Raw genomic sequence first — 56,085 nt, forward strand, 5'->3', positions numbered from 1 at the left:
ACATCGCCCGCGAGCCGCTGAACCCGGTCGATCAGTGGCGGGCGATCGAGCGTCTCGTCGCGCTCGGCTGGACGGAGGAAGCGATCGGCATCGCGCTCGCACTGCCGGTGCGCCAGATCAAGAAACTCAGGTTGCTGGCGAATGTGCTGCCTGCGATGCTGGACCACATGGCGAAGGGCGATATGCCGGGCGAGCAGCAACTGCGCGCGATCGCGGCCGCCAATCTCGACGAACAGCGCGAGGTCTGGAAGGCGCAGAAGCCGAAGAAGGGCGACCCGCAGGTATCATGGTGGAGCGTGGCGAACGCTCTGTCGAAGAAGCGCATGTACGCGCGCGACGCGAGTTTTGGTGACGATCTGGCCCAGGCCTATGGGATTTCATGGGTCGAGGATCTCTTCGCGCCGGCCGACGAGGACAGCCGCTACACCACCAATGTCGAGGCGTTCCTCGGCGCCCAGCAGGAATGGATGACCATCCACCTGCCCAAGCGCGGCGTCGTCACCGACGTCAACAATTTTGGCCAGGTCGTGCTGCCGCCCAAGGCCGAACGTGTCTACGGAAAGCCGGGCAAAAGCGATCGGACGGCGATGTATCTCGACCGTGAGGGCAAGGTGCAGACGGCTCACTTCCGCCTGCCGGAGCCAAAGAAGGCCAAGGGCGCCGACGACGCTGAGGGCGGCGACGACACGATCGTGATGGCTAAGCCACGACCCGACGTGACGCGCAAGGGCGTCGAGATGATCGGCGACCTGCGCACCGATGCGCTGCACGAGGCACTGGCGCGGGCGCCGATCGAGGACGACACGCTGATGGCGCTGCTCGTGCTCGCGCTCGCTGGTCGCAACATATCGGTCCAGTCCGGCGCGTCCGACGATGTCTACGGGTTTGCCCGGATGGAGCGGCACGCCGTGCAACTCGTCGATGCCGACGGCAAGCTCGCCTTCGACTGCGACACCCTGCGCGTTGCGGCACGGTCGGCCCTGATCGACGTCCTCTCGGCGCGAGAGAACCGGACCAACAGCGGCATCGTCGCGCGCCTTGCCGGCGACGCAGTCGGCGCGGACGGTTTTCTGCCGACCATGGGCACGGAGGAGTTCCTGTCGTGTCTGTCGCGCCAGGCGCTGGAGCGCTCCTGCAAGGACACACCTGTGCTTCCTCGCGCCCGGGTTAAGGACACGCGCGCTGCGCTCGTGGAGCATTTGACGGAGCAGCGGTTCGTCCATCCGTCGGCGGCGTTCGCGCCGACGGCGGCTGAGGTCGCGACCTGGCGCTCGAAGAGCACGGTCGGCGCGGATGACGACGCCGACGTCACGGCGGACGATGCTGATATCGGGTCCGGCGATGCCGCTGCACTCGATGACTCTGATCCTGAGGCGATCGACGAGGCCTACCGCGTCGCGGCGGAATAACTCCGACCCCCTCACTGACGCCCGATTGACCTCCCGCCGCCGGCCTCGTGCCGGCGGCGGTTTCGTTTTCACGCCAGCGCCATCACGGAGGACAACATGTCCGCGCACGCAATATTCGATCATGCTCCCATCGGCTCGATCATCTCTTGGTCGGACGTAACGCCGCGGCCACTGGCGCGCTTCACCAAGAGACTCGCGGCCTGGCTGACCAGCAATGGCAGGGGCCGGCTAATCCGGAAGCAGCCCGGCAGGAGCATGGGCAATCTCAGCCTGTCCGCCAGCTTCCAGCCGGCGAGTACGCGGTCGGTCGGTTCGGCTTCGTCATCGATCCGTCCCGTCATGCTGTCTACGCCGGGCCTTCCAGCTTCATCGGCTGGCAGCGCGGGACGTCGTCGTGATGACCGCGCCCGAGACGTTGGCGCAGCTTACTCGCATGGAGGAAGCGCGCCGGCAGGTTCAACGCCAGCTCGAGCTGATCGACCGGCAGATTGCGCGTAGGGCGACCGCACTGGTCCCGCAGCGGCGCAGGCGGCAAGGCCAGCGGCAAAGCGAGAGCTCCGGCGCGTGCATGGCTCTGGAGCGCTATCGCGCGACCCTTGCTGCGCTGATGGCTGAGCGTCAGCCTGAGATCGACGCGCTGTCGCGCAAACTTGCGCGGCAGGACCGGGCCATCGCCGCCCATTGCGAGCGTCATCGAATGTTTGCTGCGCGCGCGGCGTGACAGGGCAACTCGATCTGGCGCTTTGCTGGTTCGTCAGGCCCACAACGGTCGGCGGCGCGTAGCGGCGAGGTTCTGTCGGCCGTCTTCGGGTGCCTCGCGGCCGCCAAACGGGCGTGCCCTCGTCCTCTCGGGTTTGCTGCGGTCTGAACCGTCGGCCAGGCGCTTCAAGGCCGCGTGCCGCGCCGCGTGGCGGCCCGCCTTCGCCGATCTCGCAGACGAGGCGCCGCGTCCTTCGCGAGGGCTTACGCCCTGCTTGCCCGCCAGCCCCGTCCGCTCGCCTGGCATAGGCCGGGCCCTGATGCGCCAGGGCATTCGACGGTTCGGATCGACCGCACCCGAGGGGACAACGGCCAAGCGCCGATCCGGCTCCGAGGGTGCAACCGAATAAAGGACTTTCCCATGCCCAAGACCGCACATTCACCCCGCCAGACCGCCCGCGTCATTCCGCTCCGCAAGGGCACGACCATCGACATGACCCGGCTCGCCTGCCCCGACCAGCAACAGGCGCTCCTCATTGCTGAGAGCTTCGGGCTCCCGGTCCTCGACGGCGAGGGCATCCGCGACTTGCACGAGCGGTTGATCGTGGAGACCGCGGCGAGCCTGCAGGACGGGCTCGGCGAGCGGGCGATGCAGATCCACCTGCAGCGCATCGTCGGCGCCTATGTCGGTTCGGCCCATGGCGCCGGGCAGTTCTACTCCCGCGCGGTCACCGAGGCGCGGGACGCCACCGCCAAATCGGCCTGCGATGCTCGCGACGAGGATGTCGATGGCCCGGTCGGCTTCGACGGTCCAGCCCAGCGCAAACGCGAGTTCGCGGCCGACATGGGCGTCCAGGCGCATGCACTGCTTATGGCCGCAGAAGGTGCAGTTACGGCTTACGAGCAGGTCATCGGCGAACGATGGAAGCCCTTCGAGCGAGCAGCGGAAACCGCCGGGCCATCCGTCGATCGCAAGGCGGCGGCAGTTCAGATGGCGGCGTTCGGCTGAGGCTTGGCGAGCGGGGCGTCAGCCCCGCTCGCCATCTCTACGGTCCGTGCGATCGGACCACCGTTCACCGCGCTCTTTTTCCGGCAGGCCGAAGCGGAAACCGTTCCGGATTATCATTCCACGGATCGAACACCACCGCGCCGGTCGCGCCGACATCCTTGGTGTTGCGTGTCACGAGATAGAGATCGTGCTCGATCGCGGTTGCGGCCAGCATTGTGTCGATCACAGGCGGTGGATGTCCGCTTGCCAGCCTACTCTCTCCCGACATCCGCCCCCAGGCCAGCACGACCGGGTTGCTGACGCCGAGCATCCGATCCTGGAATCGTTGCGCCAGAGCGTCTCGGGCGGCCTTGTATCTCGGCCGGTCGGGATGATCGGGCGCTAGGTTGAAAATCCCCTTGTCGTATTCGGCCAGCGTCAGGATGCTGATGAAGAAGCTGTCCTCGGGCTGGTCGCGCGCCCATGCCTTCACCGACGGCGCGCCGTTGGGATTGATCAGTGCGGCGACGACGTTGGTGTCGAGAAGCCAGCCTTTCAAAGTTCGACGTCCCGCCCGAAATCCGCTTCGCGGGCTAAGTTGAGCCCGTCCAGATGCAGGCTCTCCATGAACTCGACGAAGGGCGCCTGCGGCTCTTGCGGAACCAGACGCTCGAATTCCTCGACGCTCATGACCACGACCGCGTCATGGCCTCGCACGCTCACCCGCTGCGGCCCCACGGTCCGAGCGTGACGCACGACTTCGCTGAAGCGAGCTTTTGCGTCTTCGAGCTTCCATCGTCCTTGAGGTATTGCCTTGGCCATTCACGCAGCTCTTTTCGTCATGATATTCGAGCTAGTCAGCTAGTCAGAAGATAGCGGCTCTCGGCCGTCGGCGCCAGCCCCGTCGAAGTGCGATTATTGTGAGCGGTTGGCAGGCGCTTCGATCGCGACCCGTCCCGATCCACGGTCTTAGCCGGGACGGCATCGGCTGCAACGGCTTTGCCGTCTTCCACTTCGTTCCAGCCCTTCGGGTGCAGCCATCGCCTGACCCCCGGCTTTTCGACCGCCGTGACGGGGTCGCGATCGGCGCGATCTCCACAAGGAGGTTGGATCATGAGCAGGTCAGAAGACAAACCGCGCGCGGACATTTATGCTCGGATCACCGACAGGATCGTCGCGGAACTGGAAAGGGGCGTGCGTCCCTGGATGCAGCCATGGCGTTCAGGCAGTGGCAACGGAAGCGTGACACGGCCGCTGCGGCATAACGGGTTGCCATATAGCGGGATGAACGTGCTCTTGCTCTGGTCTGAGGCTGCGGCGCGCGGCTTCGCCTCCCCGGTCTGGATGACATTCAAGCAGGCGCTCGAACTCGGCGGCGCTGTCCGCAAGGGCGAGACCGGTTCGATGGTTGTCTTCGCGAGCCGTTTCAAGAAAACCGAGACCGATGCCGCCGGCGACGCGGTCGATCGCGATATTCCGTTCCTCAAATCCTACACGGTCTTCAACGCCGAGCAGATCGATGGCCTACCCGACCACCATCGCGGGCAGGCTGAACCGTCGCGCGATCCGATCGAGCGGATCGACCATGCCGATCGCTTCTTCGCCCAAACCGGCGCCGTCATCCGACATGGTGGCAACCGCGCCTACTACTGCCCGGCGACCGACCACATCCAGATGCCGCCTTTCGCGACGTTTCGCGATGGAGCGTCTTATGTCGCGACGCTGAGCCACGAGGCGGCCCATTGGACAGCAGCCCCGCATCGCGTGAACCGCGATCTCAGCCGCTACGGCAAGGATCGCAGCGAGAGGGCGCGCGAGGAGCTGATCGCGGAACTTGGAAGCTGCTTCCTCTGCGCCGATCTCGGCCTTGTGCCGGAGCTGGAGCCGCGTCCAGATCACGCCAGCTATCTCGCTTCCTGGTTGCGGGTTCTGTCGAACGACAAGCGCTTCATCTTTTCGGCCGCGGCGCATGCGCAGCGGGCCGTCGCCTATCTGCATAGCCTCCAGCCGGAGGCAAGCTCAATCGCGGAGGCTGCATGAATGCTCGAGCTCGATGATGCCGGAGCCAGGTCGGGAATTGCGGCGAGTACTATCGCCTTCCGTATCCCGGGCGTCTGCTGGGCCTGGCGTCCACTGCGTCCTCGATGGGCATGTCTGACCGGAGGCCGTCGTCGCTGGCGCGCCGTCTCGCTCTCACACCTGCAACGGCCGTCCACGACTTTCTTCCCCTGGGCCCTGCGGTCCCATTCCTCGCGGGACAAGAAAGCCGCTCCCGTCCGTCCTTCACTGCGTTGCGGTCCCTTCAGGATGCAGGTCGATCGCCTCCGGTCCTTCGACTGCCATCGAGGCCGCGATGGGCGCAAGGCCTCGACCAACCAGAAGGAATTACGACAATGGCGATCATCGGCAGCTTCACCTCGAACGGCGACGGCTTTAACGGGATGATCAAGACCCTCAACCTCAACGTCAAAGCCAAGATGGTGCGTCCTGAGCGTCCATCCGAGAAGGGCCCAGCCTTCCGCATCCTCGCAGGCGCTGTCGAGTTCGGCGCTGCCTGGCAGAAGACCTCGACCGAGGGGCGCGACTATCTCTCGGTCAAGCTCGACGATCCCAGCTTCCCGGCCGCGATCTACGCCACGCTAATCGAGGTCGAGGGCACGGATGGCCTCCAGCTCATCTGGTCCCGGCCGACCCGCGACTGAGGCTAGCCCAAGATGGCCCCGCCGCGAGGCGGGGCCAATCCTTTTGGACTTTGGCTGCGTCGGCGCGCCGGTCCCGCCATTTCCCAGCGCGCAAGTGCGGATGTGGTTTGAACCACACCTCACTCGATGAAGCGGTCGGCGGGCGCATTGTGGTTCAAACCACACTTTCGGCAATTGGTGGTTCAAACCACATCTCGATCCTCGCACGCTCCAAGCCGTGTCAGCCACCCTGGTGCTTCCTGTGCGAGCTGGAGGGGCTCTCTGGTCGGCCCATGATACGGCCGGCGGAGCCCGCCTCAAGGACGCGCGGTGCCCCCAAAATGCTTCGCATTTCGGCTCCCCCTCGCGCCGCCTCCGGCGGTCGGCTGCGCCGATCCTTGACCCGGTCTCCGCCGACGCGTGGTGCGCCTTCGTCCATTCGAGACGAAGGAGGTTCTCATGACCATGCCGATCGATCAGCAGATTGCCGAACTCAAGGCCGAACTGAACAATGCTTGCCTGACGCCGCGCGAGCGGCGCGAAGCGCAGCGCGAGCTGGAATTCCTGTCCGAGCAGGATCGCGGCGAAGAGGAAGCGGTGTACTTCGCGGAGGTCGAGGGCTGGGCTGCGGGCCACGCGGTGGATCTGGCAGCGCTGCCGTTCTGAGGATCACGAATCGAACTTTCCGGTCTGACGCGACACGCGTCGGGCCGGCTTTTCGCATGTTGCCCGCGCCTGCGCTTGCTTCGCTGCGCGCAGGCGAGCTGTCCATGGCGCCTCGCCGCGGTGTGGTTTGAACCACACCGTCACGTCATCGCCGCGATCGGCCGTCAGAAGGCGTCGCGCATCGGAATTGTCGGGACCAGCGTCATGTCGCGTTCGCCATGAAGACCATCGTGATCAACAACCAGAAAGGCGGCGTCGGCAAGACGACGCTCGCTGTCCACCTTGCCTGGCACCTTGCCGAGACCGGCGGTCGCGTGCTGCTGATCGACGCGGATGCCCAAGGCAACGCCACCGACACGATGAAGCGGCATCGCGGCGACGTCACCGCCGCCGAGCTGTTTCGACAGGGCAGGGCTCCAGTCACTGGTGGGGTAGATGGCATCACACTCGCGGCCTCGGACAGCTCCCTCACCGATGTCGACCGTGGCGACGCCGCCGGCATCCAGCAATTCCGCGACAACCTCCGGGCCGGCAGCGCGGCGTTCGACGTGTGCGTCATCGACACGCCGCCCTCGCTGGGTTTGCGCAGCGTGGCCGCGCTGGTCGCCGCGACGCATGTACTGTCGCCGATCTATCTCGAGGATTACTCGGTGAAGGGTGTGAAAGGCCTGCTCCAGACCGTGATCGGCGTGCAGCAGCGCTATGGCCGCTCCGACATGAAGTTTCTGGGGCTGCTGCCGTCGAACTTCAACACGAAGTCGCCGCGCCAGCGGGCGCATCTCGACCAGCTTCTGCGCGAAGCGGGCAAGTACGTCTTTCCTGGCCACATCGTCGCGCGCGACGGCTATGCCGAGGCGGTGGCGGAGGGCGTTCCCGTCTGGACATTGAAGAAGCGCTCGGCGCAGGAGGCCGGTAGGGAAATCCGCACCGTGCTGTCGCGCATCGTCGAGCAGATGGGGTGATGGCATGGCGCTGGATCTGAGCTTCAAGGACCTTGCCGACGTCGCTGTCGGCGATGCGTCTGACGGTCGGCCGCTCAAGGTCGCGCTGGACCTGATCGACGAGGATCCCGACCAGCCGCGGCGCGAGTTTCGCGAGGAAGAGCTTCAGAATCTTGCGGCGTCGATCCGGATTGAGGGCATCCTCCAGCCGATCGTGGTCAGGCGCTCGCCGCAGGCTGGCCGGTTCATCATCGTGATGGGCGCACGGCGCTACCGGGCGGCGAAGATCGCCGATCTCGTCGAAGCTCCGATTTTTGTTCGGGACGCGGATGAAGCGAACCCCTACGCCCAGATGATCGAGAACATCCAGCGTGACGATCTGAAAGCCAACGAGATCGCACGTTTCATAACGGAGCGGCTTGAGGCGGGTGAGAAGCAGACCGAAATCGCGCGACGTCTCGGCAAACCGCGCGACTGGGTTTCGCGCTATGGCGCGGTCCCGAAGATGCCGCCTTTCCTACAGGAGATGCTGGCGACGAGTTCGATCCGGGCGGTCTACGAACTCTATCAGGCCTGGCGGCAGGAGCCGAACGATGTCGAGCGCGCGGTCGAGGATCGTACGGCCTTCACCGATGCCCAAGCGCGCGAGTTAGCGGCGAGGGTTCGCTCATCCGGCACGCCATTAGGAGCGATCGATGCGAAAGCCGACGAGCCGGTTGGCTCGATGGAGAGCGCTGAGCCCAGTCATCGACCCGACCGGAGTGCGCGCGCTTCAGCAGCGACGGCGCCGCAAGCGTGTCCTGCTGCAAAGGGTGTGGCTGTCGTGCGGGTCCGTGTCGGCAAGCGATATGGTGCTTTGGTGCTCGATGACACGACGGCGAGCGGCCAAGGGTTCGCGCGCGTCTCGTTCGATGACGGGTCGGTCGAGGATGCCAGCGTGGCCGCGCTTCGGATCGAAGCGGTTCTCATCGGCTAACACTGCGATACGAGCGCCTCGCTCAGAGTGTGGTTTGAACCACACTGCTTCATTCCAAGGCGGTCTCATTTCCTAAGCCAGCGACAGCATCGCCGGTTTGCTGGGGGCAGCCGAGAGCGCTCATCAGCTGCCCCTTCACGAATCGTTAACCGAAGTGGATTGTTGTGAGTTTTTGGTTGCGTTTGTAGTGCAGGATAGGCTTGCCGCCAGCGAATTATTACGCCAGTTTGGAGTGAAGGCGTGCTTCCGCGCGTCGATAGTTCTCGCTGCGGAGATGGAGCGCCCTGATGCCGACGCTGACGTTGCGGGTCTCGGATGACTTGGCGCTTCAGTTCGCGGCGCTTGCTGCGACGGAGGGCGGCAAGTCGGCGCTGATCCGGCGACTGCTCGAGGGCGCTGTCGGGGGGCCGGATTCGAAACGCGCGCCCGTGGCAATCGGCGCACCGCAGAAGGTGACGGTTCGCTTCCGGGAAAGCGAGTTGCGTCAGCTGGGCGAGATGGCGGCGGCGCGCGGAATGACGCGGACGCAGTGGATCACATCGTTGGTGCGGTCGCGGCTCGGCGCTCCAGCGCAGCAATCCGATGGCGAGCGCGAGGCGCTGCGAACGATCGCTCGCGAGCTCAATCGGATCGGTGGCAACATCAATCAAATCGCCCGGGCTGCAAACGGGGGCGACAGCAGTTCGGCCGCAGGTTCCAAATCGGGGCTCGCGGATGCGCGCACGGCGCTCGAAGCGCTTCAGGGTGAACTCAAGGACGTGTTGGATCGAACCAGCACCTATTGGGAGGGCCGCTGATGAGCGGGAAGGGCGCTCAAGAGCTGCTCGATGATCTGCCGCCGATCTCTTATGTCTGGCGGACGCCGGTGCTCCGACCGCGCGTGTCTGAGGCCGACATCCCAGATCCCGTTAGCCCGCAGCGCGTCACGCCGGCGATGCGGGCGCGGCTCGAGCGCATCGTGGGTCGCGCGCCGGAGGTGATGGTGAAGATCACTGGGCGCACCAAAGACGCCGGGCATCTCAAATCCCATCTCGAATACATCATGCGCAATGGCGCGCTTACGGCGGAGACCGAACAGGGTTCGCTGATGCAGGGCAGGGAGGGTCTCAAGGACCTGCAGTCGCGCTGGACTGAGGATGCCGAGCTTGACGACAAACGCCGTCGCGATGGCAGTGTGTCGGTCAACATCATCCTGTCGATGCCGCCGGGCACCGATCCGAGCGCGGTGAAGGATGCCGCGCGGGCGTTCGCGATCGAGACTTTTGAGGTCAACCACGACTACGTCTTCGTCCAGCATCTCGATGACAAGCATCCACATGTGCATCTGACGGTTCGCTCGCAGGGCTACAATGGCAAGCGCCTCAACCCACGAAAGGCCGATCTGGCGACCTGGCGAGAGCGGTTCGCCGGCGAGTTGCGCTTGCGCGGCGTCGCGGCCGAGGCGACGCCGCGGCGGACGAGGGGGAAGGTACGCAAGCACGACAAGGGAACGGTGGTGGCGCTGCGCCGTCGCGGTGTGGTCCCGGACGCCGACAAGGGAGCTCGGGAGGATGTCGTTCGCGCCGTGAGGGCTTGGGCCTCAGCTGCGCGTCCCTGGGAGCAAAAGGCTCGCGAACGGCAGGCGAAAATCCGGGCGCAGTACCTGGATCACGCCAAGGAGCTGGAGCGCACCGGGAAGGGGAGCGATCGGGCGCTGGCGATGAAGGTGCGAGAATTCGTGGCGAAGATGCCCGATCCGGAAACGCGGCGGGAGCAGTTGCTGCGGGAATTGGCAGCCTCTGCGCAACGCAAACGGACCGACCCGGCACGAGGCGAAGCGAAGCGCGAACCGGGGGAACCTCGTGGCGAGCGGTAGGTGTGGTTTAAACCATCGTTCGAGGCTGCGCGCCCGATCTTCTTGGCAAGATGCGCGCCGATGAGATGTCGATAGTAACTGGGCTTGATGTAGTCCCCCCCGACGTCGTGCTGATGCTACTGGAAGGGAAAAATGGGCGCGGACTCTGAATGCAGCGGAGTTGGTTGAGCTGGGCCCGGTAAAGCTTGCTGGCCACGCTTACCCAGCAAATAATCGATAGGATTGCCATCGAAGAAAAGTCTGCCCAGGAGAGGACTCGAACCTACCGGCCAGTCCCGAATTCCTTGAAAAACAAAGGAAATTCCGCCGCCGATTCCAACTCTGTGTGGGAGTACAGAGTGGGATCGCCTAATGCTCAGGATAGCGGACTTGATCCATCTTGCAAGCGCCTACGCTCCTCTGCAGCCAATCCATCTTGGGCGGTTCATTGACCCGCAGCAAAGCAGGGATGGACCATACCGGGAGAGGGACTCATACCGTCCCCCCACACCCAAGCGCCCGTGTAATTTCGGTTCAGCAGCCGAAACTGGAGTTAAAAACAAGCCCCAACCATCGCGCAACAACCTCTCGGCGATGAGGGAGCGATTCCGGCTTGGACGACGTAATCGGTACGTGTTGGGCAAAGCTGATATCCGCCCTACCCAGAACGAGCTCTAGGGAAAGCTGACTTGGTTGACAACAAGGCCGGAACGGCCGGAACATGTCGGAAATCGCATGCATGCGATGGCGTCGCTGCCGTCGGCCTCAAAAGACATGCGAGGCGGGTGGAAACGGGTGTCAGGCATGGCTGAGAAGGGGCGGGCCCATCACGCCAATCGGATTTATTCGACCTTGAGCAACGCGGCAGCGGTTGGCCAATCCGCAGTGGCGGCGTCGTGGTCGCGCTCGGTCGTGAAATACGGCCTCGACCCTGATCACGCTCGTCCGCCCTGGCGTCTCGGTCAGGCTGAATTCGATGCTGCCTTCGAACGCCTGGATCCGTTGATCAGGCTGGCGCAGACCTCGCTGGATCGCCTCTTCCAGTCTGTCGGCGATGCCGGCTGCTGTGTGCTGCTGACCGATCGCGAGGGCATTCCGCTCGACCGGCGGGGCGTGGCCGGAGATGATCTCGACTTCCGCAACATGGGCCTCTGGACCGGCATGGTCTGGAGCGAGGCCAGCGAGGGCACAAACGGCGTCGGCACCTGCGTCGCCGAAGGGCGCCCGCTGACGATCCATCGCGACCAGCATTTCCTCACCCGCAATATCGGCCTGAGCTGCACCGTCGCCCCGATCTGGGATGCGCGGGGACGGTTGATCGCGACGCTGGATGTTTCGACTTGCCGCGCTGACCTGACGCCGGCCATGTTGAAGCTCGTCGCCAGCGCGACGGTCGAGGCGGCGCACCGGATCGAGGACCATCATTTCCGGATGGCCTTTCCGAAAGCGCGGATCGTGGTTGCACAGGACGGAGCCGGCGGCGGCGGCGGGCTTCTGGCTGTCGACAAGGGAGACCTCGTCATCGGCGCGAGCCGCGCCGCGCGACTGGCCTATGGCCTGACCGACGAACGGCTCGCGCAGCCCTTTCCGGCGGAAGACCTGTTGATGGGTCACGAAGCCAAGCCAGACGAGGAACTGAGCGCCGCCGAGCGCGGCGTCGTGCAGAGAGCGCTGGCCCGGGCCAATGGCAACGTCTCCGCAGCCGCCCGCGCGCTCGGCGTCAGCCGCGCAACCATGCACCGCAAGCTTGCGCGGCTGGGGCTTGAACGCGCCCGATAAGGACAACTCAGCGATCCCTTCCGCGATCTGTCGCAAAGCTGAGACAGTCCTGCTGTCGAAAATGCGGATTCGATCCTGACAGCGGCGCTGGATTGGGCCGATCCTCCTTCTCAGGGCGCGGCCTCAATGCGCTGACAAGGAGGACACCATGAACAAGCCAGAATTCATCCGCTCGTCCGCGACGCCGTTCAAGGCGCGCTACGGCAATTTCATCAACGGCAAATGGGCCGAGCCGATCTCGGGGCGCTATTTCGAGAATACCTCGCCGGTGAACGGCCGGCTGCTCTGCGAGATCGCGCGTTCGGATGCCAAGGACATCGAGGCGGCGCTCGATGCCGCCCACGCCGCCAAGGACGCCTGGGGCCGCACCAGCGTCGCCGAACGGGCTTTCCTCCTCAACAAGATCGCGCAGGTGATGGAGGACAATCTCGATCTGCTCGCGCAAGCCGAGACTTGGGACAACGGCAAGCCGATCCGTGAAACGACCGCCGCCGACATGCCGCTGGCGATCGACCATTTCCGCTACTTCGCTGGCGCGATCCGTGCGCAGGAAGGCGGCCTTTCGGAGATCGACCACGACACCGTCGCCTATCACTTCCACGAGCCGCTCGGCGTCGTCGGACAGATCATTCCCTGGAACTTCCCGATCCTGATGGCGGTGTGGAAGCTCGCCCCGGCGCTCGCCGCCGGCAACTGCGTCGTGCTCAAGCCGGCCGAGCAGACGCCGGCCTCGATCCTCGTCTTCGCGGAGCTGATCGCCGACATCCTGCCGCCGGGCGTGCTCAACATCGTCAACGGCTTCGGCCTGGAAGCCGGCAAGCCGCTGGCTTCATCCAGCCGCATCGCCAAGATCGCCTTCACCGGCGAGACCACAACCGGCCGGCTGATCATGCAGTATGCCAGCCAAAACCTGATTCCGGTGACGCTCGAGCTCGGCGGCAAGTCCCCCAACATCTTCTTCAAGGACGTCGCGGTCGAGGACGACGACTTTCTCGACAAGGCGATCGAGGGCTTCGTCATGTTCGCGCTCAATCAAGGCGAGGTCTGCACCTGCCCGAGCCGAGCGATCATCCATGAGAGCATCTACGACCGCTTCATGGAAAAGGCGCTGAAGCGTGTCGAGGCGATCAAGCAGGGCGACCCGCTCGATTCCTCGACGATGATCGGTGCGCAGGCCTCGTCGGAACAGCTTGAGAAGATCCTGAGCTATTTCGACATCGGCCGGCAGGAGGGCGCGCAGGTGCTGATCGGTGGCGAGCGCAACGAACTGCCGGGCGATCTGGCGGGCGGCTACTACGTCAAGCCAACCGTCCTGAAGGGCCACAACAAGATGCGTGTCTTCCAAGAGGAGATCTTCGGGCCAGTGGTTTCGGTGACGACCTTCAAGGACGACGAGGAGGCGCTATCGATCGCCAACGACACGCTCTACGGTCTCGGCGCCGGCGTATGGACCCGCGACGGCAATCGCGCCTACCGCTTCGGACGTGCCATTCAGGCCGGCCGGGTCTGGACCAACTGCTACCATGCTTATCCGGCCCATGCGGCCTTCGGTGGTTACAAGCAGTCGGGCATCGGGCGCGAGAACCACAAGATGATGCTCGACCACTATCAGCAGACCAAGAACATGCTGGTCAGCTACTCGCCCAAGAAGCTAGGCTTCTTCTGAGATCTCCCCGAGGCCTGAAGCAGGGCCGACTTCCCGGCACGATCGAGGGCGCCCGTCGCCACCGCATCGTGCCGGGCTTTCGCGATCCGTCATGGGAAGATGATGCCGGCGGCGGCTCCAGATGCAGGAGGCTTCGACATGAGAGAGCATGCCATCGAGCAGGTTTCGGCCACGCCCGCCGCGCTCGACCTGATCGCGCTGCTGCAGGCGGAAAACGGCCCTGTGCTGTTCCATCAATCCGGCGGCTGCTGCGACGGCTCCTCGCCGATGTGCTACCCGCAGGACGACTTCATCATCGGAGACCATGACGTGAAGCTCGGAGAGGTGGGCGGTGCTCCGGTCTATATCAGCGGATCACAATTCGCAGTCTGGCGGCACACCCAACTGATCATCGATGTGGTGAAGGGGCGAGGCGGCATGTTCTCGCTCGAGAACGGCACCGAGCAGCGCTTCCTCACACGCTCGCGGGCCTTCTCCGGCGAGGAGATGTGCCGTCTGGATGCAAGGCGCCTTGAATCGGCTGACGAACGCGCGCCGACGGCTTAAGCATCGATCGCCGCCGCCTTGGCGACCGCAGAAGCGACCCTTCCAAGGATGCGTCACGCTGCACAACGGCATTTTTCGTTGTCGCATTATCCGCCCCGGCTCGTTCGTCGTCCCACATGAGCGCGGTATTGGCCAAAGGGATTATGCTGACATGCTATCCATTCCCTGACGACCATAAGTTCGGTTCGGAACTTGTGCCTGGTCAAAGAGAAGCCGGTCCTAGGCTCCTATTGTCCGAGCCAATTTGAATTGCCGCAGGGAACAACTCGTGGAAGCCCAGAGAACGCCTGACCTCGACGAACGTCTGCCCCGCTACACGAGTTATCCGACGGCACCGCATTTCAGCACCGATGTTGATGCCGCCTGCTACGGGCGCTGGCTGGCCGAACTCGCGCCGAAGACGAAGGCCTCGCTCTATCTCCACATTCCGTTCTGCCGCTCGATGTGCTGGTATTGCGGCTGCCATACGACGGTCGCCCTGCGCGATGGGCCAATCGTCGACTACCTCGCGGTGCTGCGCCGCGAAATCGACCTCGCGGCAGGTCATCTGCGAGCGCCGCTCGATGTGCGCCATATCCATTTCGGCGGGGGCACGCCGACGATTCTGGAGCCCGACGATTTCGTCGCATTGATCGGACTGCTCAGGCAGCGTTTCGCGCTCGATCCGGCGACCGAGATCGCGGTTGAGATCGACCCGCGCCGCCTGACGCGGGCGATGACGGCGGCTCTGGGCGAGGCGGGAGTCAACCGCGCGAGCCTCGGCGTGCAGAGCTTCGATCCTCTCGTGCAGAAGGCGATCAACCGCATCCAGAGCGTCGAGGAGACCGCTGCCGTCGTTGCAGACCTGCGCGCGGCCGGCATTGGCGGGGGGGATTTCGGCTTGATCTACGGCCTGCCGAAGCAGACGCTGGCCTCCTGCATCGACACGGTCGAGCGCTGCCTGGACATGCGGCCGGAACGCTTCTCGATCTTCGGCTACGCGCATGTGCCGGATTTCAAGAAGCATCAGCGGCGCATCGTGGCGGCCGACCTGCCCGATGGCGCGGCGCGGTGGGAGCAGGCAGAGGCGATGGCGGAGCGGCTCGTCGCGGCCGGCTATGTCCGGATCGGGCTCGACCATTTCGCGCGACCCGAGGACGAGATGGCGCAGGCGCTGGGCAGCGGCAGTCTCCGCCGCAATTTTCAGGGCTACACCACCGATGGCTGCGAGGTGCTGCTCGGCTTCGGCGCTTCGGCGATAGGCCGGCTGCCGCAGGGCTATGTCCAGAACGAGGTGGTGATCGGGCGCTATGTCGAGCGCATCGGGCAAGGCGAGCTGCCGACGGTCAAAGGCTATCGGCTGAGCGCCGACGATCGCCTGCGGGCCGAGCTGATCGAGCGGCTGATGTGCGATCTCACGGTCGATATCCACGCGGTCTGCGCCCGGCACGGCGCCGATCCGCACTCGCTCGCCCCATCGCTGAGCAAGCTCGACAGGCTCTCGCAGGAGGGCATGATCCGCTTCGACGGGACGCGTATCCTGCTGCCGGAGCATGCCCGCCTGCTGGTGCGCAAGATTGCCTCCGCCTTCGACGCCCATATCGACCAGCCTGCGCGGCGCTACAGCCGCGCCGTTTGAGAGACGGCCTCAGCGCCACAGCAGATGCCGCCGGAAGGCGGTGAGGAAGATTCCGAAGGCGGCGATCCATCCGGTTGCGGCCAGCGGGAGCCAAAGCGCTCCGCCGATGTCGGAGAGCAGCCGGAACGGCGCGCAGAGGGCGGCGCAGGCGAGCGCGGCGTTCGCGCCCCGCGGATTCAGGAAGGCCCGCCGCGTCTGCCGGCGGATCATGCTTTGCATGACCGCGAGGCACATCAGCCCGATGGTGCCTGCCGACCAGGCATGGACGACCATGGCCTCGCTGACATCGGGCAGGCCGGCGCCGCGCCATGCGGCAAGACACAGTCCAATCGGGAGCCAGCCATAGGCCAGGTGAAGGGCGATCAGTCCAGGATGGCGGGCGACGCGCCAGGGCCGCCAGGAGACCAGGCGGGCCAATTGCAAGGCTGCCGCCACGAGCAGGCAGACCGCGCCGCCCGGCCCCCGCTGAAGGCACCAGAGGCCGAGGGCGGCGGCAAGCGCGAGCGCCGCCGCGATCTCGACACTTCGCGGCAGTCCCGGTCTCGCCTCCTTGCCCTGCAGCGACAGGAAGGAATGCGTCAGGGCCGGGGTGATCCGGCCGCCGATGACCGCTACCAACCCAAGCAGGGCCGCGAGCGCGATGCGGTGCCCAGCATCGGCCGGCAGGAGGCTCGATCGCGTGTCCACTAGCACCGCTCCCGAAGCGAGCAGGACGAGCAGCGTCACGACCTTGACCTCGCGCATCCTGCGGGCGGAGGCGATGCGGACCGCGAGAGTCGCGGCGAGACAGAGGATGAAGCCGGCCGACAGCGGCTGCGACAGGGACGGCGCCCATAGATGGGCCATCCGGCCCGCCAGCCAGAGAACAAGGAGGCCGTTCTGCAGTGCGCCCGAGACCAGCGACGCGCCGGTCCAGCGCGGCAGTGCCGTCAGCAGGAAGCCCGCCATCACCGCTGGAACCATGCCGAAGATCAGCTCGTCACGATGCCATGCCGTGCTCGACATAACCTCCGGCAACAGGTCGGATCCTGAGCCCAGCCATGGCAGGATGCCGGCGACGGCATCAAGCGCTGCCAGTACGAAAAAGGGACGGAATGGTTGCCGTGGGCGGGACGTCGATTCGCCGATCGTCACGCCGCCCCGTCTCCGCCCGGCCATTCCCTGATCGGGAGGTCGTCGCATTCGAGGTCGACAAGGCCGATGGCACGCAGCGCGATCTGGTCGATGATCTCGGCGATGCTCTGCGGCTTCAGATAGAAGGCCGGGACCGGCGGTGCGACGATCGCGCCGAACTCGGTGACCTGCGCCATGGCGCGCAGATGGCCGAGATGCAGCGGGCTCTCGCGCGCCAGCAGCACGAGCCGGCGTCGTTCCTTCAACTGCACGTCGGCGGCACGCACGAGCAGGTCGTCGAGCTGGCCATAGGCGATCGCGGACAATGTCCGCATCGAGCAGGGCGCCACGATCATGCCGGCCGTGCGGAAGGAGCCGCTGGCGGTGGTGGCGCCAATGTCGCCGGGATCGTGGCAATGGGTCGCGAGGCGGCGCGCCCGGTCGATGGCGTCGGGGCCGAGCTCGCTGGCCAGTGTCCGCTGGGGGGCCGGCGAGACCACGAGATGGATTTCGGTCGCGGCGCTCTGGGCGAGCCGTTCGAGCACGCGCAGCCCGATCGCCGCTCCCGATGCGCCGCTGATCCCGACGATGACCCGCGCTGGCCGGCTCATGACGAGGTTCCGGGGGCGCGGGAAAGGCCGAGGACCGGCCAGAGCGCGTCGATGCGGGCGCTGACGGTCGGGTCCATGGCCAGCACGCTGCCCCATTCCCGCTCCGTCTCGGGCGGCAGCTTGTTCGTGGCGTCGATGCCGAGCTTACCGCCGAGGCCGGGCTTGGGCGAGGCGAAGTCGAGATAGTCGATCGGCGTGTCGGTCAGGGTCACGAGGTCGCGCGTGGCGTCGGCCCGGGTCGCCACCGCCCACATCACCTGCGCCCAGTCGCGCGGATCGATATCGGCGTCGACGACGATGACGAGCTTGGTATAGGTGAATTGCGGCAGCATCGACCACAGGCCGAGCATCAGGCGGCGTGCCTGGCCGGGATAGCGCTTGGCGATGGAAACGACCGCGATCCGGTAGGAGCAGGCCTCGGGCGGCAGCCAGACATCGACGACTTCGGGGAACTGGCGGCGCAGCATCGGCAGGAACAGAACGTTGAGGGCCTCGCCGATGCGCGAGGGCTCGTCCGGCGCGCGGCCGGTGAAGGTCGAGAGATACAGCGGCTGGCGGCGCATCGTCACCGCCGTCACCCGCATCACCGGGAAGGGCTCCACCGCATTGTAGTAGCCGGTATGGTCGCCGAAGGGACCTTCCGGCGCGGTCTCGCAGGCCGAGACCATGCCCTCGATCACGATCTCGGCCTCGGCGGGGACGGCGAGCGGGACGCTGACGCAGCGCGCCAGCAGCGGCCGCTCGCGACGCAGCAGGCCCGAGAAGCGCAGTTCCGACACCGTCTCTGGCAGGGGCAGGACGGCCGACAGGATCGTGGCGGGATCGGCGCCGATCACGATGGCGACGGGCATGTCGGAGCCGAGCCGGCGCCATTGCTCATGATGCCGCGCGCCGCCGCGATGGGCGAGCCAGCGGATGACCGCCCGGTCGCGGCCGAGCACCTGCATGCGGTAGACGCCGATATTGCCCTCGTCCTCGGGCGAGGGTTCCGGCGGTGACGTCATCACGAGAGGCCAGGTGATGAGCGGGGCCGGCTCGCCCGGCCAGCAGATCTGCACGGGCAATGCGGTCAGGTCGATCTCGTCGCCGCGGAAAACCAGCTCCTGCACCGGTGCGCGTCGGCTCTCGCGCGGGCGCATCGACAGGGCTGCGCGCGCCAGCGGCAGCGCCCGCCAGGCCTCGGCCAGGCCGCGCGGCGGGCGCGGATCGCGCAGGTCGGCCAGCGCCTGGCCAAGGGCCGGAAGATGCTCGGGCTCGATGCCGAGCCCCCAGGCGACACGTTCGACCGTGCCGAAGAGGTTGGTCAGGAGCGGGATCGGCGAGATCGTTCCGTCCGGCCGCACCGGGCGCTCGAACAGCAGGGCCGGCCCGTTCCCGGCGATGACGCGACGGTGGATCTCGGTGACCTCATGCACGACGCTGATGGGCTCGGCGATGCGGCGCAACTGGCCGGCCGTGTCGAGATGGTCGGTGAAGGCGCGCAGGTCGGCGAAGCGGGGGAGGTCGCGTGTCAGCAAAGGAGGGCTCCAGTCGCCGCAGCATCGCCGATCCGGACCGGGCCCGTCTTTGTTCCCGCGCAAGGACCCGCCGCGGCCGGCGGGCTAGACGAAGGCCCGGAGGTTATCGATGGCCCATCCCGACACGCCGCATCTCGACGCGTTCCATGCCGACATGGCTCCGACGGATGCGGTCCCGCCGACCCTGCCGGCCTTGGTGGCGCTCGCCCTGCGGCCGCTGCCGCTTGCGCCGCTGCAACCGGCGCTGGCCTTGATGCTGCGCCGGATCGGCCAGTGCCATCCCAGGCTCTATGGTCGCCTCGGCGAGCATGCGAGCAAGCGCTTCGGCATCGATCCTACCGACCTACCCTTCAGATTCGTGCTGGAGCCGCGGCCGCAGCGCCCTTCGGTGCGAGCCGTCCGGTCCTTGCCGAAAGGACTCGATGCGCAAATCCGGGGCCCGCTCTCGGCACTGATCGGCATGGCAGAGGGCTCGCTCGACGGGGACGCGCTGTTCTTCTCGCGGATGCTGGTGGTCGAGGGCGATGTCGAGGCCGTTCTCGCGCTGCGCAATGCCATCGACGATGCACGGCTCGATCTCGGCGCGCTGCTGTTCGGCGGGCTCGGCCCGCTTGGCCGCGTGCTGACCGAGGTGCTGCGACGGCATCGGCAGCCGCCTGCCGATCCGCTCGGAGCCAGGCCGCCATCCGGAGCCAGACCATGGAACTGATCTGTCCGGCAGGCACACGGGCCAGCCTGGAGGCCGCCGTAGAGGCTGGCGCCGACGCCATCTATTGCGGCTTTTGCGACGAGACCAACGCCCGCAACTTCCCCGGCCTGAATTTTACGCGCGAGGACATGCGCGCCGGCATCGCCTTCGCGCATCGCCACGGGGTCAAGGTGATGGTGGCGATCAACACCTTCGCGCGGGCCGGTGCGCTGGCGCTGTGGGAGTCCGCCATCGACGATGCAGTCGAGGCCGGGGCGGATGCGCTCATCCTTGCCGATGTCGCGACGCTCGACTATGCCGCCCGCCGCCATCCGCAGCAGCGCCTCCATGTCTCGGTCCAGGCCGGCGCCGCCAATCCCGATGCGATCCGCTTCTATGTCGAGAGCTTCGGCGCCCAGCGCGTCGTACTGCCGCGCGTGCTCAGTGTGCCGGAGATCGCCGCGATCATGCGCGAGACCACCTGCGAGACGGAAGTCTTCGTCTTCGGCGGGCTGTGTGTGATGGAGGAGGGCCGCTGTTCGCTGTCGTCCTATGCCACCGGCAAATCGCCGAACATGCAGGGCGTATGCTCGCCGGCGAGCCATGTCGCCTACAAAGAACAGCGCGGCGAGGTCGTCTCGACGCTCGGCGGCTTCACCATCAACCGCTTCGCCAAGGACGAGCCGGCGGGCTATCCGACGCTGTGCAAGGGGCGTTTCTCGACGCCGCAGGGCTCGGGCTACATCTTCGAGGATCCGGTCAGCCTCGATGCCGCGACCATGCTGCCGGCGCTGCGCGCTGCCGGCGTGACCGCGCTCAAGATCGAAGGGCGCCAGCGCGGGCGCGCCTATATCGCGCAGGTCGTGCGCGCCTTTCGGCGCAGCCTCGCCGCACTCGATGCGGGGATGCCCGCCCCGGCCGCCGGGCTGGCCGCCATGAGCGAGGGGCAGGCCAGCACGGTCGGCGCCTACCGCAAGACTTGGCGGTAGTCAGGGCTTGCGGTGACAGGGATTTGGCGGTGACCGGGCGCGGCCGGATGAAGGAACAGGCGATGCAACTCACCCTCGGACCCGTGCTCTATCACTGGTCACCCGAGCGCTGGCGCGATTTCCACTACCGGATCGCCGACGAGGCGCAGGTCGAGACCGTGGTGGTCGGCGAGGCGGTCTGCTCCAAGCGCGCGCCCTTCAAGCAGGACTACCTGCCCGGCGTGGTCGAACGGCTCGAGGCCGCCGGGAAGCGGGTCGTGCACGCCTCCCTCATTCTGGTCTCGCTCGCGCGCGAGCGTCGCCAGACCCGTGAGCTCATGGCGTCGGACGAGGTTATGGTCGAGGTCAACGACCTGACCTGCCTCGCCTCGCTGGCGAACCGGCCGCACGCGATCGGCCCCTTCGTCAATGTCTACAACGAGGCCACGGCGCGTTTCCTGGCGGCGCGCGGGGCGACGCGCATCTGCCTGCCGCCGGAGCTGCCGCTCTCGGCCGTCGACGCGATCGCCGCGGCGCTGACCGACACCGCGATCGAGGTCTTCGCCTTCGGCAAGGTGCCGCTCGCGATCTCGGCGCGCTGCTATCACGCTCGCGCGCACAAGCTCAGCAAGGACAATTGCCGCTTCGTCTGCGAGCTGGATGCGGACGGCATGCCGGTGCGGACGCTCGACGACGCGGACTTCCTGTCGGTGAACGGCGTCCAGACGCTGTCGCATAGCTGCGCCAGCCTGCTGCGCGACATTCCGGCGCTGCGCCAGGCGGGCGTCGCCTCGCTGCGGCTTTCGCCCCAGGATTGCGACATGGTCGCGGTCGCGCAATTGTTTCGCGATGCCATCGACGGGCGCCTCGATGCCGCCGAGGCCGAGCGGCGTCTTGGCGCGGTCTACCCCGGCATCCCCTTCGCCAATGGCTTCCTGCACGCCGTTCCCGGCCATGTCCGCGCGGGACCCGGGATCTGAAACATCGATCCAGAGGGGATGAAAATGAAAAGCGAGCGCAGCGACGGAACGTATCATACTGCGGAGCGGATCGCCCCCGGCACGCTTGCCAGCGAGCTGATCGGCCGGCTGCGTCAGATTCTGTTGCCCATGGGGCTCGACTGCGCTTGCCGGGACATGCTCGGGGGAGCACTCGAGCGCTTCGACCTGCTCGAACGACGGCGTGAAGCGCGCCGGCAGCTTGCCCAGGCGCGTGATCACAAGGACCGGATCCTGGCGCTTCTGTCCTTCCTGTCCGACCTGGACAGCGTGACCGAGATCGAAAAGGACCGCACCGTGTTCGAGGAGATGGCGCTGCTCTTCCTGGAAATCGGGCGCAGCGCCGAGGCGGGCGCGGCGGCGCTGCGCGAGCTGTAGCGCGAGGCCGAAACGGCAAGTCCGACCCGGCAAACCGCGGATGGTTGCGTTTCCGCAAATTCTCGGCGGGCCGCACCCGCTAATTTCTTTCGCAGTGCAGCAAGGGACGTATCAGCTGCCGCGAAGGAGAAGACAGATGTTCAGGACGATTCTGGCGGGCGCGCTGATGACGCTGGCGGCTGCCGGCGCGAATGCCGCCGAGGTCGAGGTCAAGATGCTCAACAAGGGGGCCGCCGGAGTGATGGTGTTCGAGCCCGCCCTCGTGAAGATCTCTCCCGGCGACACGGTGAAGTTCGTGCCCACCGACAAGAGCCACAATGCCGAGAGCATTCCCGAAATGCTGCCGGCTGGCGCCGAGCCCTTCCTCGGCAAGATGAACGAGCAAATCGACGTCACCTTCAAGGACAGCGGTCTCTATGGCATCCGGTGCAAGCCGCATTACGGCATGGGCATGGTGGCGCTGATCGTGGTCGGGGAACCGACCAATCTCGAAGCAGCCGCCGCGGCCAAGCACTCGGGCAAGGCCAAGCAGGTCTTTGCCGACCTGATCGGCAAGGCGAAGTAGCAGCAGACTGTCTGCGGGCGTGGCCACCGGGCCGCGCCCAATCACGCGAGGACGAAGATCATGGCACCCATCCCGAGAATGCGGGCCTATGAGGGGCCGGCGTTCCTGTCCTACGGCTTTCGACCGCTGTTCCTGCTCGCAGCCCTGCAGGCCGGGCTGACGATCCTGGTCTGGCTGCCGTTCGTCGCGGGAAGGCTCGCCGTCCCGACCGCCTTCCACCCGGTCGACTGGCATGTCCACGAGATGCTCTTCGGCTATCAGGCGGCAGCGATCGGGGGCTTCCTGCTGACGGCGATTCCGAACTGGACCGGACGACTGCCGGTCCAGGGCACACCCCTGCTCGTGCTGGTCGTCGCCTGGTTCGCGGGCAGAATCGCCGTCGTGGGGTCAGCCTGGATCGGCTGGCAGCTTGCCATGGCGATCGACGCATCCTTCCTCATCCTGCTCGCTGCCGCGGCGACGCGGGAGATCGTCGCCGGGCGCAACTGGCGCAATCTCAAGGTCGTCGGGCTGGTCTGCCTGCTGCTCGCGGCGAATATCGCCTTTCATCTCGAAGCCGCTCTCCTGGGCGGTGCGGACTATGCGCGGCGCTTCGCCGTCGCCACCGTCCTGCTGCTGGTCTCGCTCGTCGCCGGCCGCGTCGTGCCCAGCTTCACGCGTAATTGGCTGGCGCCGCGCGGCGAGGGCCGCCTGCCGGCTCCCTTCGGCGGTTACGACAAGGCGGTTCTGGCGGCCAGCGCGCTTGCCCTGTGCCTATGGATCGTCATTCCGGATTCGGCCGCCAGCGGAGCATTTCTTCTCACCTGCGCGCTGCTCCATGCCGTCAGGCTGGGCCGCTGGGCCGGCGAGCGCACCTGGCGCAATCCGCTGCTTGGCATCCTCCATGTCGGCTATCTGTTCGTGCCTGTCGGCTTCCTGCTGACGGCGGCCGCGAGCTTCGGGCTCGCGGCACCGGGCGCCGGCCTCCATGCCTGGACGGCGGGCGCCTTCGGCATCATGACGCTGGCAGTGATGTCGCGCGCCAGCCTCGGACATACCGGGCGCCCGCTCGTCGCCACGGCGGCGACGCAAGCCTGCTACGCCCTGGCCGTGATCGGCACCGTCGCGCGCATCTGCTCGGCACTCGGCCATGCACCCGGCGTGCTGCTGCATGTCGCCGGCCTGTGCTGGTCGCTGGCATTTCTGGGCTTCGCGCTGGCTTACTGGCCCGTGCTCACCGGCGCGCGGCTCGGGCCCAAGGCGGGAGCCGTGCCGGGCCGGGCCTAGAGGCGGCGCCCGTCCCGAGGCACGGTCCGGGTTCACGCGTCCCCGCATGGCGATCGTTCCTCCCTCGGCGCTTCAGCCGCAACCATCCTTGCCCTTGAGCGAATTGGTGAGGATGGGCCAGAAGCCGACGAGCCAGATGGCGAAGGACGCCGACCACAGCGTCGCCGCCAGCGTGTAGTGCAGGCCGATCCAGGCCGTGCCGATGCCCAATTCGGGCAGGACGCGAGCGAGGCCGGCGCAGGCCATGAGGACGAGCGCGACTTTCGCGATCGGGGGCAGGACGAGATCCCGGCCGCTATGGCGCAGGCCGGCGATGACGAAGACAGCCATCACCGCGAGCCCCAGCGAGCCGACCGACAAAAGATGCAGACCGGTGCCGGCCGCGACGGGCGCGCCGAGGCCGGCAAGCCCGATCGCGAGGAAGCCGAGCCCGGCAGAGGCGTTGGCCCCGGCTAGCGCGAGCACCTCGAAGCGGAACACGGCCCGGCCGATGAACCATTCGGCGAGCCGGTCGAAGAAGGCCGCGGCGGCGGCCAGCGCCAGCCATGCGGGCACGGCCGAATCCGGCCAGAGCAGCGCGGCCGTGAGTTGCAGGCCGACGAGGCCGGCGGACAGGTTCTGGCGTCCGGGGTGCGGGCGGTAGGGCGTGGTCTCGCCGCTGGGATCGATAGCGTGGTTGACCACGACGACATTGATCCGGGCGATGGCGAGCGAAAGGAAGACGAGGAAGACGGCCAGCCCGGCATGGAGCAGCCGGCCCGACAGTTCGATATGGCCGGTGAACCAGGTGGCCCGGATCGCGGACTCGATCAGCGCGAAGAGTGCGATCCAGACCGCGAAGGAGCCGTGGCGGGTGCTGCGGCGTTCGATCAGCGCGCGCAGCATGTACCAGAACAGCAGTGCCAGGAAAGCCAGATCGGTCAGCGCGGCAAGCAGGATCAGCGCATCGGCGCCGACCATGCCAATCAGCCTGCCGGGCAGCCAGAAGAAGAGCAGCCAGAGTAGGGCGCCGCCGCTGCGGGCCTTGGTATCTGTCCATTCCGGCACGGCCGAGGAGAGGAAGCCGGCGAGCGCGGCGCCATAGGTGCCGAAGATCATCTCATGCGCATGCCACTGGCCGGGCGGCACCCGGTCGGCGAAGGGCAGGCCGAAACTGAACAGCGTTACCCAGGCGAGCGGCAGCAGCACGGCGTGGGCGGCGGCGACGGGGAAGAACAGCTTCAGCCCTTCCGCCAGAAGCGGATGGGTGGGCGGTGCGGCGCGCTCAGGGTGGTCACCGGTCATGCCGCTTCCCTGCCGCCGTCGAACAGATCGGCGAAGGCAGGATCCTTCGCCCAGTCCTGCACCGTCTCGAAGACGGCGCCGTCGTCGCGGCTTCCGGGAGCGCCGTCGAGGACGCGCTCAGCGACGAGGCCCTCCTGCCGGCCCGACAGCACGACGATGCGATGGGCGAGGCGGACCGCTTCCGAAAGGTCGTGGGTGACGAACAGGGCCGAGAATTTTTCGCGGGCCGAGGCGCCAATCACGAGATCCTGCAGCACGCGGCGCAGGCCGACATCGACGGCGGTGAAGGGCTCGTCGAAATAGATCATCTCGGGATCGATGGCGAGCGCGCGCGCCACGGCGGCGCGCTGGCGCATGCCGCCGGAAAGCTCGGCTGGGTACTTGTCGAGGTCGCGCCTGTGCAGGCCGACCTCGGCGGCACGCCGCTCCGCGCTCTCGCGCCGCCGACCCAGTGGGACGCCGGCCACGGCGAGCCCATAGGCAATGTTGTCGCGCGCCGTCATCCAGGGCAGCAGGCGGGGTTCCTGGAAGACGATCGCCTGGCGCCGATAGTGCCGCTGCACACGGCCGCGCAGCGGATCGATCAGGCCGGACGCGATCTGGAGCACGGTGGTCTTGCCGCAGCCGGAGGGGCCGACCAGCGCCACGACCTCGCCTTCGGCCAGGCAAAGCGACAGATCCTCGAAGACGGCGCGGCCGAGGAAGGCATGGCCGATGCGATCGAGCGTCAACCTCACCGCTTCACCCCCCAGGGCAGGCCGGCATGACGCCATTGCTCCAGCCGGTCGCGGACCGGCTGGAGCAGCGCGTATTCGCGGAAGAGCGCGAAGCCGAGGACGACGAGGACGATGGCGGTGACGCGCGGGATGTCGAACAGCGCCCGTGCGCTGGCGAGATCGCCGCCGAGCCCGCCGGCATTGGAGAGGAGTTCGGCCATCACCGTGACCTTCCAGGCGGAGCCGGCGGTCGTTGTCCAGGCCGGGAACAGGTAGGACACCAGATGCGGCGCGGTGACGGTGCGCAGCCGCATCCAGGAGCCGGCCCCGAAGGAGCGCGCCATCGCATCGAGCGTCCGGTCGCGGGTGGCGACGCCTTCCAGCCCTCCTGCGAAGGAGATCGGCAGCGAGGCGACGACGACGGTCAGCACGGCGGTGCCGCCATTGGCGCCGAACCAGATCAGCGCCAGCACGATCCAGGCGATCGGCGGCACGCCGAGAATGACGGTGACGATCGGGCGCATCAGCCGCATCGCGGCGAAGGAATAGCCCGCCGCGATGCCGGCGGCCGTGCCGATCAGGACCGAGAGCAGGAAGCCCAGCCCGGCGCGGAGGGCCGTCTCCGCAGCCGCATGGCGGAAGGCCGGATTGTGGACGAGATGGGCGACCTCGCGTCCCGTCTCCAGCGGCGAGGGCAGGATGAAGGAGCCGTAGAGTTCGTGTCCCGCCTGCCAGGCGGCGGCGAGGCAGAACAACCCGGCAGCGCCGGCCCAGCCCGACCAGAGATAACGGCCGGCCCAGCCGGCGAAGGCGAGTACGGTCGACATGGCGTTACAGGGCGTAGAAGGCATCGCCCGGCAGCTTGCCGCCGATGATGCGTGGATCCTCCTTGGCGAGGGCCTCGAACAACGCCTGGATATCGGCCCGTGCCGCCGATGCGGACTGGGCCGCGAGATTGCTGAAGGGGATGGCGCGCGCCAGGACCGGGCCGGGAAGCTGGAACAGGCCGGCTGCCTCCGAGGCCGTAGTGGATGGATCGGCCAGCACGGCAGGCAGCGCAGTCTCCAGGCTGCGCTGGAGCAGGGCGATGCCCTCGGCGCCGATCTGCACCGTCAGCGCATCGGTGATGGCGAGCCCGGCCTGCGGCAGGGTCTTGCTTCCCGTGGCGGCGGTCCAGGCCTTGCGCGTGTCGATGGCGCGCTTCAGCGGCTTGCCGCGCAGGCTCGACAGCAGGATGGAGCCGGCGGCCGCGGGCTCGGACAGCAGCGCCGCGTCGGCTCGGTCGCCGAGCAGAAGCTGGATCGCCTCGGGCGGGGTTCCGGAATAGTCGATTGTCAGATCGGCCGGCGCGATGCCCTCGCTCGCGAGCAGGCGGCGGAAGACGAAGTCGGGCATGTCGTTCTTGAACGGCACCGCAACCCGCTTGCCCTTGAGGTCGGCCAGCGTCGCGACCGAGCCCTCCGGCGCGACGACATAGAGCAGCCCCTGCGTCAGGATGTTGGCGAGGCGGATGCCGAGCCCGCGATTATACAAATTGGCGGCGACATAGCTCGGCACGACCACGGCCTTCATGCTGCCGGAGCTGATGCCGGCGCGCATCTCGTCGGGCGTGCGCCAGATACGGACTTCCACCGGGACGGGGAGCGTCTTCAGCATTTCGTCCTTCGCCGCGCGAACGAGCAGCAGGCTCGGGCTCGCCGGCGGACCCCAGAGCACGAGCGGCTCGGCAGAGCGGGCGACATGCGGCATGGCGATGGCGGCAGCAGAGGCTGCGGCGAGGAAGCGGCGACGATCGAGCATGGCGGTTTCCTTGGCGTGCCGGTCCCTGGCGGGGCGCACGGGGGGCGAATGCTGTTGGAAGGTTCAGAACTTCGCTTTCAGCCCGGCATAGAAGGCGCGGCCGTTTCCCGGCAGGAAGGCGGCCTGGTCCGGGCGCGCCTGATCGACGATCAGGGTCGAGGAGGCATAGGTCTTGTCGAAGACGTTGCTGACCTCGCCGAACATGGTGAGGTGCTCGTTCAGCCGATACTCGGTGCGCAGGTCGACCAGCGCATAGGGGTCGGCATAGAGCGTGTTCATATTGTCGACCGGCGTCTTCTCCGGGTTCCAGCGCAGGCCGGCCTGAACCATCCAGGCCTCGGTCGCCTGATACTGCAGCGTCGCGTTGATCAGGTGGCGGGGCGCGCCGGCGAGGCGGTTGTCGCCGCGCACCGGGTCGTTGTCGAAGCGGAAGTCCTGATAGGTATAGGCGAGGCGCCCTGTCAGCCGGTCGAGCAGGCGGGCACCGAGCCCGAGCTCGACGCCGAAATGCGTGGTCTTGTCGGCATTGATCGCGCCGAGCGAGGCGCCGGTGGCGTCGCGCAGGCCGAGCAACTCCTTGTCGACCCAGGAATAATAGACGACGCCGTCCCAGGAGACGTCGCCTTGGCGGCCGCGCCAGCCGCCTTCCAGCGTGGTTGCGGTCTGGGCCTTCAGCGCGGGTGTGGAGAAGGTGTCGGAGGGCGTGGCCGGATTGGCCGGGTTCGGCCGGCCAGGGCTGCTGTTGGGTGTCCCGTTGATGGTCGCCAGTAGATCCTCATGGGTCGGCGGCTCGAAGCTTCGGGAGAGCGCCGCGAAGACGATCTGGTTGGCATCGGGCCGGAAACTGACGCTCAGGCTGGGATTCCAGCCGTCATAGCTGCGCGAATAGCTGGAGTTCTGGCTGGCGACGGAACCGTTGGGCAGCAGCGTATAGGGCGAGGCCGGACTATAGGCGTTGGTCGGACGTCGGGCCGCGGCGTAGGTATCGGTATTGTCGCGCGTGGCATGGGAATAGGACAATGCCGGCGAGAACGTCACGCTCTGCCAGACCGGGATGTTGAGCCCGGCATAGAGCGAGAGCGTGCTGGCATCGAGATCGCTTTCGCCGAAGAGCGCCCCCCTGGTGCCGCCCTGGTTGAGGTAGTTCTCGCGCCGAGCCGAGCCGATCACATATTGCGCCGTGGTCTCGAACAGCGGCAGCGCCGCGCTCCCGACGGGCTTGTAGGCATAGCGCGCGACGCCGGTGAAATCCCCGCCCTTGGTCACCCTGACGCCCGATGAGATCGGGAAGCGGAACATGTCGTCGGTATAGGTGTAGCCAAGGCCGAGATCGAACAGATGCGGCCCGTATTCAGCCGTGGTGCGCGAGCCGACGAAGAACTGTTGCGCCTCGCGCCGGGGTCGGTCGCGCAGGACGTTCGGTCCCGGATCGACCGCGACGCCCGCGACCACACGCGGGCCGCCATGGACCTGCGTCGGATCGGCGCGCAGGCCCTGCTTGGTCAGCGGACCGGCGACATCGAAGCTCAAATCGGTATAGCCAGCGAAAAAGCGCGTCTTGATATTCTCCGTCAGGGCGACGCCGACATTGGCGCCGACGCTGACGCGCTGCGATTCGTTGTAGACGCGATAACCGTCGCGCCGGCTGATGTCGGCGTAGAGCAGGCCATCGACGCCGTCCTTGTTGAAGCCGGTCTGGCCGGACAGGTTGATCTGGCCGAAGCTTCCGCCCGAGATCTGGGCCTGCGAACCCGGCGCGCTGCTGCCTGTCGGCGAGACGAAGTTGAGCGCGCCCCCGAGCACGGTGGCGCCGAGCCGGTGCGAGGTCTGGCCGCGATAGACCTCGACGGACTGGGCCTGCTGCGGGTTGGCGAGGCCCACGATGTAGGAGCCATCCGCGCGGTTGAGCGGCAGGCCGTCGCGCAGCACGAGAATGCCGCGCTCGACCGGGTTCTGCTGCAGGCCGCAGCCGCGGATCTGGATGCGCGGCTGGTCGTTGCCGCCGAAGAATTCCTGGACGACCACGCCCGGCGCATCCTGGAGCACGCGAGCCAATGTGGGATTGCCCGTCTGCGGCAAATCATCGGCGGTCAACAGGGTCGCCCCGCCGGCCGTCGCGAAGAAGCGTTCGCGGACGAACAGGGGCACGGAGCCGGAATTGCCCTCGACCACGATCGTATCGAGCTGGATGGTCGAGCCAGGGCTCGCAGACTGCGCAAGGCAGGCGGCCGCCGAGGTCGTGAGCAGGAGCGTTACGGCCAGGAGGCGCAAACAGCCGTGCCCACCCCGATGGAGCCGTCGCGGCCCGTCCAAGTCGTTCATCGCATTACCCCAGTTCTCAGTCGATCGCGGCAGTCTCAGTGACTGGCAGAGGCGTGGCACCCAGAGGCGTTGTCCGCGACGGGAGGCGGAGCGGCGCCGGCTGTGCCGGCACGCCTGGGCAGGCACAGGGCCTTGTCGCCAATATTCAGGCCGACCTGCAGGCTCTCGGCGATGCGATGGGCCTTGTCGACGAACACGGCGGCCGCTTGCCCGGCGCAGAGGTCAGCCACGGTCGCCTCGAACAGGGCCAGCCAGCGCCTGAAATGCTCGGGCCCTAGGCCGAGCGGCTGGTGCGCGACGTGGGGCTGGCCGCGATAGCGACCGCTCATGAGCACGACGGACGACCAGAACGCGGTCATGGCGGCCAGATGCCTGTCCCAACGGCCGGCGAGACGGCTTTCGAAGATCGGTCCAAGCATGACGTCTTCGCGAATGCGGGCATAGAAGACCTGCATTAGCCGCTCGACGAGGGCCTCGGACAGTTCCTGCGGCAGATCGGGGTTGGGCACGGCACTCTCACAAAGAGGTATCTATAATGCCTCTTTTCTTACTGCCTAAAACAGGTACTGTAATTGCCTGTTTGGGGCCTTCGATGAGACTGACAGCGCACACCGACTATGGCCTGCGGATGCTGATGGCGCTCGCTGTCTCCAGCGACAGGCTCGTCACGATCGAGGAGATCGCGGACCGCAACCGGATATCGCGCAATCATCTGATGAAGGTGGCACAGTCGCTCGTCGGGCTCGGCCTCGTCAGGAGCGTGCGGGGCCGCGGAGGGGGACTCACCCTGGCAAGGGATCCCGCGACGATCCGCATGGGCACCGTTGCGCGCGCCCTGGAGGCGGATATGGATCTGGTCGCTTGTCTGGGGGACGAGCCGGCGACCTGCATCTTCAGCGGCGCCTGCCGGCTGACCGGCGTCTTGCGGCAGGCATTGGATGCCTTCTTTGCCGAGATGGACCGGCTGACCCTTGCCGAACTCACCCAGAACCGGTCCGAGCTGCGCGAGCGGCTGGCTCTCTCGGCGTGAGGCGACAGACATGGCCGGCTTCGAATGGGACCAGGCGGGCGATGTGACGGTGGATGCGGCCTTGCTGGCGCGGCGCTTCGGCATGCCCGTCGCCGCTTTCCACCGGCTCATGGGCCAGGGCCGGGTCCATGGCCGCGTCGAGCTTGGGGATGGTGAGGATGCCGGCCGTCGCCGTGTCGCTCTGCGCTGCGGCAACCGCGTCTGGCAGGCGGTGCTCGATACCGAGGGACAGGTCGAAAGCGAGCAGATGCGCCATGTGCCGGGACGGCCGCCGGTGCGGCAGGGCGGCTAGGCTGGCGGCGCGGCACGCCGGCAGTGCAGGTCAGGCGCCCGTATCCTCCGCGAGCCGGGTCAGGCCCGGGATGTCGCGGACCAGGAGCTTCTGCCGTCCGCCCTCCACCAGCCCCTGCGTTTCCCAGGCGCTGAGAATGCGAGAAACGGTGTGCAGGGTCGTGCCGGTCATCTCGGCGATGTCGCGCCGCGAGATCGGGAAGTCGACGCTGGTCCCGCCCGGATCGGACCTGCCGGCCTGGTCGACCAGCCGCAGGACGGTATGGGCAACCCGCCGCTCGACCTCCTGCGTCGACATTTCGCGGATGCGGGTATGGGCTTCGTCGAGGCGCTGGCCGATGGTGCGGATCGCGTTCATCGCCAGATGCGGGTTCTCCTCGACGAAACTGTCCCAAGTCTCGGTCGGCCAGGCCGCCACGAGGCTGTCCACCGCTGCCGCCGCCGTGCCGGGGTAGTCGGGACGGCCGAGCGCGCGCGTAAAGCCGAACAAGTCGCCGGGGTGAACGACACGCACGATGATCTGCTGGCCGTCACGCGTGACCTGCATCACCTTCAGCCGGCCATGCAGCAGCAGATAGAAGGCATTGGCGGGATCGCCCTGCTCGAATACCGAGGCGCCCTGGGGAATGCGCCGGGCTGTGGCCTGCGCCGTGAGGCGGTCGAGCTGCGCTTCGCTCATCTTGGCGAACAGCGGAATGCTGCGAAAGACGCTGCGATCCATTGCCACCGTGATGCCATTCCTTTTGCCGGCCGGGTGAAACCGCTCGCGATGACGCGCGCCGCCGGTCTCTTCGCGGCGGATAAGATCGCAATCGCCTGCTGCCTTCAAGTGCGGCCCGATGGCTCAGCGCGCTCCGGCTGCGTCATCCGACGAGAGCGATCCGCAGTCCTGCCAGCCCAGCGAGGATGGATGCATAGCCGAGGAGTGCGGTCGTCATGGCCGTGCTCTCACGCTGCAGGCGCATAAAGCCCAGGACGATGAGGCACACCTTCGCCGCGCTCAGGGCCGCGATGACGGAGCCGCGCGGCCCTGCCGGCAGGACGGACGCGGCGAGAAGGTTGAGCCCGGTGGCGAGCAGCAGCGCGCACAGGACAGGCAATGGAGGGATGTCGCGAGGCAGGCGCATTTCAACCCAGATAGACGACGGGAAGGATCAGGATCCAGACCAGATCCACCAGATGCCAGATGGTGGCGACCGTCGCGACATGATGCGGGGATGGCCGCCAGGCCACGGCCAGAAGCAGCAGCGCCACGAACAGGACATGGGCAAGATGGAAGCCCGTGATCAGCAGGTAGAGCTCGGGCAGGCGGCTCTCGGCCGCCATGGCTGCTGCCGGAACCTCCCGGCCGAAGGCTGCGAGTTTGAGCGCGCAGAAGCCGAAGCCGCCGCCGGCCGCGGCGACGAGATTCAGGCGCGGGCGGCTGCCGAATGCGGCCAGCGCCGCGAAGAAGCCGCTGCCCAGCAGCGTAGCCGTGGCGAAACCCGCCAGCCTCATGTCGAGATGCCCATGCAGCGCCGCCAGCCCGTGCCGATCGAGCAGGCTCACGATCAGGAAGGCGCCCAGCAGCACGGCGAAGACGACGAGTTCGCTCCAGACGAGGATCCAGAGCAGAAGTTCCATGCCGCCCTCCGCGGGTGGCTGCGCGATGTCGGTGCCGGCCGAGTGCGGCAGGGCGCTCATGCCGGCAGCCATCCCCGCAGGATGGCCGGCAGCTTCTCATGCCAGCGTGGCTCCCTGACGAGGCGGAATCCGAGATTGTCGGGCGGGGTTCCCACGGAGCAACCACCGCTCTTGGGATTGCGGATGAAGAAGCTCATCATCGCACGATGCTGGCCCTCGACGACATAGATGCCGCAACTTCTCGTTGTGCCGACTGCGCTTCCGGCCGCGTCGAGCGCGACCCGGCGCAGGCAGGTCTGCGTCCATTCCCAGACATTGCCCGCCATGTCGTGGATGCCGTGCTCATTGATGCCGAAGCTTCCGGCCGGTCGTGGCCGCGGATCGCGGGTCTCCTTGCGCGAGGCTTCGCGTTCATAATCGAGGAGCCAGCGCCGGGCCGGGTTGGCGCCGTCGGGATCGAGTCCGCTGGCATCGTCGACGAAGCGCGAGCCCGCGGTATGAGCCCATTCCTGGTCCGTGGGCAGGCGCCAGACGGTGCCCGTCTCGCCGGACAGCCATTGCGCATAGGCGGTCGCGTCGGCGTGGCTGACGCCGGTCGCCGGCAGGTCGCCCCGCGGCGCCGGGCTGTCGAGATGTTTGCATGCGCCGGCCGCGACGCAGCGGACATAGTCCCCGGCCGTGACCTGATAACGCATGATCTCGATCGGCCCGTCGATCCTGATCGCGACGCGCGGCGCGTCGACCGGACGTCCGTCCCGGCTGTATTCGCCGTCGAGCCGGTGCAGGAGCGTCCCGGCCGGCACGATTGCCGTCTGGGGAAGCGGCAGGGTGCCCCTGGGCCGGGGCATGCCGCCCAGCAGCAGGCCGACGGCTGCCGTCGCGCAGAGAAGTCCGAGCGACATCGCGAGCGTCGGAAGCGAAAGTCGCAGCGACATGGCCATGGTGGATCTCCCTCGTCGAGGAGCGCGTCTCCCCGCCATGGCGGGGAGGCGCGGGACTGTTCAGATGCCGGCAGGGGCGCGGATCTGCTTCATCAGGGCGTCGTTCCATGCGCCCTCGACCTTGAAGTGCCCGGCGGCGCCGAGTTCGAAGGCCTCGATCAGGTTGTGGTTGACGTAGGCGTAGATGCCCGGCTGCAGGAAGGTGTAGAGCGCCGCTCCCGCGCAGCCGCCCGGGATGAACCAGGTCTCGAGGTCGCGCTCGGGCGGATTGCGGAACTTGCCCGATGCCCAGACATAGTCGCCATGGCCGCCGATCAGATGCGGGCGGGTATCGCGATTGGCCTGGGAATGCACGATCAGCACAGTTTCGCCGACCTTCGCGGTCAGGGCGTTCTTGCCGGTCAGCGCGCCGACCTTGCCGTTGAAGACGATATGGCTCGGGGTCAGCGTGCGCATCGTCTTGATCACGTCCTCATGCGCTTCGCCGGGGCTGGCGTAGCGCTTGAACTTTCCGTCTGCGCCGCGCGGCACGTAGAAGTCCTGTTCGCCGACATAGTAGACGCGGTCGTATTTTAGCGGCTTGCCCTGATGGTCCTTCAGCCCGTCGCGCGGCAGCACCATAACGGCGCCGTTCATGCCGGCGGTGACGTGCCAGGGCACCATGCCGGGAGGGGCGCAGTGATAGACGAAGACGCCCGGCCGCGTCGCCTTCCAGCGCAGCACGACCTTCTCGCCGGGGCCGACCTCCGTCAGCGCCCCGCCGCCGAGCGCGCCGGTCGAGGAATGGAAGTCGATGTTGTGCATCAACTCGTTCGTATCGGCGTTGATCAGCGTCAGCTCGACATAGTCGCCCTCATGGACGACCATCAGCGGGCCGGGCACGGTGCCGTTGAAGGTGAAGGCGAAGGTCTCGGTGCCGGCGTCGTCGAGCACGATCTTCTTCTCGTGGATCGTCATCTCGAACTCGACGACCTTCGGCCCGTCCGTCGCCACCTGCTGGTGGGCCTGGACGAAGGGCGGATCGACCAGCTTGGGCTTGACGCGCGGCAGCTTTGCTATGTCGGCGGCTGTGGCTCCGGTCAGCACGGCAGGCGCCTGTGCCTGCGCGGTCGCCGCCGACTGTGCGAGCGCGCCCGCTGCCGCCGCACCGGCCAGAACCGTCCGGCGGCTCAGTTTGAAGTCTTCGCCCATGGCGTGATCTCCTTGCCCAACCACCGAACATCGACCGGTCATGCAAGGTGTATTGCTCTGGGCGAAACGCTCTTTGTCGCAGCGCAACAAGTCGGGAAATTGCCGGTTCCGCCGGCCTTTTCGATCAAGGATTTTCTAGCCGGCGGCGATCATGGCCGGCGTCCAGGCGGGCTCGTAGATCAAGCTCACCTCGACCGAGGTAACGCCCCCGGCCGCGCCCGCTGCCATGGCGACGGCTTCCTTCAGAACGCCCGCGAGCGGGCAACCTCGCACAGTCGTGGTCATCCCGATGCGGACCGCTCCGTCGTCGGAGGCGGCGATCCCGTAGATCAAGCCGAGGTCGATCACGCTGCGCCCCATTTCAGGATCGACCACATCCCGCAAGGCGATCCGGACCGCTCGCTCCAGCATCGCGTTCATTCAGGCTTCGCCGTGTCGCCATGGCGGATCAGCAAACGAAAGGCCGTGCCGGCGGCGTCGAAATTGCCGGCCCATTCATGATGCCGCTTCGCCAGCTCCGGAAAGAGAAACAGCGGCTCGCGGGCCAGCAATGCGAACAGCACGTCGCCGGGCGCCAGCTCCTCCAGCGCCTCCAGGATGCGCACCATCGGCTCGGGAGGGTCGAGGTCGCCAAGATCGAGCTCCAGTATCGGATCTCCCCAGAACATGGCAGAGGGGCTGCTGCCGAAGGCCAGTCCTTCCGTGCTTTCCGCAGCGGCCACCGGCGAGAAAGTGACCTCCCAGTCGCCTTCGCCGAGCGCGCGGTCGCTGGCGGCGAAACCGCGATTGGCCATGACGGAAAACAGCGGCACCGGCCTGAATGGCGCCAGGAGGCGCAGCGGCTGACCCGGGGCAAGCGCCGCGACCGCCTCCATGATCGCCTGGAAGGGCTCTCCACCCGCGTGCATGATCGGCCGGACGTCAAGCTCTCGGGCCGGTGGTGGCTCGGATGGCGGCATCGGACTCTCTCCTCTTGCTGGGATCTGGCAGGAACAGCCGCGGGCGGTTGTGCGCGCGGGGCTGCCTGGCCGGTTCGATTTCGGCGAGGCACCGCACGCGGACGAGTTCGACCGCGATCCCCGCCGTTCCGGTCAGGCAGAGCAGCACCGCCGATCGGAACGCGACTTCCGACGTCAGGGCAAGTGCAAGCGTGCCGGCCGCGACGCCGCCGAAATAGAGCATGAACCACCAGCCCGTGCGCGGCATGGCGATGAGATCGCCCACGCGCGGCATTGCGGTGCGCCCGATCAGCGGCGCGTAGACCTCGAGCCAAGTCATGAAGGAGACGATCTTCACGAGCTGGGCCAGGGTCAGCCCGGAGAGCCAGCCGAAGACGAGCAGGAAGGCAAGCGCGGCGATCCATTCGTCGCCCGCCCCGCCTATCGCCGCCAGCGGCATCAGCGCGGCACCGAGGGCGAGCGCGGCGAAGGCCGCGACGCTTGCCAGCATGTTGATCTCCAAAGCCTTGCGGCGGCGCAAACGATAGAGCGCGAAGACGTCCCGGCCATAGATCGCGGTTGCGCTCGCAAGGCCTGCCAGGACGAGCCCGAGCGTGGCCGTCCCCGTTGCGACGCCGGCAAGGGCCGCGATGAGCCCGGCACCTGCGAGCGCGAGTGCGACGCCTGCGCAGGCCAGCACCAGCTCGGTCGTGCGCGGCGGCGTCTCGGGTGTCATCATGAACATGACCAATAGCTTGTAGCTGACGCCGAAGGCGGTGAGGCCGAGCCAGCCGCCGAGACCGAGCAGAGCGTGGAAGGGCAGCGCGTCAGCGAGCGAAGCGGCCGGGTCGAACCAGCCGGAGCGCCCGGCGAGAAGGGTGGCGAAGGCCGCGCCGCTCAGCACCGTCGCGGCGAGGCAGGCGAGGCCGGCGAGGACGAAACGCGGGAACAGGGCGAGCGGCCGGGCGCTCCCGATCGTGGTGGCAAGCATGAGGATCAGCAGGGCGAAGCCGATGCCGAGGGGCAGGACCGCCAGGGGCAGTAGGTCCAGCGGCCAGTCCGTCCAGCCCGCGAGCACGGTGAAGCCGGCGCAGAGCAGGCTGAGCCCCGCCAGGACAGCGAGCAGAGCCGGCAGGGCCAAGTGCGGGAAGGCGAGAGGGCGCGAGACCAGGACCGGCACGAACTGGAGCAATGCGCCGGCCATGGCGAGGCTGAGCCAGCCGATCGTCACGAGATGGACGACGATCAGCGTCGTGGGTTCGGTCGGGCCGGCCGCCGGATAACCGACGCCGGACACCAACAGGATTTCGGCCAGGACCAGACAGGCGAGCGCGGCCGCGAAGTAGCTCATCGTCCAGTGCGAAAGCGACGCCATCGGCATGGCCGCCTGTCTCCCAAGCGCGGAAGGCTATATCAGTGGCTGCAGGTGCAGGGATTGCCTTCGCCATGGCCGCCGCAATCGGCATCGCTGTCATTGCCGTCGCCCCTGCCGATCTCCACCTGCCAGTAGTGCGGCCCCTCGACGATGTAGGTCCAGGAATAGGCGCGGGGATAGCGCGCCTCGATCTGGCGCCGCAGCAGCGACGGATCGTGGTCGTTGACGATGCTGAAGGCCGCGCCCGGCTCCAAGGCCTCGATAATGCCGAAAATCGTGGCGTGGCGCACCGCCGGCGGGATCGTCCGGACATCGAGCGGCTCGAGGGGCAGTGTGTTCATGGGCGTGGCTCCGGCTGTGTCCCCGGATCTGGGGAGGCCGTGAGCCTAGCGGCGCGTCGCGCGCGGTAGTTTGTCGAACCTCAAACAGCGGCGATGTCTCTGCAAGCCTCGTTGCTCAGGCAAGCCTCTCTGGTCCAGCAGTCTCACTGTTCAAGGAAGAGCATCGTGGCGATGAGCAGCGAGATCAGGATGGCCGTGGCCACGCCGCCCTTCTGGAGCACGCCCATACGGTAGAATATCAGCGCCATGACGACGATGGCGGGCGTGGCGACGACGAGGCCGAACTGGGCATCGGTCATGACATCTCCTCAGGCCGCGAGCGCGCGATAGATCGCCGGCAGCGCGGCGGGCAGGCGGTCGAGCTTCGAGACCATGGCGTGGCCGTTCTGGCCGAAAAGATAGGGGACATAGGCACGCGACTCGCGGTCGATCGTGACGGCGAAGACGCAGATGCCGGCCCGGCGCGCCTCCAGCACCGCCTTGCGGGTGTCCTCCATCGCGAAGCGGCCCTCATAATGGTCGATGTCGTTGGGCTTGCCGTCGGTCAGGACGATGAGCAGCTTCCTCCGGTCGGGTCGAGCCTTGAGGCCGGAAACGGCATGGCGGATCGCCGCGCCGATGCGAGTATAATAGCCCGGCCGGAGCGCGGCGATGCGGGCCTCGACGGCCGCGCCCATCGCCTCGTCGAAGCGCTTCACCGTCTCGATGCGGACCCAGTCGCGCCGGCGCGAGGTGAAGGTCAGGATCTCGTGGCGGTCGCCGCAGGCGGCCAGCCCGTGCGCGAAGACGGTCAGCGCCTGCTTCTCGACATCGAGCACGCGCAGATCGTCGAACCAGGAATCGGTCGAGAGCGAGACGTCCATCAGCGTCGTCACGGCGAGATCATGGGCCTGGGGCCGGCTGGCGCGATGGATGCGGTCGCTGCCCGCTCCTCCGGCCGCGAGATCGGCCTGGCGGCGGACCACGGCGTCGAGGTCGAGATCGGGGCCGTCGATCTGGCCGCGCTGTGGCTCGCGCAGCGGGCGCATGGCCTCGAACTGGCGTCTGACGCTGCGCACCAGAGCCCGCGTCGCGGCGTCGGGAGCCGGCGGCGCGAGCTCCTGACGCGCCGTGCCGGTGAGAACGCGGCAATGGTTCTCCCGGTAGCAGGCGCTGCGGAAATCCCATTCCGGATAGGTCAGCGTGCCCGAAAGCGCTGTTGCCTCGATCGCTTCGGGCGGCAGGTCGAGGTCGAAGCGGAAGCGCGAGGCCGGGCGACCCTTGCGCTCGCTGAGCACCATCTCGTCGAGCTCGTCGGCCGCTTCGGGATCGTGTTCCTCACTGTCGTCGGTGCGCCGATCGACCGCGACCATCTCGGACATGGCGAGGATCTTCTCGAAGCGGTTGAGAATGAAGGGGCTGCGCTCGCGCCGGCCCTGCTCGGTCTCGTCGCGCCGCGCCGCATAGGGCTTCATCGGCGCCTCGGCGCGCGACGCCGCCGGAGGCGGCCCGTCCTCGTCGCGCCGGCGCGTGCGGGAGGGCTCGGTGGCGGCGGCAAGCGGCCAGAGCGGCACGCCGAGCGCCGGCAGATAGCCGGGTGGCGCCTTGGCGGGAGGCCAGCCGGGCCCGGGGGCGTCCTGCGTCGTCTGGCCCTGCAGGAGACGGCCGATCGCCGCCTCGACCTTCGCCTCGGTCGCCGGCAGGCCCTCGCGCCGGCGGCTCGCGAGCGTCGCGGCCGCGAGGCAGCGATATCGGGCCGCGAGGCCCGGGAATGCGGCGAGAACGGCCGCGACCAGCTGATCCGCCGCAGCGATCAGCGCGAGATCGCGGTGCAGCGGATCGGTCTCGACGACGGGGCTCGGCGCCATCACCGCCATGCAGGCGCAGAGCCAGACATAGAGATCGCGATTGAGGTCCGGCTCCGGGAAGAGTGCGATCTCGGCGGGAAGCTGGAGGCTGTCTGGCGTCCGCCCCGGCTGCGCGAGCCGCTCTTCGCCGAGACCGACGCGCTGGCGCAGGTTCAGCCGGTGCGCGGCGGCGCGTCCGCGTGCCGGCACCAGCCGGACGCCGCGTTCGCCGCCGAAGCCGCGGAAGCAGACGGCGAGGCTCGGCCCGAGCTCGGCCAGGGTCACGGCCGCCTGCGGATGATGCGGGAAGCTCGCCGTGTCGCCGACGAGCCGGTGCCAGAATCGCCCGACGGTCTCTTCCAGCTCCAGGAAATCAAGCATGGTGTCAGCTTTCAGCCGAGGACGGCGCGCGCGATCTCGGTCAGTCCGGCCCTGACCTCCGGCTCGTCGGTCAGCGGCTCGATGATGGCGGCCATGACCGCCTCGCGCTGCGGCAGGCCGGCCGCGATCAGGCTGGCGCCATAGACCAGCAGGCGCGTCGAGACGCCTTCCTCGATGTCCTGCCCTTTCAGGGCGCGCAGGCGCCGGGCGAGATCGACCAGCGGCGCGACCCTGGCCTCGTCGAGCCCGCTCTCGCCGGCGACGACCGCGATCTCCCGCTCGCGCGGCAGGAAGTCGAAGGTGATCGAGACGAAGCGCTGCCGCGTCGACGGCTTCAGGTTCTTCAGCAGGTTCTGGTAGCCGGGGTTGTAGGAGACCGCGATCATGAAGGAGGGCGGCGCGACCAGAAGCTCGCCAGTCCGCTCCAGCGGCAGGATGCGCCGGTCGTCGGTCAGCGGATGCAGCACCACTGCGACGTCCTTGCGGGCTTCGACGATCTCGTCGAGATAGCACAGGCCGCCCTCGCGGACGGCCCGCGTCAGCGGCCCGTCGACCCAGACGGTCTCGCCGCCTTTCAGCAGATGGCGGCCGGTCAGGTCCGCCGCCGAAAGGTCGTCATGGCAGGCGACGGTATGGACCGGCAGGCCGAGGCTTGCCGCCATATGGGTGACGAAGCGCGTCTTGCCGGAGCCGGTCGGCCCCTTGAGCAGCAAGGGCAGGCGTCGCTCCCAGGCCTTCTCGAAGAGGGAACGCTCGTTGCCCCAGGCGCTGTAGACGGGGATGTCGATCACGTCGGGAATGGGAATGCCGGACGGCAGTGGCGATCTGATCATGTTCATCTTCACGGCTCCCGTGAGCGATTCGAGGGAAGCCCCGCCGGAGGAGACCGGCGGGGGCCTGGACGTCATTCGGCAGGCTGGGCGAGGCCGGCGAACTCCGCCCGGTGTTCCTTGCCGGGAACCAAAACGGCCCAGACGAACATCAGTACGGACAGCACGACCACGACGCCGGAGCCGAGCCTGATCCAGTAGAACAGCGCCAGTTGGTCCTGGACCTCTATGAAGGGCTGGCCGAGCACGCGCTGGAGATGTGCCTGGATGACTCCGGCGAAGGTCAGCGCGAAGGTCATCACCGACATCGCCGTCACCATCAGCCAGAAGCTCGCGATCGAGAGGCCCTGATTATAGGGCGCCCGGCCCTTCAGTTCGGGAATGGCGTAGGCCATCATCGCGAGATTCAGCATCACATAGGCGCCAAAGAAGGCGAGGTGTCCGTGGGCCGCGGTCAACTGCGTGCCGTGGGTGTAGTAGTTGACCGAGGACAGCGTGTGCAGGAAGCCCCAGACGCCGGCGCCGAAGAAGGCCATCACCGAGCAGCCGATCGACCAGAGCAGCGCCGCCTTGTTGGGATGGTTGCGGCCGGCTTTCCAGGTCATCTGGAAGGTGAAGATCACCATGGTGAAAAAGGGCGCGACCTCGAGCGTCGAGAACAGCGAGCCGATCCACTGCCAGTATCCGGGTGCGCCGATCCAGTAGTAATGGTGGCCGGTGCCGAGGATGCCGGAAAACAGCGCCAGTCCGACGATGACGTAGAGCCACTTCTCGACCACCTCGCGGTCGACGCCGTTGAGCTTGATCATCAGGAAGGCCAGGACCGAAGCCATGATCAGCTCCCAGACGCCCTCGACCCAGAGATGGATGACGTACCACCAGTACATCTTGTCGAGCGCGAGGTTGGCCGGGTTGTAGAAGGCGAACAGGAAGAAGACCGCCAGCCCCCAGAGCCCGAACAGAAGGATGTTCGTGACGGTCGTCTTGCGGCCCTTCAGGGAGGTCATGGTGATGTTGAACAGGAAGATCAGCACCACGATCACGATGCCGACCTTGATCGCGAAGGGCTGTTCGAGGAATTCCCGGCCCTCATGGATGCGGAACAGATAGCCCACGACCGCGATCGCCGCCGCGATGAAGAACAGCCAGAACTGGAGGATGGCGAGCCTGGGGCTGTAGAGTTCGGTCTCGGCCTCCTCCGGCAGCAGGTAATAGGTCGCGCCCATGAAGCCGAGCAGCAGCCAGACCACCAGCGCATTGGTGTGGATCATGCGCACGATATTGAACGGCAGCAGCACGGACAGCGTATTGGGCAGAACATAGATCAGCCCGGCCACGACGCCGAACGTGACCTGCGCGAGAAACAGGGCGAGCGCACCGTAGAAATAGAGCATCGCGACGTTCTGGGTCTTGTATTTCGTCGTATTGTAGCCTGGCATGGCTTTCTCCTGTCGCGACATTTCAACCGGCCTCGTTGGGCGGCCAGTTCTGGGTCTTGATCCGGCTCGTCCATTCGAGAAAATCGGCGAGATCGTTCAGTTCCCGGTCGGTGAGGTTGAACTGCGGCATCTGGCGCCGCCCCTCGATGCCGCTGGGCTGTGCGCCCATCCAGGCCTTGAGCGATTCGCGGGCGCCGGCCGGATCCTTCTCACCGCCATAGCGCTTCCAGACATTGCCGAGCTCGGGTGCGAAATAGGCGCCTTCTCCGAGCAGCGTGTGGCAGTTGATGCAGGAATGGCGTTCCCAGACATGCTTGCCGCGCGCCACCGCCGGCGTCAGCGTCGCTTCGTCCGTCGACTGCGTCCGCATGAACCAGTGGCTGTGGGCGGTCAGTCCCACGAAGATGGCGAAGAAGAAAATCGAGCCGCCGTAAAAGACGTTTCGCGCTCCCGTCTTGGTCAGACGTTCGGCCATGCGTTCACCCTTCTGCTGCGAGCGGTAGCGGCAAGCTCCAGACCTTGCCGGTGCCGCGCTCCCGGCCTCGTGCATGACGGGGCGGGAGCCAGGGCGTTCGTATCGCCCACGCAAGCAGGCTTCTTTGTGTTTTGGCAAACAAGGACGATGGGTTCGTCGGGAGCCGGCCTGCGCAGCCTGCCGGGACGGCTTCAGTTCATCGCTTCTTCCGACATGCCGGCTTCACGCTAGGCCCGGCCGCCAAGGCCGCGGACAGGCGCTTGACGTCCAGGTCAACGGGTCATCTATGCTCAGAGATGGCTGCGCTGACGACCGCATTCACGCACCCAGGCATCCAGCGCGGGCCGCTGCCAGTAAAGGTTGTCGTTGATGCGTCACGGCCGGAACCCTGCCGTGACGTTAACGACGAAGATGCTCCTCTCCTGTTTGATTTTGGTCAAAGACTTGCAGAACGAACGCGAAGATTGTGGCCCGAGGTCCAGCTTCCTGCAGCAGCCTCTGCGGTCGTTCGACGATTTTGACCTCGGCCTAAGTGCAAGGGCGGTTCAGCTGCGGCTGGATCACACGGCCCCGGGTCGAGATTCTTCAGTCACCGTCCATCAGTGACCCTACCCACTTGAAAGGGAGACACCATGGACGCCGTCGTCGACCAGATCTCCCGCAACCCGTTCATGTCCATCGCTGAGGCCTGCGCCGCGGCGATCGCGTGCGCCAGGCCGCTTTCGCGGGGCGAAACCGTGCGACTGAACGAGTCCGCGGGACGGGTCCTGGCCGAGACCTTTGTGGCGCGCATTGCTTCGCCACCCTTCACTCAATCGGCGATGGACGGCTATGCCCTGGCCGCGGCATCAGGCCTCTCTGAAGGCACGCGTCTCAAGGTCGTGGATCGTGTGCCGGCTGGGCGTTGCGGCCGGCGTTTATCGGTCGGGGAGGCTGCCCGCATTTTCACAGGCGCTCCGATGCCGGAGGGCGCTGACGCCGTCGTGATGCAGGAGCATGTCGAACGAGACGATACATCGATTGTCCTGACGCGCCGAATGACTGCCGGCGACAACGTCCGTCATCAGGGCGAGGATATCGAGCCGCTCGAACCGCTGCTGAAGCCCGGCATCAAGCTTGATCCTCGCCATATCGCCATGCTCGCCGCCCAGGGAGCGGAAACCGTTGCGGTCAGGTCCAGGCTGCGGATCGCTGTTTTTTCCACCGGCGATGAATTGCAGGACGCAGGCGCCATGCTGAGTGGCGCAGCGGTCTATGACTCGAACCGCCCCATGCTGCTGTCGCTGATTGGCCAGGCGGGGCACGACGTGATCGATGGCGGCCGGGCACCGGACTCATGTGCGGAGATTGCAGACCGGCTGCGGATGTTTTCGCAGCGTTCTGATCTCGTGATCAGCACCGGAGGAGCTTCGGTCGGCGAAGAGGACCATAGCCTTGCTGCCTTGAGACACGCGGGAGGGAGCGGTCGGGTGCTGAAGATCGCCCTCAAGCCAGCCAAACCGGCGATCGTGGGCAGGATCGGCCAGGCTGCGTATCTGGGGCTCCCCGGGAATCCGGTCGCAAGCCTCGTGTCCTGGCTCATCCTGGGACACGCCATGGTGGGCGCTCTGCAGGGACGGCCTCATCGTCCGCACATCGGCTATCCATTGGCCATCGCGGCGGGGTTTGCGCGGCGCCCCGGTCGTACGGAATATGTCCCTGCGCGGCTGGTGTCTGACAAGGGACAGGAGGTCAGGGCGGAAATCATCGGCAAGGGGAGTGCAGCACAGCTTCGCCCACTCGCCCTCGCGGATGGGCTCGCCGAGATCGCCGCCGAATGCGCAGATCTCTGTCCTGGCGATCTGATCCGGTTTCACCCGTTCTCTGGTGCTTTTCAGGGCTGAGGATTCCCCAAGCCATGCGGTTTGACCCAATCGCGCCTCTTGCGCGGCCCATGCTGACCGACCCGTTCGGCCGCGACATCTCCTATCTGCGGATTTCGGTGACGGATCGCTGCGATTTCCGCTGCGTCTACTGCATGTCCGAGGACATGACCTTCCTGCCGAAGCGCGACCTGCTGACGCTGGAGGAGATCGACCGCCTCGCAACGGCCTTCATCGCGCGGGGCACGCGCAAGCTGCGCCTGACCGGCGGCGAGCCGCTGGTGCGGCGCGACGTGATGAGCCTGTTCCGATCGCTCTCGCGGCATCTCGCCACGGGTGCGCTGGAGGAGCTAACGCTGACCACGAACGGCTCCCTGCTCGACCGCTACGCCCAGGAAATGGCCGATTACGGCGTGCGCCGGATCAATGTCTCGCTCGACACGCTCGATCCCGACAAGTTCCGCCAGATCACGCGCTGGGGCGATCTCGACAAGGTGCTGGGCGGCATCGAGGCGGCGCGCAAGGCCGGGATGCGGGTCAAGATCAACGCGGTCGCGCTGAAGGGCGTCAACGAGGACGAGATCGAGAGCCTGATGACCTGGGCTCATGGCCTCGGCATGGACCTGACCCTGATCGAGGTGATGCCGCTCGGCGAGATCGAGCCGGGCCGTATCGACCAGTTCCTGCCGCTCTCGGTGGTGCGGGCGCGGCTGATGGACAAATACAACCTCGTCGAGGATCCCTACCGGACCGGCGGGCCGGCCCGCTATGTCCGCGTCCAGGAGACGGGCGGGCTCATCGGCTTCATCACGCCGATGACGCATAATTTCTGCGAGAGCTGCAACCGGGTGAGGCTGACCTGCACGGGCACGCTCTATATGTGCCTCGGCCAGGAGGACGCCGCCGATCTGCGCGCGCCGCTGCGGGCCTCCGCCGACGACGCCCTGCTGCACAAGGCGATGGAAGAGGCGATCGCCCGCAAGCCCAAGGGCCACGACTTCGTCATCGACCGCCGCCGCGCCAAGCCCGCCGTCGGGCGGCATATGAGCGTCACCGGCGGTTGAAGACCGACCAGGCCGGTTAAGGCCGATCGTCAGCTGACCGTGCCATCGATCGTGGGAGATGGATGGGCGAGACCGGTCAAAGCACCCATGTCGCTGATCTCGACGGCCCGTCCCGAGACCTTCACGCCGTAGGGGATTAGGGCCGCGATCGAGCGGGACAGAACCTCGGGCGCCATTCCTAGGCGCGAGGCCAGGACCTTCTTGTCGAAGGGCAACTCGAAGCGTCCCGTCCCACCGCTCTCGCCATCATGCGTCAGAACCCAGTTCGCGAGGCGCTCGAGGGACGATCGCAGTTTCTGGTTCTTCAGCTCCCTGACGACGCTGCGATAGGCACCAGCCAGTTCGAGCGCGAGCGCGCGGGAGAAGGCGGCGTCCTCGCCGAACGAGCGTCGCACCGCCTCGGCCGGGATCAGCAAGACGCGCGACGGCAGAAGTGCACGGGCTGATTTCAGATAGACGCGATCGAGAATGACGGCGGCCACGATGAAGCTGTGTCCGGGTCCGATCACCGAGATCGTCGTCTCGCGATCGCGATAGGCGGAGTACATCTCGATCTGTCCGTCGATGATGACGTGCAGGAAATCGGCTGGATCGCCTTCCCGAGCCAGTTCCACATGGGCGGGAAACCGCTGCAGAAACGAAGCGCGGAGCATCGATTCGACATGCGTCGAGGCGACGCCGACGAACAGCGGAAGCGTTCGCATTTCCTCGATTTCGTCGTGACGCATGATCCCCCCTCGCACGCACTCTATAGCCGCCAGCGCAATTATTGTCTTGATTTTTATCAAGCTCAGCCCTGAGAAATCCCACTTCTTTTATTGAGAATCGGCGGATTCTGAAATGATAAATATATGTGACGATCTTGAAAGACTATAGACCGTCTCCATGCTTGATTTGCATCAAAGAGAAAAGACTCTGTGAGAACGACACCTGCCCCGTCTTGATTGAACGCGGGGGTAGACATGAGCGGTGTAGCGGTCTCACCATCGGAGCAGGGCCGGGCGCTCTGGCTTTCGACCATTGCTTTCACAGTCTGCTTCGCGGTCTGGACGATCTTCGCGATCATCGGTATCCAGATCAAAAAGGACCTCGGGCTTTCCGAGACCCAGTTCGGCCTGTTGGTCGGCACGCCGATCCTGACCGGCTCGCTCATTCGCCTGCTTCTGGGCATCTGGTCCGACCAGTATGGCGGCCGGGTCGTCTACACGATCACCATGCTGTCCGCGGCCGTGATGACCGGACTGCTCACCTTCGCCTATGACTACACGACGTTCCTGATCGCGGCGCTTGGCGTCGGCATCGCCGGCGGATCGTTCTCGGTCGGCGTCGCCTATGTGGTGAAGTGGTATCCCAAGGAGAAGCAGGGCACGGCGCTCGGCATCTTCGGCGCCGGCAATGTCGGCGCAGCGGTCACCAAGTTCGCAGCCCCCGTCATCATGATCGCCTATGGCTGGAAGACGGTGGCTCTGGTTTGGGCCATCGCGCTCGCGATCACCGCCGTGATCTTCTTCCTGTTCACCAAGGACGATCCCGACCTCGCCCGGCGCCGCGCCTCCGGTCAGAAGCCCGAGCCGCTCTCGGCGATGATGGAGCCCCTGAAGAACATCCAGGTCTGGCGCTTCTCGCTCTACTACTTCTTTGTCTTCGGCGGCTTCGTCGCATTGGCGCTGTGGCTGCCGCGCTACCTGATCGGCGTCTACGGCCTCGACATCGCCACCGCCGGCATGGTCGGCGCGATGTACTCGATCCCGGCCTCGATCTTCCGCGCCTATGGCGGGCATCTCTCGGACAAATACGGCGCCCGCACGGTGATGTACTGGACCTTCCTGGTCGCGGTTGTCTGCACCTTCATCCTCGCCTACCCACCGACGCAGTACGTGGTCGAGGGCATCCGCGGCCCGATCGCGTTTTCCACGCGAATGGGCCTGCTGGGCTTCATGGCGGTCGCCTTCGTCCTCGGCTTCTTCATGAGCCTGGGCAAGGCCGCGGTCTACAAGCACATCCCGGTCTATTATCCCGACCGGGTCGGTGCGGTCGGCGGCGTTGTCGGCCTCGTTGGTGGCCTCGGCGGCTTCGTCCTGCCGATCGCCTTCGGCGCGCTGAACGACCTCACGGGCGTCTGGCAGAGCTGCTTCTGGCTGCTGTTCGTGATCGCCGCAGTCTCGCTGATCTGGATGCATCTGGCCGTCCGCCAGATGGAAAAGGCCGCGGCGGTGGCTGGCGTGCCGGTTCAGAACCTGCCGGAACTGCCTGAGATGCAGCCCATCCACGGCGTGGCCCTGGCGGGTGCGCTCGCCGCCACAGGCGCGATCCAGGACTGGCGCCCCGAGAACAAGGCGTTCTGGGACCAGACGGGCAAGGCCATCGCCCGGCAAAACCTCTGGATCTCGGTGCCGTGCCTGCTCTTGTCCTTCGCGGTCTGGATGGTCTGGTCGGTCGTCGTCGCCAAACTGCCGAGCGTCGGCTTCGCCTTCACCAACGAACAGCTCTTCTGGCTTGCCTCGCTGCCGGGGCTGTCGGGGGCCACGCTGCGCATCTTCTACAGCTTCATGCCCGCGATCTTCGGCGGCCGCCTCTGGACGACGCTCGCGACATGGTCGCTGCTGATCCCCGCGCTCGGCATGGGTTTCGCCGTCCAGAATCCTGAGACGCCCTACTGGATCTTCCTTGGCCTGGCACTGCTCTGCGGCTTTGGCGGAGGCAACTTCGCCTCGTCGATGGCCAACATCTCCTTCTTCTTCCCCAAGTCGGAGAAGGGCAACGCGCTGGCCATCAATGCGGGCCTGGGCAACCTCGGCGTCAGTGTCGTCCAGTTCGTGGTGCCGCTGGCGATCACCGCCGGCGTCTTCGGTGCGCTTGGAGGGGCACCGCAGACGGCGACCGTGGGCGGCGTCACCTCGACGCTCTGGCTGCAGAACGCCGGCTTCGTCTTCGTGCCTTTCATCATCGCCTCGGCCTTCGCGGCCTGGTTCGGCATGAACGACATCGCGACGATGAAGGCCTCCTTCGCCGATCAGGCGGTGATCTTCCGGCGTACCCACAACTGGATCATGTGCTGGCTCTACACCGGCACCTTCGGCTCCTTCATCGGGTTCTCGGCGGCCTTCCCCTTGCTGTCGAAGATCCTCTTTCCCGAGATCAACGCGCTCCAATACGCTTTCCTCGGCCCGCTCGTCGGTGCTCTGGCCCGCGCTGGCGCTGGCAAGCCGTGCGACCGGATCGGCGGGGGGCGGATCACCTTCTGGGTGTTCATCGCGATGAGCCTCGGCGTCGGCGGCGTGCTCTACGCCATCGGCATGAAGGGCGACGCGAGCGCTTTCCCCGTCTTCTTCGCGAGCTTCCTGTTCCTCTTCGCGGCGACCGGGGTCGGCAACGCCTCCACCTTCCAGATGATCCCGGCGATCATGCGGCTCGAGGTCGCGCGCCTCGAACCCCAGATGAGCCAGCCCGAGCGCGTCAAACAGTCGGACAAGGAAGCCGCCGCCATCATCGGCTTCACCTCCGCAATCGCCGCCTACGGCGCCTTCTTCATCCCGAAGAGCTTCGGCACCTCGATCGCAATGACGGGAGGGGCAGGGGCGGCGCTCTACGGCTTCCTCGGCTTCTACCTCAGCTGCATCGCAATCACCTGGTGGTTCTACACCCGCCCCGGTGGCCTCCTCTTCGACACCGAGCATGGCGTGCCGGCCTCGCCCGCCAGCCCGCTTCCGACACCGGCTGAATGATCTTCGCCCTCCGATTCCGATTTCCCTCGAGGGGACCACAATGAGCCATTTTCTCGACCGATTGACCTTCTTCAACAAGGTTTCCGAGCCGTTCTCCAATGGCCACGGCGTCATGACGAGCGAGGACCGGAGCTGGGAGGACGGCTACCGGAAGCGCTGGCAGCACGACAAGATCGTGCGCTCCACCCACGGCGCCAACTGCACCGGCTCCTGCTCCTGGAAGATCTACGTCAAGGGCGGCATCGTCACCTGGGAGACGCAGCAGACAGACTATCCGCGCACCCGGCCTGACCTGCCCAACCATGAGCCGCGCGGTTGCTCACGCGGGGCGTCCTATAGCTGGTACCTCTACTCCGGCAACCGGGTGAAGTACCCGCTGATCAGGGCCCGGCTGCTCAAGCTCTGGCGCGAGGCCCGGGCGACGCTGACGCCGGTCGCGGCCTGGAAGAGCATCATCGAGAACCCGGAGAAGCGTGCGGCCTATACCAGCAAGCGCGGCCATGGTGGCTTTGTGCGGGCGGGCTGGGACGAGGCGACCGAAATCATCGCCACCGCCAACGCCTACACGGCCAAGACCTACGGCCCCGACCGGGTGTTCGGCTTCTCGCCGATCCCGGCCATGTCCATGGTCTCCTATGCCGCGGGCTCGCGCTACCTGTCGCTGATGGGCGGCGTCTGCTTGTCCTTCTACGACTGGTACTGCGACCTGCCGCCGGCCTCGCCGCAGACCTGGGGCGAGCAGACCGACGTTCCGGAATCGGCCGATTGGTACAATGCCGGCTTCATCATCCTGTGGGGCTCCAACGTCCCCCAGACCCGGACGCCCGACGCGCATTTCTACACCGAGGCCCGCTACAAGGGCATGAAGAGCGCGGTGATCTGCCCCGACTACTCGGAGGCCGCCAAGTTTGGCGACATCTGGCTGAGCGTGAAGCAGGGCACGGACTCGGCGTTGGCGATGGCCATGGGCCACGTCATCCTGAAGGAATACCATATCGACCGGCAGGTGCCGTATTTCCGGGACTATGTCCGCCAGTACAGCGACATGCCGATGCTGGTGAAGCTGGTGAAGCAGGGCGACAACCTCGTCCCCGACCGCTTCATCCGGGCGTCGGATTTCGATGCCGGCCTCGGCGAGGCCAACAACCCCGAATGGAAGACCGTCGCCTTCGACGAGACCACCGGCAAGATCGTCGCGCCCGGCGGCACGATCGGCTTCCGCTGGGGCGAGAGCGGCAAATGGAATCTCGAGGAGAAGGACGCCGCCGGCGCTCCGACGAAGCTGCGGCTGTCGCTGGCCGAGATCAGGGATGAGCTCGCCGAAATCGCCTTCCCCTATTTCGGCAACATCGAGCACGAGCACTTCGCCTCGACCGACCATGGCAGCGTCCTGAAGCGCCTGGTCCCGGTGAAGCGCCTTGCGCTCGCGGAGGGCGAGACGCTCGTCGCCTCCGTCCACGACCTCTTTCTCGCCAACTACGGCGTCGACTGCGGCTATGGCGGGGACAATGTCGCGTCCTCGCTCGATGACGACACGCCCTACACCCCAGCCTGGGCCGAAAGGATCACCGGGGTCTCGCGCGACAAGATCATCCGTGTCGCGCGGGAATTCGCGACCAATGCCGAGAAGACCAAGGGCCGCTCGATGATCATCATCGGGGCCGCGATGAACCACTGGTACCACGCCGACATGAACTACCGCGGCGTCATCAACATGCTGGTGATGTGCGGCTGCGTCGGACAGTCGGGGGGTGGCTGGGCGCATTATGTCGGGCAGGAAAAACTGCGCCCGCAGGCCGGCTGGGCGCCGCTCGCCTTCGCACTCGACTGGGGTCGACCGCCGCGCCAACAGAACTCGACCTCGGCCTTCTATGCCCATACCGACCAGTGGCGCTACGAGACCGTGCGCGTCGCCGATCTCGTCTCGCCCACGGCGCCCGCGGGTCCCTGGGACGGCACTCTGATCGACTACAACATCCGCGCCGAGCGGATGGGCTGGCTGCCATCCGCGCCGCAGCTCGAAACTAACCCGCTGCAGGTCGCTAAGGACGCCTCGGCTGCCGGCATGGAGCCCAAGGACTACGTCGCGAAGTCGCTGAAGGACGGCTCGCTGAAGCTGTCCTGCGAGGACCCCGACAACCCGGTCAACTGGCCGCGCAATTTGTTCGTCTGGCGCTCCAACCTGCTGGGATCGTCTGGCAAGGGCCACGAGTATTTCCTCAAGCACCTGCTCGGAACGACCCATGGCGTGCTGGGCAAGGATCTGGGCCCCGAGGGCCGCGCGCGTTCGACGGAAGCCGTCTGGCACGAGCATGCGCCGGAGGGAAAGCTCGACCTTCTGGTCACGCTCGACTTCCGGATGTCGACCACCTGCGTCTACTCCGACATCGTCCTGCCGACCGCCACCTGGTACGAGAAGAACGACCTCAACACCTCCGACATGCACCCCTTCATCCATCCGCTGACCGGCGCGGTGGACCCGGCCTGGGAGGCGCGCTCGGACTGGGAAATCTACAAGGGCCTGGCCAAGGCCTTCTCCAAGGTCGCGCCCGAAGTGCTCGGCGTCGAGAAGGACGTGGTCCTCAACCCCATCAAGCACGACAGCCCCAACGAGATCGCCCAGGCTTTCGACCCCAAGGACTGGAAGAAGGGCGAGTGCGAGCCGATCCCTGGCAAGACGATGCCGGTGGTGACGGTGGTCGAGCGCGACTACCCTAACCTCTATGCCCGCTTCACCGCGCTCGGTCCGCTGATGGACACGATCGGCAACGGCATCAAGGGCATGGCCTGGAAGACCGGCCATGAGGTCGAACACCTCAAGGCGCTGAACGGCGTCCATCTCGAGGGTGCCAACAAGGGCCTCGCCAAGATCGTCACCGACATCGACGCCGCCGAGATGATCCTGATGCTGGCGCCGGAAACCAATGGCGAGGTCGCGGTCAAGGCCTGGGCCGCGCTCGGCAAGGCGACCGGGCGCGAACACACCCATCTGGCCCTGCCCAAGGAAGACGAGAAGATCCGCTTCCGTGACGTCGTCGCCCAACCGCGCAAGATCATCTCGGCGCCAACCTGGTCGGGGCTGGAGAGCGAGAAGGTCTGCTACAACGCCGGCTACACCAACGTCCACGAGCTGATCCCGTGGCGCACGCTGACCGGCCGCCAGCAGCTCTACCAGGATCATCTCTGGATGCGCGCCTTCGGTGCGGGGCTGTGCGTCTACCGCCCGCCGCTCGACCTGCGCGCGGTTGCCCCGGTGATCGACCAGAAGCCAAACGGCGAAAAGCAGATCGTCCTCAACTTCATCACGCCGCACCAGAAATGGGGCATCCACTCCACCTACACCGACAACCTGATGATGCTGACGCTGTCGCGCGGCGGGCCGATCGTCTGGCTCAGCGAGACCGACGCGAAGCGAGCCGGCATCGTCGATAACGACTGGGTCGAGGCCTTCAACAGCAACGGCGCGCTCGTCGCCCGTGCCGTGGTCTCGCAGCGCATGAAGGACGGCACGCTCTTCATGTACCACGCGCAGGAGAAGATCGTGAACGTGCCGGGCTCGGAGATGACCGGCAATCGCGGCGGCATCCACAACTCGGTCACGCGCATCGTCATCAACCCGACGCACATGATCGGCGGCTATGCGCAGCTCGCCTACGACTTCAACTATTACGGCACGATCGGCACCAACCGCGACGAGTTCGTGGTGATCCGCAAGCTGAAGACCGTCGACTGGCTCGAACGCCCCCATGCCGACGCGTTGCGCGCTCCTGTCCCCGCCCAAGCCGCAGAGTGAAAAGGATCACGACGATGAAAATCCGCGCTCAGATCGGCATGGTGCTGAATCTCGACAAATGCATCGGCTGTCACACCTGTTCGGTGACCTGCAAGAACGTTTGGACGAACCGGGAAGGCATGGAATACGCCTGGTTCAACAACGTCGAGACCAAGCCCGGCATCGGCTACCCGAAGGACTGGGAAAACCAGGACAAATGGAAGGGCGGCTGGCGCCGCAAGGCGAACGGCAAGATCGAACCGAAGATCGGCGGCAAATGGCGGATCCTGGCGAACATTTTCGCCAATCCGAACATGCCCGAGATCGACGACTACTACGAGCCGTTCACCTTCGATTATGAGCATCTCCAGAAGGCGCCCGAGCTGGAGGCCTTCCCCACGGCGCGCCCGCGTTCGCTGATCACCGGCGAGCGCATGGAAAAAATCGAATGGGGCCCGAACTGGGAGGAGATCCTGGGCGGCGAATTCGCCAAGCGCTCCAAGGATGCCAATTTCGAGGGCATCCAGAAGGAGATGTACGGCCAGTTCGAAAACACCTTCATGATGTACCTGCCGAGGCTGTGCGAGCACTGCCTCAACCCGACCTGCGCCGCCGCCTGCCCCTCGGGCGCGATCTACAAGCGCGAGGAGGACGGCATCGTCCTGATCGATCAGGACAAGTGCCGCGGCTGGCGCATGTGTGTCTCGGGCTGTCCCTACAAGAAGATCTATTTCAACTGGTCGTCCGGCAAGTCCGAGAAGTGCATCTTCTGCTACCCCCGCATTGAGGCCGGCCAACCGACCGTTTGCTCGGAAACCTGCGTGGGGCGCATCCGCTATCTCGGCGTGATGCTCTATGACGCCGACCGCATCGAGGAGGCGGCCTCGACCGCGTCCGACCAGGACCTCTACGAGGCGCAGCTCAAGATCTTCATGGATCCCAACGATCCCGCGGTGATCGCCCAGGCGCGCGCCGACGGCATCTCGGAAGCCTGGCTGGAGGCTGCGCGCCAGTCGCCGATCTGGAAGATGGCGATGGAATGGAAGGTCGCCTTCCCGCTGCACCCGGAATACCGCACCCTACCCATGGTCTGGTACGTGCCGCCGCTCTCCCCGATCACGGCGGCGGCGGAAGCCGGCAAGATGGGCGTCGACGGCGGCATGCCCGACGTCAAGTCGCTGCGTATCCCACTCAAATACCTCGCCAATCTGCTGACCGCCGGAGACGAGGCCCCGGTCGCGACCGGGCTGGAGCGGATGCTGGCGATGCGCGCCTATATGCGCGCCAAGACGGTCGACGGCGTCCTCGACGAGGCCATCGCCCGGCGCGTCGGCCTCACCGGCGTGCAGATCGAGCAGATGTACCACATCATGGCGATCGCCAACTACGAGGACCGCTTCGTCATCCCGACGACCCATCGCGAGGTGACGCAGGACGCCTACGAGTTGCGCGGCCAGTGCGGTTTCTCCTTCGGCGATGGCTGCCTGCCCAGCGACGACAAGGTCAACCTGTTTGGCGGCATCAAGCTCAAGAACGACAAGCCCAAGATGGGAGCGCTCTGAGATGAAGACGCTGAAGGTCCTCTCCGCCCTCCTGTCCTACCCGACCGAGGAGCTCCTCGCCGCCCGCGACGAGCTGATCGGCGTGCTCGAGCGCGAGGCCGTGCTGCCGCGCGCGGAGCGCCGTTCCTTGGCGCTCCTGATCGACGACATCGCCGCCGGCGACCTCATGGACATGCAGGAGCGCTATATCCTGCTGTTTGATCGGACGCGGGCGCTCTCGCTGCATCTCTTCGAGCATGTCCATGGCGAGAGCCGCGACCGCGGCCAGGCCATGGTCGATCTGATCAAGGTCTACGAGGACGGCGGCTACACGCCGACGGTGACGGAACTCCCGGACTTCCTGCCGCTCTTCCTCGAATTCGCCGCGACACGGACGGCTGCCGAGGCGATCGAACTGATCGGCCAGCCGGGTCATGTCTTTGCGGCGCTGCGCGAGCGCCTGCGCAAGCGCAACTCGCCCTATGAGGCGGTCTTCTCCGCGCTCGCCCGGCTGAGCCAGGCCCGGCCTGACGGGGCGATGATCGAACGGCTGCTGGCCGAGCCCGATCCGGAGCCCGACGATCTCGAAGCGCTGGATGCGGCCTGGGCCGAGGAGGAGGTTCTGTTCGGCCCCGGCGCCGCCGCCGAGGACTGCGGCAAAGACACGCTGTCGGCCAAGCTGCGCCAGGCGCGTCGGCCCGCGCCCGGGCTCGAACCCGTTCCGGGCGCCGGGCCGCGTATGACCGTCACCCATTCCGGCATCACGACCCGCACGGGAGCCTGAAGACCATGCGCGACACGATCTTTCACATCCTCTTCGTCTGGTATCCTTACGTCTGCCTGTCGGCCTTCATTTTTGGCTCGATCATCCGGTTCGACCGCGAGCAGTACACCTGGAAGGCGTCGTCCAGCCAGATGCTGCGCAAGAAGCAGCTTTCGCTGGGCTCCAACCTCTTCCACATCGGCATTCTTTTCCTGCTGATGGGGCACACGGTCGGCCTGTTGACCCCGACGGCGCTGTACACCCTGGTCATCACGCCCGAGCAGAAGCAGTTCATCGCCATCATCGCCGGTGGCGTGGCGGGGGCGATCTGCTTCGTCGGCCTGTCGTTGCTCCTGCACCGGCGGCTGTTCGACGCGCGCATCCGCCAGACCTCGACCCATATGGACCTCGGCGTGCTGGCGATCCTCTGGATCCAGCTCGTGCTCGGCCTGGTGACGCTGCCCTATTCTTTCAGCCACCACGACGCCTCGGTCATGCTGGTGCTGTCGCATTGGGCGCAGGGCATCCTGACGGTCCAGCCGGTCGATGCGCAGACCCTGCAAGGGCTAAACTGGCCCTATCTGGTCCATCTCGTGCTCGGCATGACGATCTTCCTGATCTTCCCGTTCTCGCGGCTGGTCCACATCT

56 protein-coding genes (1 of these 56 only partly in view) are annotated in these 56,085 nt (G+C 66.5%); 29 read left to right on the plus strand and 27 right to left on the minus strand.

What is annotated here, in order from left to right:
• The coding region (locus AE618_RS13495; RefSeq protein WP_054209601.1) for a plasmid partitioning protein at positions 1-1,409 on the plus strand (1,409 nt) is incomplete at its 5' end.
• Between the two features lie 119 nt (positions 1,410-1,528).
• Here AE618_RS13495 and AE618_RS29260 read toward each other — a convergent pair.
• Positions 1,529-1,750 (minus strand): hypothetical protein, encoded by a 222-nt coding sequence (locus AE618_RS29260; protein WP_054209602.1) that lies wholly within the window; start codon positions 1,748-1,750, stop codon positions 1,529-1,531.
• A 56-nt stretch (positions 1,751-1,806) separates the two neighbouring features.
• On the opposite strand from AE618_RS29260, the gene AE618_RS27365 reads away from it, so the two are divergent.
• Together AE618_RS27365 and AE618_RS13510 are read left to right on the plus strand one after the other, a co-directional pair.
• The gene (locus AE618_RS27365; RefSeq protein WP_082365249.1) at positions 1,807-2,130 is read left to right on the plus strand and encodes a hypothetical protein; all 324 of its coding nucleotides are present in this window, start codon (positions 1,807-1,809) and stop codon (positions 2,128-2,130) included.
• 399 nt (positions 2,131-2,529) lie between these two features.
• Complete coding sequence (locus AE618_RS13510; protein ID WP_054209604.1) at positions 2,530-3,117, plus strand: hypothetical protein; 588 nt, start codon at positions 2,530-2,532, stop codon at positions 3,115-3,117.
• A gap of 64 nt (positions 3,118-3,181) precedes the next feature.
• Here AE618_RS13510 and AE618_RS13515 read toward each other — a convergent pair whose 3' ends face one another.
• Both AE618_RS13515 and AE618_RS13520 read right to left on the minus strand, forming a co-directional pair.
• Positions 3,182-3,655 (minus strand): type II toxin-antitoxin system VapC family toxin, encoded by a 474-nt coding sequence (locus AE618_RS13515; RefSeq protein ID WP_054209605.1) that lies wholly within the window; start codon positions 3,653-3,655, stop codon positions 3,182-3,184.
• Positions 3,652-3,918, minus strand: a complete 267-nt coding sequence (locus AE618_RS13520) for a type II toxin-antitoxin system Phd/YefM family antitoxin (protein ID WP_054209606.1) — start codon at positions 3,916-3,918, stop codon at positions 3,652-3,654. Before AE618_RS13520 ends, AE618_RS13515 begins: the two co-directional genes overlap by 4 nt.
• Positions 3,919-4,209: 291 nt before the next feature.
• Here AE618_RS13520 and AE618_RS13525 point away from each other — a divergent pair, with 291 nt between their 5' ends.
• The 11 genes from AE618_RS13525 (at position 4,210) to hemN (ending at position 15,803) form a co-directional block, all read left to right on the plus strand.
• Positions 4,210-5,136 carry an ArdC family protein gene (locus AE618_RS13525; RefSeq protein WP_054209607.1) on the plus strand — a complete coding sequence of 309 codons (927 nt, stop codon included), beginning with the start codon at positions 4,210-4,212 and terminating at the stop codon, positions 5,134-5,136.
• A gap of 353 nt (positions 5,137-5,489) precedes the next feature.
• The gene (locus AE618_RS13530) at positions 5,490-5,798 is read left to right on the plus strand and encodes a DUF736 domain-containing protein (protein WP_054209608.1); all 309 of its coding nucleotides are present in this window, start codon (positions 5,490-5,492) and stop codon (positions 5,796-5,798) included.
• Positions 5,799-6,236: 438 nt separating this feature from the next.
• Entirely contained in the window at positions 6,237-6,443 is a 207-nt protein-coding gene (locus AE618_RS13535; protein ID WP_054209609.1) for a hypothetical protein, read from the plus strand.
• Positions 6,444-6,661: 218 nt separating this feature from the next.
• Positions 6,662-7,405 (plus strand): ParA family protein, encoded by a 744-nt coding sequence (locus tag AE618_RS13540; protein WP_054209610.1) that lies wholly within the window; start codon positions 6,662-6,664, stop codon positions 7,403-7,405.
• Between the two features lie 4 nt (positions 7,406-7,409).
• Positions 7,410-8,360 carry a ParB/RepB/Spo0J family partition protein gene (locus AE618_RS13545; RefSeq protein WP_054209611.1) on the plus strand — a complete coding sequence of 317 codons (951 nt, stop codon included), beginning with the start codon at positions 7,410-7,412 and terminating at the stop codon, positions 8,358-8,360.
• Positions 8,361-8,647: 287 nt separating this feature from the next.
• A complete protein-coding gene (locus tag AE618_RS13550) occupies positions 8,648-9,157 on the plus strand; it encodes a plasmid mobilization protein (protein WP_054209612.1) in 510 nt (169 codons plus the stop codon).
• The gene (locus AE618_RS13555; RefSeq protein WP_054209613.1) at positions 9,157-10,215 is read left to right on the plus strand and encodes a relaxase/mobilization nuclease domain-containing protein; all 1,059 of its coding nucleotides are present in this window, start codon (positions 9,157-9,159) and stop codon (positions 10,213-10,215) included. The genes AE618_RS13550 and AE618_RS13555 overlap by 1 nt, the downstream gene beginning before the upstream one ends.
• Positions 10,216-10,998: 783 nt before the next feature.
• On the plus strand, positions 10,999-11,973 hold the full coding sequence (locus AE618_RS13560; RefSeq protein WP_054209614.1) for a GAF domain-containing protein: 975 nt from the start codon (positions 10,999-11,001) through the stop codon (positions 11,971-11,973).
• A gap of 148 nt (positions 11,974-12,121) precedes the next feature.
• A complete protein-coding gene (adh, locus tag AE618_RS13565) occupies positions 12,122-13,639 on the plus strand; it encodes an aldehyde dehydrogenase (RefSeq protein WP_054209615.1) in 1,518 nt (505 codons plus the stop codon).
• 138 nt (positions 13,640-13,777) lie between these two features.
• Complete coding sequence (locus AE618_RS13570; protein ID WP_054209616.1) at positions 13,778-14,185, plus strand: DUF779 domain-containing protein; 408 nt, start codon at positions 13,778-13,780, stop codon at positions 14,183-14,185.
• 268 nt (positions 14,186-14,453) lie between these two features.
• Positions 14,454-15,803: an oxygen-independent coproporphyrinogen III oxidase gene (gene hemN, locus AE618_RS13575; RefSeq protein ID WP_054209617.1), complete on the plus strand. Its 1,350-nt coding sequence runs from the start codon at positions 14,454-14,456 to the stop codon at positions 15,801-15,803.
• Between the two features lie 9 nt (positions 15,804-15,812).
• Here hemN and AE618_RS13580 read toward each other — a convergent pair whose 3' ends face one another.
• From AE618_RS13580 to AE618_RS13590, 3 genes are read right to left on the minus strand one after another with little or no spacing between them, the layout of a single operon-like run.
• Positions 15,813-16,985, minus strand: a complete 1,173-nt coding sequence (locus AE618_RS13580; RefSeq protein ID WP_082365250.1) for an NnrS family protein — start codon at positions 16,983-16,985, stop codon at positions 15,813-15,815.
• Positions 16,934-17,527 carry a UbiX family flavin prenyltransferase gene (locus AE618_RS13585; protein ID WP_054209619.1) on the minus strand — a complete coding sequence of 198 codons (594 nt, stop codon included), beginning with the start codon at positions 17,525-17,527 and terminating at the stop codon, positions 16,934-16,936. Before AE618_RS13585 ends, AE618_RS13580 begins: the two co-directional genes overlap by 52 nt.
• Positions 17,524-19,044: a UbiD family decarboxylase gene (locus AE618_RS13590; protein ID WP_054209620.1), complete on the minus strand. Its 1,521-nt coding sequence runs from the start codon at positions 19,042-19,044 to the stop codon at positions 17,524-17,526. The genes AE618_RS13585 and AE618_RS13590 overlap by 4 nt, the downstream gene beginning before the upstream one ends.
• 109 nt (positions 19,045-19,153) lie before the next feature.
• On the opposite strand from AE618_RS13590, the gene ubiT reads away from it, so the two are divergent.
• The 6 genes from ubiT (at position 19,154) to AE618_RS13620 (ending at position 23,907) form a co-directional block, all read left to right on the plus strand.
• The gene (gene ubiT, locus AE618_RS13595; protein ID WP_248310865.1) at positions 19,154-19,753 is read left to right on the plus strand and encodes a ubiquinone anaerobic biosynthesis accessory factor UbiT; all 600 of its coding nucleotides are present in this window, start codon (positions 19,154-19,156) and stop codon (positions 19,751-19,753) included.
• Positions 19,744-20,721: a ubiquinone anaerobic biosynthesis protein UbiU gene (gene ubiU / locus AE618_RS13600; RefSeq protein ID WP_054209621.1), complete on the plus strand. Its 978-nt coding sequence runs from the start codon at positions 19,744-19,746 to the stop codon at positions 20,719-20,721. The genes ubiT and ubiU overlap by 10 nt, the downstream gene beginning before the upstream one ends.
• Before the next feature lie 62 nt (positions 20,722-20,783).
• Positions 20,784-21,680: a ubiquinone anaerobic biosynthesis protein UbiV gene (gene ubiV / locus AE618_RS13605; RefSeq protein ID WP_054209671.1), complete on the plus strand. Its 897-nt coding sequence runs from the start codon at positions 20,784-20,786 to the stop codon at positions 21,678-21,680.
• Positions 21,681-21,698: 18 nt separating this feature from the next.
• On the plus strand, positions 21,699-22,076 hold the full coding sequence (locus tag AE618_RS13610; RefSeq protein ID WP_248310866.1) for a hypothetical protein: 378 nt from the start codon (positions 21,699-21,701) through the stop codon (positions 22,074-22,076).
• Positions 22,077-22,212: 136 nt separating this feature from the next.
• The gene (locus AE618_RS13615; RefSeq protein WP_054209622.1) at positions 22,213-22,641 is read left to right on the plus strand and encodes a pseudoazurin; all 429 of its coding nucleotides are present in this window, start codon (positions 22,213-22,215) and stop codon (positions 22,639-22,641) included.
• A 60-nt stretch (positions 22,642-22,701) separates the two neighbouring features.
• Complete coding sequence (locus tag AE618_RS13620; protein WP_054209623.1) at positions 22,702-23,907, plus strand: NnrS family protein; 1,206 nt, start codon at positions 22,702-22,704, stop codon at positions 23,905-23,907.
• 72 nt (positions 23,908-23,979) lie between these two features.
• Here the strand turns inward: AE618_RS13620 and AE618_RS13625 are convergent, their stop codons facing one another.
• The 6 genes from AE618_RS13625 to AE618_RS13650 all read right to left on the minus strand — a co-directional run bounded on the left by AE618_RS13625 (position 23,980) and on the right by AE618_RS13650 (position 30,538).
• Positions 23,980-25,191 carry an NnrS family protein gene (locus tag AE618_RS13625; RefSeq protein ID WP_054209624.1) on the minus strand — a complete coding sequence of 404 codons (1,212 nt, stop codon included), beginning with the start codon at positions 25,189-25,191 and terminating at the stop codon, positions 23,980-23,982.
• Positions 25,188-25,928 carry an ABC transporter ATP-binding protein gene (locus AE618_RS13630; RefSeq protein ID WP_248310867.1) on the minus strand — a complete coding sequence of 247 codons (741 nt, stop codon included), beginning with the start codon at positions 25,926-25,928 and terminating at the stop codon, positions 25,188-25,190. The genes AE618_RS13625 and AE618_RS13630 overlap by 4 nt, the downstream gene beginning before the upstream one ends.
• On the minus strand, positions 25,925-26,734 hold the full coding sequence (locus tag AE618_RS13635; protein ID WP_054209626.1) for an ABC transporter permease: 810 nt from the start codon (positions 26,732-26,734) through the stop codon (positions 25,925-25,927). Before AE618_RS13635 ends, AE618_RS13630 begins: the two co-directional genes overlap by 4 nt.
• 4 nt (positions 26,735-26,738) lie before the next feature.
• Positions 26,739-27,707 carry an ABC transporter substrate-binding protein gene (locus AE618_RS13640; RefSeq protein WP_054209627.1) on the minus strand — a complete coding sequence of 323 codons (969 nt, stop codon included), beginning with the start codon at positions 27,705-27,707 and terminating at the stop codon, positions 26,739-26,741.
• Positions 27,708-27,770: 63 nt separating this feature from the next.
• Positions 27,771-30,029, minus strand: coding sequence for a TonB-dependent receptor family protein (locus AE618_RS13645; protein ID WP_054209628.1), 2,259 nt, complete (start codon positions 30,027-30,029; stop codon positions 27,771-27,773).
• A gap of 35 nt (positions 30,030-30,064) precedes the next feature.
• The gene (locus tag AE618_RS13650) at positions 30,065-30,538 is read right to left on the minus strand and encodes a group III truncated hemoglobin (RefSeq protein ID WP_197280778.1); all 474 of its coding nucleotides are present in this window, start codon (positions 30,536-30,538) and stop codon (positions 30,065-30,067) included.
• An 83-nt stretch (positions 30,539-30,621) separates the two neighbouring features.
• Between AE618_RS13650 and AE618_RS13655 the strand changes: the two genes are divergently transcribed.
• Entirely contained in the window at positions 30,622-31,059 is a 438-nt protein-coding gene (locus tag AE618_RS13655; RefSeq protein ID WP_054209629.1) for an RrF2 family transcriptional regulator, read from the plus strand.
• 10 nt (positions 31,060-31,069) lie between these two features.
• Entirely contained in the window at positions 31,070-31,351 is a 282-nt protein-coding gene (locus AE618_RS13660; RefSeq protein ID WP_054209630.1) for a DUF6522 family protein, read from the plus strand.
• Between the two features lie 30 nt (positions 31,352-31,381).
• Here the strand turns inward: AE618_RS13660 and AE618_RS13665 are convergent, their stop codons facing one another.
• The 14 genes from AE618_RS13665 to AE618_RS13725 all read right to left on the minus strand — a co-directional run bounded on the left by AE618_RS13665 (position 31,382) and on the right by AE618_RS13725 (position 42,710).
• A complete protein-coding gene (locus AE618_RS13665) occupies positions 31,382-32,077 on the minus strand; it encodes a Crp/Fnr family transcriptional regulator (protein WP_054209673.1) in 696 nt (231 codons plus the stop codon).
• A 136-nt stretch (positions 32,078-32,213) separates the two neighbouring features.
• Complete coding sequence (locus tag AE618_RS13670; RefSeq protein WP_054209631.1) at positions 32,214-32,477, minus strand: hypothetical protein; 264 nt, start codon at positions 32,475-32,477, stop codon at positions 32,214-32,216.
• Position 32,478: 1 nt separating this feature from the next.
• Positions 32,479-33,033, minus strand: coding sequence for a cytochrome c oxidase subunit 3 family protein (locus tag AE618_RS13675; RefSeq protein ID WP_248310870.1), 555 nt, complete (start codon positions 33,031-33,033; stop codon positions 32,479-32,481).
• Complete coding sequence (locus AE618_RS13680) at positions 33,030-33,914, minus strand: SUMF1/EgtB/PvdO family nonheme iron enzyme (protein WP_054209633.1); 885 nt, start codon at positions 33,912-33,914, stop codon at positions 33,030-33,032. Before AE618_RS13680 ends, AE618_RS13675 begins: the two co-directional genes overlap by 4 nt.
• Before the next feature lie 60 nt (positions 33,915-33,974).
• Positions 33,975-35,105 (minus strand): copper-containing nitrite reductase, encoded by a 1,131-nt coding sequence (gene nirK / locus AE618_RS13685; protein WP_054209634.1) that lies wholly within the window; start codon positions 35,103-35,105, stop codon positions 33,975-33,977.
• Between the two features lie 135 nt (positions 35,106-35,240).
• The gene (locus AE618_RS13690) at positions 35,241-35,525 is read right to left on the minus strand and encodes a metal-sulfur cluster assembly factor (protein ID WP_054209635.1); all 285 of its coding nucleotides are present in this window, start codon (positions 35,523-35,525) and stop codon (positions 35,241-35,243) included.
• On the minus strand, positions 35,522-36,064 hold the full coding sequence (locus AE618_RS13695) for a DUF2249 domain-containing protein (protein ID WP_054209636.1): 543 nt from the start codon (positions 36,062-36,064) through the stop codon (positions 35,522-35,524). The genes AE618_RS13690 and AE618_RS13695 overlap by 4 nt, the downstream gene beginning before the upstream one ends.
• Positions 36,027-37,418 carry a hypothetical protein gene (locus AE618_RS13700; RefSeq protein ID WP_210166459.1) on the minus strand — a complete coding sequence of 464 codons (1,392 nt, stop codon included), beginning with the start codon at positions 37,416-37,418 and terminating at the stop codon, positions 36,027-36,029. The genes AE618_RS13695 and AE618_RS13700 overlap by 38 nt, the downstream gene beginning before the upstream one ends.
• A 38-nt stretch (positions 37,419-37,456) precedes the next feature.
• Complete coding sequence (locus tag AE618_RS13705; protein ID WP_054209638.1) at positions 37,457-37,759, minus strand: DUF2249 domain-containing protein; 303 nt, start codon at positions 37,757-37,759, stop codon at positions 37,457-37,459.
• A 143-nt stretch (positions 37,760-37,902) separates the two neighbouring features.
• On the minus strand, positions 37,903-38,058 hold the full coding sequence (locus AE618_RS28500) for a hypothetical protein (RefSeq protein ID WP_197280779.1): 156 nt from the start codon (positions 38,056-38,058) through the stop codon (positions 37,903-37,905).
• Between the two features lie 9 nt (positions 38,059-38,067).
• Entirely contained in the window at positions 38,068-39,966 is a 1,899-nt protein-coding gene (locus AE618_RS13710) for a VWA domain-containing protein (protein WP_054209639.1), read from the minus strand.
• Positions 39,967-39,977: 11 nt separating this feature from the next.
• Positions 39,978-40,799 (minus strand): CbbQ/NirQ/NorQ/GpvN family protein, encoded by an 822-nt coding sequence (locus AE618_RS13715; RefSeq protein ID WP_372688820.1) that lies wholly within the window; start codon positions 40,797-40,799, stop codon positions 39,978-39,980.
• A 71-nt stretch (positions 40,800-40,870) separates the two neighbouring features.
• Positions 40,871-42,235 carry a cbb3-type cytochrome c oxidase subunit I gene (locus tag AE618_RS13720; RefSeq protein WP_054209674.1) on the minus strand — a complete coding sequence of 455 codons (1,365 nt, stop codon included), beginning with the start codon at positions 42,233-42,235 and terminating at the stop codon, positions 40,871-40,873.
• A gap of 22 nt (positions 42,236-42,257) precedes the next feature.
• Complete coding sequence (locus tag AE618_RS13725; protein WP_054209641.1) at positions 42,258-42,710, minus strand: c-type cytochrome; 453 nt, start codon at positions 42,708-42,710, stop codon at positions 42,258-42,260.
• A gap of 632 nt (positions 42,711-43,342) precedes the next feature.
• Here AE618_RS13725 and AE618_RS13735 point away from each other — a divergent pair.
• Positions 43,343-44,593 carry a molybdopterin molybdotransferase MoeA gene (locus AE618_RS13735; RefSeq protein ID WP_054209643.1) on the plus strand — a complete coding sequence of 417 codons (1,251 nt, stop codon included), beginning with the start codon at positions 43,343-43,345 and terminating at the stop codon, positions 44,591-44,593.
• Between the two features lie 14 nt (positions 44,594-44,607).
• The gene (moaA, locus tag AE618_RS13740; RefSeq protein WP_054209644.1) at positions 44,608-45,636 is read left to right on the plus strand and encodes a GTP 3',8-cyclase MoaA; all 1,029 of its coding nucleotides are present in this window, start codon (positions 44,608-44,610) and stop codon (positions 45,634-45,636) included.
• Between the two features lie 29 nt (positions 45,637-45,665).
• On the opposite strand, the gene AE618_RS13745 is transcribed toward moaA, so the two are convergent.
• On the minus strand, positions 45,666-46,364 hold the full coding sequence (locus AE618_RS13745; protein ID WP_054209645.1) for a cyclic nucleotide-binding domain-containing protein: 699 nt from the start codon (positions 46,362-46,364) through the stop codon (positions 45,666-45,668).
• A 234-nt stretch (positions 46,365-46,598) separates the two neighbouring features.
• On the opposite strand from AE618_RS13745, the gene AE618_RS13750 reads away from it, so the two are divergent.
• The 5 genes in view from AE618_RS13750 to narI are tightly spaced (at most 40 nt apart) and all read left to right on the plus strand, a layout consistent with a single transcriptional unit that may run on beyond the window.
• Positions 46,599-49,361, plus strand: coding sequence for a nitrate/nitrite transporter (locus AE618_RS13750; RefSeq protein ID WP_054209646.1), 2,763 nt, complete (start codon positions 46,599-46,601; stop codon positions 49,359-49,361).
• A gap of 40 nt (positions 49,362-49,401) precedes the next feature.
• Positions 49,402-53,154 (plus strand): nitrate reductase subunit alpha, encoded by a 3,753-nt coding sequence (locus AE618_RS13755; RefSeq protein WP_054209647.1) that lies wholly within the window; start codon positions 49,402-49,404, stop codon positions 53,152-53,154.
• Positions 53,155-53,168: 14 nt separating this feature from the next.
• Positions 53,169-54,695: a nitrate reductase subunit beta gene (narH, locus tag AE618_RS13760; RefSeq protein WP_054209648.1), complete on the plus strand. Its 1,527-nt coding sequence runs from the start codon at positions 53,169-53,171 to the stop codon at positions 54,693-54,695.
• A gap of 1 nt (position 54,696) precedes the next feature.
• Positions 54,697-55,458, plus strand: a complete 762-nt coding sequence (gene narJ / locus AE618_RS13765; protein WP_054209649.1) for a nitrate reductase molybdenum cofactor assembly chaperone — start codon at positions 54,697-54,699, stop codon at positions 55,456-55,458.
• Positions 55,459-55,463: 5 nt separating this feature from the next.
• Positions 55,464-56,085: the 5' portion of a respiratory nitrate reductase subunit gamma gene (gene narI, locus AE618_RS13770; protein ID WP_054209650.1), read on the plus strand. Its footprint extends 110 nt past the window's final position; 622 of the gene's 732 nt are visible here — the first part of the coding sequence; the start codon lies at positions 55,464-55,466; the stop codon falls past the right edge of the window.

This window comes from Allobosea vaviloviae, from assembly GCF_001298265.1.
Lineage (GTDB): Bacteria > Pseudomonadota > Alphaproteobacteria > Rhizobiales > Beijerinckiaceae > Allobosea > Allobosea vaviloviae_B.

Bases quoted from the DNA above. Each gene is read 5' to 3' on its own strand.
- AE618_RS29260 (WP_054209602.1), bottom strand. From the start codon at position 1,750: ATGACGGGACGGATCGATGACGAAGCCGAACCGACCGACCGCGTACTC.
- AE618_RS27365 (WP_082365249.1), top strand. From the start codon at position 1,807: ATGACCGCGCCCGAGACGTTGGCGCAGCTTACTCGCATGGAGGAAGCG.
- AE618_RS13510 (WP_054209604.1), top strand. From the start codon at position 2,530: ATGCCCAAGACCGCACATTCACCCCGCCAGACCGCCCGCGTCATTCCG.
- AE618_RS13520 (WP_054209606.1), bottom strand. From the start codon at position 3,918: ATGGCCAAGGCAATACCTCAAGGACGATGGAAGCTCGAAGACGCAAAA.
- AE618_RS13525 (WP_054209607.1), top strand. From the start codon at position 4,210: ATGAGCAGGTCAGAAGACAAACCGCGCGCGGACATTTATGCTCGGATC.
- AE618_RS13530 (WP_054209608.1), top strand. From the start codon at position 5,490: ATGGCGATCATCGGCAGCTTCACCTCGAACGGCGACGGCTTTAACGGG.
- AE618_RS13535 (WP_054209609.1), top strand. From the start codon at position 6,237: ATGACCATGCCGATCGATCAGCAGATTGCCGAACTCAAGGCCGAACTG.
- AE618_RS13540 (WP_054209610.1), top strand. From the start codon at position 6,662: ATGAAGACCATCGTGATCAACAACCAGAAAGGCGGCGTCGGCAAGACG.
- AE618_RS13545 (WP_054209611.1), top strand. From the start codon at position 7,410: ATGGCGCTGGATCTGAGCTTCAAGGACCTTGCCGACGTCGCTGTCGGC.
- AE618_RS13550 (WP_054209612.1), top strand. From the start codon at position 8,648: ATGCCGACGCTGACGTTGCGGGTCTCGGATGACTTGGCGCTTCAGTTC.
- AE618_RS13555 (WP_054209613.1), top strand. From the start codon at position 9,157: ATGAGCGGGAAGGGCGCTCAAGAGCTGCTCGATGATCTGCCGCCGATC.
- AE618_RS13560 (WP_054209614.1), top strand. From the start codon at position 10,999: ATGGCTGAGAAGGGGCGGGCCCATCACGCCAATCGGATTTATTCGACC.
- adh (WP_054209615.1), top strand. From the start codon at position 12,122: ATGAACAAGCCAGAATTCATCCGCTCGTCCGCGACGCCGTTCAAGGCG.
- AE618_RS13570 (WP_054209616.1), top strand. From the start codon at position 13,778: ATGAGAGAGCATGCCATCGAGCAGGTTTCGGCCACGCCCGCCGCGCTC.
- AE618_RS13580 (WP_082365250.1), bottom strand. From the start codon at position 16,985: ATGCGACGACCTCCCGATCAGGGAATGGCCGGGCGGAGACGGGGCGGC.
- AE618_RS13585 (WP_054209619.1), bottom strand. From the start codon at position 17,527: ATGAGCCGGCCAGCGCGGGTCATCGTCGGGATCAGCGGCGCATCGGGA.
- ubiT (WP_248310865.1), top strand. From the start codon at position 19,154: ATGGCCCATCCCGACACGCCGCATCTCGACGCGTTCCATGCCGACATG.
- ubiU (WP_054209621.1), top strand. From the start codon at position 19,744: ATGGAACTGATCTGTCCGGCAGGCACACGGGCCAGCCTGGAGGCCGCC.
- ubiV (WP_054209671.1), top strand. From the start codon at position 20,784: ATGCAACTCACCCTCGGACCCGTGCTCTATCACTGGTCACCCGAGCGC.
- AE618_RS13610 (WP_248310866.1), top strand. From the start codon at position 21,699: ATGAAAATGAAAAGCGAGCGCAGCGACGGAACGTATCATACTGCGGAG.
- AE618_RS13615 (WP_054209622.1), top strand. From the start codon at position 22,213: ATGTTCAGGACGATTCTGGCGGGCGCGCTGATGACGCTGGCGGCTGCC.
- AE618_RS13620 (WP_054209623.1), top strand. From the start codon at position 22,702: ATGGCACCCATCCCGAGAATGCGGGCCTATGAGGGGCCGGCGTTCCTG.
- AE618_RS13625 (WP_054209624.1), bottom strand. From the start codon at position 25,191: ATGACCGGTGACCACCCTGAGCGCGCCGCACCGCCCACCCATCCGCTT.
- AE618_RS13635 (WP_054209626.1), bottom strand. From the start codon at position 26,734: ATGTCGACCGTACTCGCCTTCGCCGGCTGGGCCGGCCGTTATCTCTGG.
- AE618_RS13640 (WP_054209627.1), bottom strand. From the start codon at position 27,707: ATGCTCGATCGTCGCCGCTTCCTCGCCGCAGCCTCTGCTGCCGCCATC.
- AE618_RS13645 (WP_054209628.1), bottom strand. From the start codon at position 30,029: ATGAACGACTTGGACGGGCCGCGACGGCTCCATCGGGGTGGGCACGGC.
- AE618_RS13655 (WP_054209629.1), top strand. From the start codon at position 30,622: ATGAGACTGACAGCGCACACCGACTATGGCCTGCGGATGCTGATGGCG.
- AE618_RS13660 (WP_054209630.1), top strand. From the start codon at position 31,070: ATGGCCGGCTTCGAATGGGACCAGGCGGGCGATGTGACGGTGGATGCG.
- AE618_RS13670 (WP_054209631.1), bottom strand. From the start codon at position 32,477: ATGCGCCTGCCTCGCGACATCCCTCCATTGCCTGTCCTGTGCGCGCTG.
- AE618_RS13675 (WP_248310870.1), bottom strand. From the start codon at position 33,033: ATGAGCGCCCTGCCGCACTCGGCCGGCACCGACATCGCGCAGCCACCC.
- AE618_RS13680 (WP_054209633.1), bottom strand. From the start codon at position 33,914: ATGGCCATGTCGCTGCGACTTTCGCTTCCGACGCTCGCGATGTCGCTC.
- nirK (WP_054209634.1), bottom strand. From the start codon at position 35,105: ATGGGCGAAGACTTCAAACTGAGCCGCCGGACGGTTCTGGCCGGTGCG.
- AE618_RS13690 (WP_054209635.1), bottom strand. From the start codon at position 35,525: ATGAACGCGATGCTGGAGCGAGCGGTCCGGATCGCCTTGCGGGATGTG.
- AE618_RS13695 (WP_054209636.1), bottom strand. From the start codon at position 36,064: ATGCCGCCATCCGAGCCACCACCGGCCCGAGAGCTTGACGTCCGGCCG.
- AE618_RS13700 (WP_210166459.1), bottom strand. From the start codon at position 37,418: ATGGCGTCGCTTTCGCACTGGACGATGAGCTACTTCGCGGCCGCGCTC.
- AE618_RS13705 (WP_054209638.1), bottom strand. From the start codon at position 37,759: ATGAACACACTGCCCCTCGAGCCGCTCGATGTCCGGACGATCCCGCCG.
- AE618_RS28500 (WP_197280779.1), bottom strand. From the start codon at position 38,058: ATGACCGATGCCCAGTTCGGCCTCGTCGTCGCCACGCCCGCCATCGTC.
- AE618_RS13710 (WP_054209639.1), bottom strand. From the start codon at position 39,966: ATGCTTGATTTCCTGGAGCTGGAAGAGACCGTCGGGCGATTCTGGCAC.
- AE618_RS13715 (WP_372688820.1), bottom strand. From the start codon at position 40,799: ATGATCAGATCGCCACTGCCGTCCGGCATTCCCATTCCCGACGTGATC.
- AE618_RS13720 (WP_054209674.1), bottom strand. From the start codon at position 42,235: ATGCCAGGCTACAATACGACGAAATACAAGACCCAGAACGTCGCGATG.
- AE618_RS13725 (WP_054209641.1), bottom strand. From the start codon at position 42,710: ATGGCCGAACGTCTGACCAAGACGGGAGCGCGAAACGTCTTTTACGGC.
- AE618_RS13735 (WP_054209643.1), top strand. From the start codon at position 43,343: ATGGACGCCGTCGTCGACCAGATCTCCCGCAACCCGTTCATGTCCATC.
- moaA (WP_054209644.1), top strand. From the start codon at position 44,608: ATGCGGTTTGACCCAATCGCGCCTCTTGCGCGGCCCATGCTGACCGAC.
- AE618_RS13745 (WP_054209645.1), bottom strand. From the start codon at position 46,364: ATGCGTCACGACGAAATCGAGGAAATGCGAACGCTTCCGCTGTTCGTC.
- AE618_RS13750 (WP_054209646.1), top strand. From the start codon at position 46,599: ATGAGCGGTGTAGCGGTCTCACCATCGGAGCAGGGCCGGGCGCTCTGG.
- AE618_RS13755 (WP_054209647.1), top strand. From the start codon at position 49,402: ATGAGCCATTTTCTCGACCGATTGACCTTCTTCAACAAGGTTTCCGAG.
- narH (WP_054209648.1), top strand. From the start codon at position 53,169: ATGAAAATCCGCGCTCAGATCGGCATGGTGCTGAATCTCGACAAATGC.
- narJ (WP_054209649.1), top strand. From the start codon at position 54,697: ATGAAGACGCTGAAGGTCCTCTCCGCCCTCCTGTCCTACCCGACCGAG.